This is a genomic window from Bradyrhizobium sp. BRP23 (assembly GCF_020194135.1).
Classification (GTDB): domain Bacteria; phylum Pseudomonadota; class Alphaproteobacteria; order Rhizobiales; family Xanthobacteraceae; genus Bradyrhizobium; species Bradyrhizobium yuanmingense.
Window position 1 is genome coordinate 1 of record NZ_JADYVW010000028.1, and the last position, 46430, is coordinate 46430.

Annotated in this window: 53 protein-coding genes; 23 read left to right on the forward strand and 30 right to left on the reverse strand. The window is 65.1% G+C overall.

Features of this window, described 5'->3' with window-relative positions; all coding sequences use genetic code 11:
* A partial coding sequence (locus I6F24_RS36145) for a hypothetical protein (RefSeq protein ID WP_225156582.1) occupies positions 1–1102 on the forward strand: 1102 nt, incomplete at its 5' end.
* Positions 1103–1223: 121 nt separating this feature from the next.
* Here I6F24_RS36145 and I6F24_RS36150 read toward each other — a convergent pair.
* The 3 genes from I6F24_RS36150 to I6F24_RS36160 all read right to left on the reverse strand — a co-directional run bounded on the left by I6F24_RS36150 (position 1224) and on the right by I6F24_RS36160 (position 2245).
* A complete protein-coding gene (locus I6F24_RS36150; RefSeq protein ID WP_036022099.1) occupies positions 1224–1496 on the reverse strand; it encodes a hypothetical protein in 273 nt (90 codons plus the stop codon).
* Between the two features lie 252 nt (positions 1497–1748).
* Positions 1749–1967 carry a hypothetical protein gene (locus tag I6F24_RS36155; RefSeq protein WP_036022080.1) on the reverse strand — a complete coding sequence of 73 codons (219 nt, stop codon included), beginning with the start codon at positions 1965–1967 and terminating at the stop codon, positions 1749–1751.
* Between the two features lie 35 nt (positions 1968–2002).
* Positions 2003–2245 carry a hypothetical protein gene (locus tag I6F24_RS36160; protein ID WP_036022082.1) on the reverse strand — a complete coding sequence of 81 codons (243 nt, stop codon included), beginning with the start codon at positions 2243–2245 and terminating at the stop codon, positions 2003–2005.
* Between the two features lie 143 nt (positions 2246–2388).
* On the opposite strand from I6F24_RS36160, the gene I6F24_RS36165 reads away from it, so the two are divergent.
* Complete coding sequence (locus I6F24_RS36165; RefSeq protein WP_035998913.1) at positions 2389–2814, forward strand: DUF5413 family protein; 426 nt, start codon at positions 2389–2391, stop codon at positions 2812–2814.
* A 58-nt stretch (positions 2815–2872) separates the two neighbouring features.
* Entirely contained in the window at positions 2873–3415 is a 543-nt protein-coding gene (locus tag I6F24_RS36170) for a DUF4112 domain-containing protein (RefSeq protein ID WP_085972009.1), read from the forward strand.
* Between the two features lie 239 nt (positions 3416–3654).
* On the opposite strand, the gene I6F24_RS36175 is transcribed toward I6F24_RS36170, so the two are convergent.
* The 4 genes from I6F24_RS36175 to msrA all read right to left on the reverse strand — a co-directional run bounded on the left by I6F24_RS36175 (position 3655) and on the right by msrA (position 5589).
* Positions 3655–3948: a hypothetical protein gene (locus I6F24_RS36175; protein WP_024337713.1), complete on the reverse strand. Its 294-nt coding sequence runs from the start codon at positions 3946–3948 to the stop codon at positions 3655–3657.
* 212 nt (positions 3949–4160) lie between these two features.
* A complete protein-coding gene (locus I6F24_RS36180; protein ID WP_036022085.1) occupies positions 4161–4325 on the reverse strand; it encodes a DUF3309 family protein in 165 nt (54 codons plus the stop codon).
* Positions 4326–4434: 109 nt separating this feature from the next.
* Positions 4435–4854, reverse strand: coding sequence for a peptide-methionine (R)-S-oxide reductase MsrB (gene msrB / locus I6F24_RS36185; protein ID WP_036022087.1), 420 nt, complete (start codon positions 4852–4854; stop codon positions 4435–4437).
* Positions 4855–4884: 30 nt separating this feature from the next.
* A complete protein-coding gene (gene msrA, locus I6F24_RS36190) occupies positions 4885–5589 on the reverse strand; it encodes a peptide-methionine (S)-S-oxide reductase MsrA (RefSeq protein WP_036022090.1) in 705 nt (234 codons plus the stop codon).
* Positions 5590–5836: 247 nt separating this feature from the next.
* Between msrA and I6F24_RS36195 the strand changes: the two genes are divergently transcribed.
* Positions 5837–7525: a caspase family protein gene (locus I6F24_RS36195; RefSeq protein WP_036022093.1), complete on the forward strand. Its 1689-nt coding sequence runs from the start codon at positions 5837–5839 to the stop codon at positions 7523–7525.
* Between the two features lie 6 nt (positions 7526–7531).
* Here the strand turns inward: I6F24_RS36195 and I6F24_RS36200 are convergent, their stop codons facing one another.
* The 7 genes from I6F24_RS36200 to napE form a co-directional block, all read right to left on the reverse strand.
* Positions 7532–8911, reverse strand: a complete 1380-nt coding sequence (locus I6F24_RS36200; protein WP_050995845.1) for a lysophospholipase — start codon at positions 8909–8911, stop codon at positions 7532–7534.
* A 157-nt stretch (positions 8912–9068) separates the two neighbouring features.
* Positions 9069–10184, reverse strand: a complete 1116-nt coding sequence (locus tag I6F24_RS36205; protein WP_035998929.1) for an ATP-dependent RecD-like DNA helicase — start codon at positions 10182–10184, stop codon at positions 9069–9071.
* A 266-nt stretch (positions 10185–10450) separates the two neighbouring features.
* Positions 10451–11104, reverse strand: a complete 654-nt coding sequence (locus I6F24_RS36210; RefSeq protein ID WP_035998932.1) for a NapC/NirT family cytochrome c — start codon at positions 11102–11104, stop codon at positions 10451–10453.
* Complete coding sequence (locus I6F24_RS36215; protein ID WP_036022095.1) at positions 11101–11571, reverse strand: nitrate reductase cytochrome c-type subunit; 471 nt, start codon at positions 11569–11571, stop codon at positions 11101–11103. Before I6F24_RS36215 ends, I6F24_RS36210 begins: the two co-directional genes overlap by 4 nt.
* Entirely contained in the window at positions 11568–14081 is a 2514-nt protein-coding gene (gene napA / locus I6F24_RS36220; protein ID WP_074447709.1) for a nitrate reductase catalytic subunit NapA, read from the reverse strand. The genes I6F24_RS36215 and napA overlap by 4 nt, the downstream gene beginning before the upstream one ends.
* A gap of 16 nt (positions 14082–14097) precedes the next feature.
* Positions 14098–14412 (reverse strand): chaperone NapD, encoded by a 315-nt coding sequence (locus I6F24_RS36225; protein ID WP_036022112.1) that lies wholly within the window; start codon positions 14410–14412, stop codon positions 14098–14100.
* A gap of 26 nt (positions 14413–14438) precedes the next feature.
* Positions 14439–14624: a periplasmic nitrate reductase, NapE protein gene (napE, locus tag I6F24_RS36230; RefSeq protein WP_018318384.1), complete on the reverse strand. Its 186-nt coding sequence runs from the start codon at positions 14622–14624 to the stop codon at positions 14439–14441.
* Positions 14625–14854: 230 nt separating this feature from the next.
* Here napE and I6F24_RS36235 point away from each other — a divergent pair, with 230 nt between their 5' ends.
* Genes I6F24_RS36235 through I6F24_RS36255 form a run of 5 tightly spaced genes read left to right on the forward strand, consistent with a single transcriptional unit; the run spans position 14855 to position 19109 of the window.
* Positions 14855–16060 (forward strand): LLM class flavin-dependent oxidoreductase, encoded by a 1206-nt coding sequence (locus tag I6F24_RS36235; protein WP_225139231.1) that lies wholly within the window; start codon positions 14855–14857, stop codon positions 16058–16060.
* Positions 16061–16106: 46 nt separating this feature from the next.
* The gene (locus I6F24_RS36240; protein ID WP_346656950.1) at positions 16107–17276 is read left to right on the forward strand and encodes a DUF3618 domain-containing protein; all 1170 of its coding nucleotides are present in this window, start codon (positions 16107–16109) and stop codon (positions 17274–17276) included.
* 11 nt (positions 17277–17287) lie between these two features.
* Positions 17288–17965, forward strand: coding sequence for a hypothetical protein (locus I6F24_RS36245; protein WP_036022119.1), 678 nt, complete (start codon positions 17288–17290; stop codon positions 17963–17965).
* The gene (locus I6F24_RS36250; RefSeq protein WP_036022122.1) at positions 17962–18378 is read left to right on the forward strand and encodes a phage holin family protein; all 417 of its coding nucleotides are present in this window, start codon (positions 17962–17964) and stop codon (positions 18376–18378) included. Before I6F24_RS36245 ends, I6F24_RS36250 begins: the two co-directional genes overlap by 4 nt.
* A complete protein-coding gene (locus I6F24_RS36255; protein ID WP_225149211.1) occupies positions 18375–19109 on the forward strand; it encodes a hypothetical protein in 735 nt (244 codons plus the stop codon). Before I6F24_RS36250 ends, I6F24_RS36255 begins: the two co-directional genes overlap by 4 nt.
* An 84-nt stretch (positions 19110–19193) precedes the next feature.
* Here I6F24_RS36255 and I6F24_RS36260 read toward each other — a convergent pair whose 3' ends face one another.
* The 3 genes from I6F24_RS36260 to I6F24_RS36270 all read right to left on the reverse strand — a co-directional run bounded on the left by I6F24_RS36260 (position 19194) and on the right by I6F24_RS36270 (position 22010).
* On the reverse strand, positions 19194–19673 hold the full coding sequence (locus tag I6F24_RS36260) for a DUF2269 domain-containing protein (protein WP_225126236.1): 480 nt from the start codon (positions 19671–19673) through the stop codon (positions 19194–19196).
* The gene (locus I6F24_RS36265; RefSeq protein ID WP_225149210.1) at positions 19673–20947 is read right to left on the reverse strand and encodes an SDR family oxidoreductase; all 1275 of its coding nucleotides are present in this window, start codon (positions 20945–20947) and stop codon (positions 19673–19675) included. The genes I6F24_RS36260 and I6F24_RS36265 overlap by 1 nt, the downstream gene beginning before the upstream one ends.
* 157 nt (positions 20948–21104) lie before the next feature.
* Positions 21105–22010, reverse strand: a complete 906-nt coding sequence (locus tag I6F24_RS36270) for a LysR family transcriptional regulator (RefSeq protein WP_225149209.1) — start codon at positions 22008–22010, stop codon at positions 21105–21107.
* Between the two features lie 101 nt (positions 22011–22111).
* Here I6F24_RS36270 and I6F24_RS36275 point away from each other — a divergent pair, with 101 nt between their 5' ends.
* Both I6F24_RS36275 and I6F24_RS36280 read left to right on the forward strand, forming a co-directional pair.
* Positions 22112–22378, forward strand: coding sequence for a hypothetical protein (locus I6F24_RS36275; protein WP_141697582.1), 267 nt, complete (start codon positions 22112–22114; stop codon positions 22376–22378).
* A gap of 195 nt (positions 22379–22573) precedes the next feature.
* Positions 22574–23350 (forward strand): LuxR C-terminal-related transcriptional regulator, encoded by a 777-nt coding sequence (locus I6F24_RS36280; RefSeq protein WP_225149208.1) that lies wholly within the window; start codon positions 22574–22576, stop codon positions 23348–23350.
* Between the two features lie 328 nt (positions 23351–23678).
* On the opposite strand, the gene I6F24_RS36285 is transcribed toward I6F24_RS36280, so the two are convergent.
* On the reverse strand, positions 23679–24581 hold the full coding sequence (locus tag I6F24_RS36285) for a tetratricopeptide repeat protein (RefSeq protein WP_225149207.1): 903 nt from the start codon (positions 24579–24581) through the stop codon (positions 23679–23681).
* Between the two features lie 31 nt (positions 24582–24612).
* Positions 24613–25008 (reverse strand): hypothetical protein, encoded by a 396-nt coding sequence (locus I6F24_RS36290; RefSeq protein ID WP_225149206.1) that lies wholly within the window; start codon positions 25006–25008, stop codon positions 24613–24615.
* Between the two features lie 218 nt (positions 25009–25226).
* Between I6F24_RS36290 and I6F24_RS36295 the strand changes: the two genes are divergently transcribed.
* Positions 25227–25610 carry a hypothetical protein gene (locus I6F24_RS36295; RefSeq protein ID WP_225126226.1) on the forward strand — a complete coding sequence of 128 codons (384 nt, stop codon included), beginning with the start codon at positions 25227–25229 and terminating at the stop codon, positions 25608–25610.
* 49 nt (positions 25611–25659) lie between these two features.
* Here the strand turns inward: I6F24_RS36295 and I6F24_RS36300 are convergent, their stop codons facing one another.
* Together I6F24_RS36300 and I6F24_RS36305 are read right to left on the reverse strand one after the other, a co-directional pair.
* Positions 25660–25863, reverse strand: coding sequence for a hypothetical protein (locus I6F24_RS36300; RefSeq protein WP_050995847.1), 204 nt, complete (start codon positions 25861–25863; stop codon positions 25660–25662).
* 127 nt (positions 25864–25990) lie between these two features.
* Positions 25991–27103 (reverse strand): helix-turn-helix transcriptional regulator, encoded by a 1113-nt coding sequence (locus I6F24_RS36305; RefSeq protein ID WP_036022142.1) that lies wholly within the window; start codon positions 27101–27103, stop codon positions 25991–25993.
* Between the two features lie 314 nt (positions 27104–27417).
* On the opposite strand from I6F24_RS36305, the gene I6F24_RS36310 reads away from it, so the two are divergent.
* The 9 genes from I6F24_RS36310 to I6F24_RS36345 all read left to right on the forward strand — a co-directional run bounded on the left by I6F24_RS36310 (position 27418) and on the right by I6F24_RS36345 (position 34239).
* Positions 27418–27645: a hypothetical protein gene (locus I6F24_RS36310; protein WP_036022145.1), complete on the forward strand. Its 228-nt coding sequence runs from the start codon at positions 27418–27420 to the stop codon at positions 27643–27645.
* Between the two features lie 116 nt (positions 27646–27761).
* Entirely contained in the window at positions 27762–28928 is a 1167-nt protein-coding gene (locus I6F24_RS36315; RefSeq protein ID WP_225149205.1) for a cytochrome P450, read from the forward strand.
* A 524-nt stretch (positions 28929–29452) separates the two neighbouring features.
* On the forward strand, positions 29453–30403 hold the full coding sequence (locus I6F24_RS36320; RefSeq protein ID WP_225149204.1) for a sulfonate ABC transporter substrate-binding protein: 951 nt from the start codon (positions 29453–29455) through the stop codon (positions 30401–30403).
* Between the two features lie 2 nt (positions 30404–30405).
* A complete protein-coding gene (locus I6F24_RS37725) occupies positions 30406–30528 on the forward strand; it encodes a hypothetical protein (RefSeq protein WP_260344179.1) in 123 nt (40 codons plus the stop codon).
* Positions 30529–30537: 9 nt separating this feature from the next.
* Entirely contained in the window at positions 30538–31701 is a 1164-nt protein-coding gene (gene ssuD, locus I6F24_RS36325; RefSeq protein ID WP_225149203.1) for an FMNH2-dependent alkanesulfonate monooxygenase, read from the forward strand.
* Positions 31698–32504 carry an aliphatic sulfonate ABC transporter permease SsuC gene (ssuC, locus tag I6F24_RS36330; RefSeq protein WP_035999023.1) on the forward strand — a complete coding sequence of 269 codons (807 nt, stop codon included), beginning with the start codon at positions 31698–31700 and terminating at the stop codon, positions 32502–32504. Before ssuD ends, ssuC begins: the two co-directional genes overlap by 4 nt.
* A gap of 20 nt (positions 32505–32524) precedes the next feature.
* Positions 32525–33373: an ATP-binding cassette domain-containing protein gene (locus I6F24_RS36335; protein WP_036022154.1), complete on the forward strand. Its 849-nt coding sequence runs from the start codon at positions 32525–32527 to the stop codon at positions 33371–33373.
* A gap of 34 nt (positions 33374–33407) precedes the next feature.
* Positions 33408–33989 carry a flavin reductase family protein gene (locus tag I6F24_RS36340; protein WP_036022156.1) on the forward strand — a complete coding sequence of 194 codons (582 nt, stop codon included), beginning with the start codon at positions 33408–33410 and terminating at the stop codon, positions 33987–33989.
* Between the two features lie 94 nt (positions 33990–34083).
* A complete protein-coding gene (locus I6F24_RS36345) occupies positions 34084–34239 on the forward strand; it encodes a hypothetical protein (protein ID WP_035999067.1) in 156 nt (51 codons plus the stop codon).
* A 104-nt stretch (positions 34240–34343) separates the two neighbouring features.
* Here I6F24_RS36345 and I6F24_RS36350 read toward each other — a convergent pair whose 3' ends face one another.
* The 9 genes from I6F24_RS36350 to I6F24_RS36390 form a co-directional block, all read right to left on the reverse strand.
* The gene (locus I6F24_RS36350) at positions 34344–35492 is read right to left on the reverse strand and encodes a M20 family metallopeptidase (RefSeq protein WP_225149202.1); all 1149 of its coding nucleotides are present in this window, start codon (positions 35490–35492) and stop codon (positions 34344–34346) included.
* A gap of 257 nt (positions 35493–35749) precedes the next feature.
* Positions 35750–37135 (reverse strand): sigma-54 dependent transcriptional regulator, encoded by a 1386-nt coding sequence (locus I6F24_RS36355; protein WP_225149201.1) that lies wholly within the window; start codon positions 37133–37135, stop codon positions 35750–35752.
* Between the two features lie 51 nt (positions 37136–37186).
* Positions 37187–37537 carry a flagellar motor switch protein FliN gene (fliN, locus tag I6F24_RS36360; protein WP_035704875.1) on the reverse strand — a complete coding sequence of 117 codons (351 nt, stop codon included), beginning with the start codon at positions 37535–37537 and terminating at the stop codon, positions 37187–37189.
* 3 nt (positions 37538–37540) lie between these two features.
* Positions 37541–38164, reverse strand: coding sequence for a FliH/SctL family protein (locus tag I6F24_RS36365; protein ID WP_225149200.1), 624 nt, complete (start codon positions 38162–38164; stop codon positions 37541–37543).
* Entirely contained in the window at positions 38164–39258 is a 1095-nt protein-coding gene (fliG, locus tag I6F24_RS36370) for a flagellar motor switch protein FliG (RefSeq protein WP_035999044.1), read from the reverse strand. The genes I6F24_RS36365 and fliG overlap by 1 nt, the downstream gene beginning before the upstream one ends.
* Before the next feature lie 32 nt (positions 39259–39290).
* The gene (gene fliF, locus I6F24_RS36375) at positions 39291–40901 is read right to left on the reverse strand and encodes a flagellar basal-body MS-ring/collar protein FliF (protein ID WP_225149199.1); all 1611 of its coding nucleotides are present in this window, start codon (positions 40899–40901) and stop codon (positions 39291–39293) included.
* Between the two features lie 178 nt (positions 40902–41079).
* Complete coding sequence (locus I6F24_RS36380; protein ID WP_002714638.1) at positions 41080–41355, reverse strand: DUF1153 domain-containing protein; 276 nt, start codon at positions 41353–41355, stop codon at positions 41080–41082.
* 384 nt (positions 41356–41739) lie between these two features.
* Positions 41740–42444 (reverse strand): flagellar hook capping FlgD N-terminal domain-containing protein, encoded by a 705-nt coding sequence (locus I6F24_RS36385; protein WP_109142571.1) that lies wholly within the window; start codon positions 42442–42444, stop codon positions 41740–41742.
* 13 nt (positions 42445–42457) lie between these two features.
* Positions 42458–44035, reverse strand: a complete 1578-nt coding sequence (locus I6F24_RS36390) for a flagellar hook-length control protein FliK (protein ID WP_346656953.1) — start codon at positions 44033–44035, stop codon at positions 42458–42460.
* A gap of 371 nt (positions 44036–44406) precedes the next feature.
* Here I6F24_RS36390 and mnmA point away from each other — a divergent pair, with 371 nt between their 5' ends.
* Positions 44407–45588, forward strand: a complete 1182-nt coding sequence (mnmA, locus tag I6F24_RS36395; protein ID WP_225149197.1) for a tRNA 2-thiouridine(34) synthase MnmA — start codon at positions 44407–44409, stop codon at positions 45586–45588.
* 80 nt (positions 45589–45668) lie between these two features.
* Positions 45669–46307 (forward strand): methyltransferase domain-containing protein, encoded by a 639-nt coding sequence (locus tag I6F24_RS36400; RefSeq protein WP_109142574.1) that lies wholly within the window; start codon positions 45669–45671, stop codon positions 46305–46307.
* Positions 46308–46430 lie beyond the last annotated feature (123 nt).

Below are 46430 nucleotides of genomic sequence, written 5' to 3' on the forward strand. Positions count from 1 at the left end.
TCGCCAGGGTGGGCGGCGTCCGCCCGACGTCGGCCCACCGCCGCCGCTGCCGTCCTCACCCGGCGTGCGCGGCTTCCGTGACATCACGGCCGACGCCAACGATCTCGGCGGTGCCGCCGCGCAGGCCAGCCGCGCCGCGCGCCGCACCTACGCCAACGTGCCCTCGCCCTCGCCGGAATTCGACCGGCTGGAGCCGAGTCTGGAAAACCGCGCCGGCGAGACCGAAGCGCCCTATTCCTACGACGAGTCGATCGAGGAGGCCGAGCGCTACGCGCCGCAGCCGCCGTCGCCGCGTCCGCGCATCGCCCCCGATCGCGACGTCAAGAAGCGCGCCCGCACCGGCTCCGCCTTTCCGTTCAAGAGCGCGATTGCCGTCGGCATCGTGCTCATCCTGGTCGGCGCCGGCATCCTCTGGGGCAAGCAACTGGTCCAGATCGTCAACGGCTTTCTCAAGCCGTCCGCGCCGCAAGTTGCGGATACGCCGACCCCGGCGCAGCCGCAGAGCAAGCCCAAGATTCCCGATCGCGTCGGTCAGCCCTCGGCGGACCAGCCGGTCGCGCCGGTGGCGCAGAAGGTCGTGCTCTACGATGAGGATCCGTCCGATCCGAAGGGCAAGCAATATGTCGGCTCGGTGGTGTGGCGGCTCGAGCCGATCAAGGCCTCGGGCAACCAGAAGGCCGACGTCGCCGTGCGCGCCGACATCGAGATTCCCGACCGCAAGTTCAAGATGACGATGTCGTTCCGCCGCAACACCGATTCCTCGTTGCCGGCGAGCCACACGGCGGAGCTGACCTTCATCCTGCCGCAGGATTTCCCCGGCGGCAGCGTCTCCAACGTGCCGGGCATCTTGATGAAGTCGAACGAGCAGGCCCGCGGCACGCCGCTCGCCGGCCTCGCGGTCAAGGTCACCGACGGCTTCTTCCTGGTCGGCCTCTCCAATGTCGACGCCGACCGCGCCCGCAACGTCCAGCTCCTGAAGGAGCGCTCCTGGTTCGACGTGCCGCTGGTCTACGCCAACCAGCGCCGTGCCATCATCGCCATCGAGAAGGGCGCCCCCGGCGAGCGCGCCTTCAACGACGCCTTCGCGCAGTGGGGCGATTGAGGCTCTTCTGTCATTCCGGGGCGCGCGTAGCGCGAACCCGGAATCCATTTCACCGCGTCACATGCCGCCCGATGGATTCCGGGCTCGTGCTTCGCACGCCCCGGAATGACGTCCGAGAGGACTACTGCGCCGCGGCTTCCCGCTTGCGCGATGCCGCGGCGGCGGCGTGCTGGCGGTCCATCACGGCGCGGCAGCCGGGGCTGACCTGCGCCTTGTTCCGCACCATGCAGGCGGTGATCCGCGGGATGTCGGGAATCTCGCTGGAGCACAGCCGCATGGCGTCACCCGAGCACATCTGCTGGGCTTCTTGCGTGAAGGCGAAACTGGGTGAGGTTTGGAGAGCGAAGGTGGTGGCGACTGCGAAGAGCGAAGCGATGGTCTGAAGGCGTGTCATGTGGAATGGATCCCCGAGTTCCCTTAAGGCTTGAGCCGCTTGGTTTTGGGGCGCCGCACGCGGCTTGATCTGCCGCATGTCGCAGCCTTCACATCGGGAGCTTCGATCCCGCGTGTGGTCGCTCGACTTCTTGATGCTCGAATCGAAAGTGCTGCGCCGCCCGAGCGAAGTATGCGCCATTGTCACGCGCCCGCAATGGCCGGCACAAAGGAATTCGCAATTGTTGCACGCCAGTCACGTCGCGCGATCAGATCAGCCGATCGGAGACGCTTGTTCCTCATCGCTCGCGCCGAGAGCGGCGGCGTGCTCCTCGACAGCGGTAACGCCCTTGGGCGTCAGTTCGAACAGATCGCCGTCTTTCATCACGTAGCCGTCGGCGATCAATTGCCCCATCTTGCCATGCCGGTCGTCGGCAAAGGCAACGGATTGGCTGATGTCCCGCAGGATCGAGAGCTCTTCGTCGTGCAACATGGCGTCACTCTCCGTTCGCGGGTATGGGTCCGTCCTCACATGCCGTGGCTCTGAAACACCTTGCTGCAGGACTTCGACAGCTTGGCCCGGTTGGCTTGCAGGCAGCTCTGCACCGCGCCGTCATTGCCGAGGTCCTTGCGGCAGAAGCGCTGGGCATCGCGCGTGCAAGCCTGCCGCTCCTGCGGCGTGCCCATATGGCCTTGGGCCAGCGCGGGTGCCGTCGGCAGGCTGCTCAGGGCCGCCAGCGCGATCGTCGCCAGGAGAAATTTGCGGGCCATCGGCGGCTCCAGTCTGCCAGGGGTCAATTCAGGTCCAGCATGAACTCATCGCCTTGCCACTTGTTCCCCTTAAAGGAGCCCGGCGCCCGCTGTTCAAGGTTCCCGCTGCGCTGCTATAACGCCTGCAGAGTGTGAGGTGCTTGATGAAACGCTATCTGGTATTTGCGCTGGTCGTCCCATTCATCGGCGGGTTCCTGCTGCTGCTGACGACGACCTACCAGTCCGGCTATTGGGCCCAGACCAACCTCGGCGAGGTCGGCAAGCTGTTCGCGGTGTTCTTCAAGACGCTCCAATACAGCTACCTGTTCGGGTTCTTGCCTGCGCTGATGATCGGCGCAGTCGATGACATCCTGATCCACATCCGCCGGATTGGGCCGGTCTTGCGGATGCTCCTGGTCGGCCTGTTCGCCTTCGCTCTGGCCTCGCTCACCCACAGCTCGCGCGGGCCGGATTCGGGCGCGGTGCAGTTCATCCTGTACGGGCTCGTCGGTTTCGTGCCGGCGGTGATTTCATCCTGGCTGGTGCATCGCTACGTCGAGGAGCCGCAAGCGGCGCCGGTGCCGACCTGACGCGCGGCGTTCGGGCGCGGCCGCAACCTCCGCCGCGCTGGCGCGTTCACTGAAGGCCATGGCCATGCAAGACGACGACATCCTCGCTCCGCGCAAATCCCGTTCCGGGAGCGGCTCGCATGCGCGCTTTTCGCGCGACGAGGCGCGCGGCCCGATCATCGACCAGGACGGCCACGAGATCAGGCCGGAAAGCTTGGAGCAGGGATTTCGCGAGTTTCGTTTCGAGTTCGGTCAAGGCAGCCCGTTCGGCAATCTGACGCGCGAGCAGCGGATCGCGCGGCTCGAGGCGATCGCCAAGCTGCTCGACGTCGCCTTCATCCTGCCCGGCACCAACATCCGCTACGGCATCGACGGGCTGATCGGATTGATTCCCGTCGTCGGCGACGTCATCACCACCGCGATCTCGCTGTGGCTGGTGCGCGAAGCCCGCGCGCTGGGCGCGCCCTGGCACATCACGGCGCGCATGCTCGGCAATGTCGCGGTTGACGGCGTGGTCGGCCTCGTCCCGTTCGCGGGCGACGCCTTCGACGTCATGTTCCGCGCCAACACGCGCAACGTCCGCCTGCTCCAGCGCTGGCTGGAAAAGCAGCCGCGGATGTAGCCTGGCTGAGAGCGCTCGCCGCGAGTCCGACTGGTCGACAATGCGCTCGATCTCCCTGCGTCGTCATTGCGAGCGCAGCGAAGCAATCCAGAATCTTTCCGCGGAGGGACGCTGGATTGCTTCGCTGCGCTCGCAATGACGGATGAGAGATAGCGGGTGAGAAAGCCCCCAAACACAAAAGGCGCGACGACCTTTCGGCCATCGCGCCTTCTGCGTACATCGAACTTTGTTGCGAAAGCTTACGCAGCGTCGGCGTCGGTCTCCGCGGCCGGGGCCGGCTTGGGCCGGCGGGGCAGCGGGAAGGCATCGCTCTCGTACAGCGAGCGGATGCCGTTCTGGTCGAAGCGCGCTTCCTCGACCTGGAGATAGGCGCCGTTCAGCGAGTCCGTCGGCAACTGCTCCATCGCGAACTGCACGGCCTCGGCCGCAGTGCCGAACCGCCGATAGGTGAAGCCCGCGCGCTTCTTCTTGCGGATGGCGGCGGGGAAGAGCTCGGCGGAGGTGTTGAAGTTGAACGGACGCAGTGGACGCATGGTCAAAGACCTCGTGATCTTCTCTGGGGCTTTAAGCGCGTGGGGTTGGGGAGGGCAGGGGCCGCAATCGAGCGGGCCCGCCGCATGTCGTTGTCGCCCTCTAATATAGGCCGATTTGACAAAAATGCGACCCCCGCGATGCGAGATGATGAATCAGCGCATGGCAGCCCCGCGGAGACGAAACTTATCAATGTTTCAAAGACTTATATGGCTTAAACTTTGCCAAGAAGCAGCAGCACGACCAGGATCACCAGCACGACTCCGCCGAGCCCGATGCCGGAATGGCCAAGGCCATAGCCGTAGCCGCCGAACCGGCCGGACAGGCCGCCGACGAGATAGATGATCACCAGGATGATCAGGATGGTCCCAAGCGCCATGGCATCCTCCCTGGCGGCCACCGAAATGCGATGATCGGCCGCACCGCCAGAGCAGAAAAGCACATCGCGCCGCCGGGTTCCATGGGGGAACCCGGCGGCGGGCTTGGGTTTATTTGGGCTCGAGCTTCAGGGCCACGGAATTGATGCAGTAGCGCAGGCCGGTCGGCCCGGGGCCGTCGGGAAAGACGTGGCCGAGATGGCCGCTGCATTTGGAGCAGAGCACCTCGGTGCGGATCATGCCGTGGCTGGTGTCCCGCTCCTCGTCGATGTGGCTCTCGACTGCGGGCTGGGTGAAGCTCGGCCAGCCGCAGCCGGAATCGAACTTGGCATCCGACTCGAACAGCACATTGCCGCAGCCGGCACAGACATAGGTGCCGGTACGGTGGTCGTGCTCATATTCGCCCGAGAAGGGACGCTCGGTCGCCTTCTCGCGCAGCACGGCGTATTGCATCGGCGTCAGCTCGCGCCGCCACTGCTCTTCACTCTTGATGACCTTGTCGTCGGTCGCTTTCGTCTTGGTGTCGGGCATGGGTCTCCCGTTGCTTTGGGGATCTCGCGATCAGTTGGTGGCCTTGCCGGCATTCACCAGCGTCGGCTTCTCGATGTAGTTATCCGCGAACAGCTTTTTCAGGTTCTCGACCTTCGGGATGTCGTTATAGACGATGTAGGGCTGGTTCGGGTGCAGCGTCAGATAATCTTGGTGATAGGCCTCCGCCGGATAGAACGCCTCCAGCGCGCCGATCTTGGTCACGATCGGCTTGTTGAACACCTTGGCGCCGTTGAGCTGGGCAATATAGGCCTCCGCGATCTTCTTCTGCTCGTCCGACGTGGTGAAGATGGCCGAGCGATATTGCGGGCCGACGTCGGGACCCTGGCGGTTGAGCTGGGTCGGGTCGTGCACCACCGAGAAGTAGATCTGCAGGATCTTGCCGTAGGAGATCTTCTTCGGGTCGTACTTGATCTCGACCACCTCGGCATGGCCGGAGCGGCCGCTCGACACGGTCTTGTAATCGGCGGTCGCCTTGGTGCCGCCGGCATAGCCGGAGACCGCGTTGACCACGCCTGCGGTGTGCTGGAAGACGCCTTGCACGCCCCAGAAGCAGCCGCCGGCGAGCACGGCGGTCTGGACGCCGCTCGCGGGCGCCGCGTCCAATGTAGGGGCTGGGATCACGACCGCCTCCTCCGCGGCCCGCGACGGCATCACGAAAGCCAGCGTCAGGGCGGTGGTTGCGGCGAGCAGGGTGGCGAGGGCGGTTCGGCGCATGGCATCCTCTTTCGGAAGGGCTGACAGTCTAGGGCGGTCGGGACCGGGCGAACAGCCTGCCCGGCCGCGTTTTCGCATCATCCGAGATACGGGCCGTACCGCAGATTGTTACGCCGGGGCGGACACGAGACCGTGAGGACGCGGCTGACGCGGCGACGGGCCGGCTTGGCGGGATGCGGAACTCCGCGCTAGATGAACCGGCGCGATCGGTGATCGACCAAATGGTGGCTGGAGCTGGCCTGACAATATGCTGCGCGTCGTACTCCTGATCCTGGCCGTCCTCGCCGCCGGCACTTGCTTTGCCGCGGCCGATCCCCGAGCCGGCGACGATCTCGCTTTGTGCCGCGACCGCCAGGCTGAGCTGCAGGCCCGCGCCGCCGCCTGCGAGAATCTGCTGAGCGCCGATCGCCTCACCGCCAAGGACAAGGCGATCGCCCTGTCCGCGCGTGGCAATGTCCTGCTCAACAAGCGCGACCATGTCCACGCGATCGAGACGCTGTCCATGGCCATCGACCTCGATCCCGACAACGTCGTCGCGCTCAACCTGCGCGGCCTCGCCTATGAGCGGAGCGGGCAGGAGGATCTCGCGATGGCCGACTACAATCTCGCGCTCCGGAAACGCCCGGCCTATGGCGTTCCCTACAACAACCGCGGCGTCATCCACGCGCGCCGCGGCGCGCTGCAGAGCGCGATCGACGATTTCAGCCTGTCGATCAAGTACACCCCGAAATTCCTGCTCGCCTGGACCAATCGCGCCCGCGCGCGCACGCTGTTGAAGGATTTCGACGGCGCCATCGCCGATTTCGCCGAGGCCGAGAAGATTGATGCGGCTGCGCCGCAGATCGCCGGCAACCGCTGCGTCACTTACGGCATGATGGGCAAGTTCGACCGCGCCCTGGCCGATTGCAATGGCCTGATCGAAAAGCAGCCCAGGAACGCGTTCGCGATCAACAGCCGCGCCGACGTCAACATGATGAAGGGCGATCTCGACGCCGCGCTGAAGGATTACAACACGGTCATCCAGATCAACCCGAACAATGTCCGCGCCCATTCCGGCCGCGGCCAGATCTACGAGCGCAGGAAGGATCTCGCGCAGGCCCGCGCCGATTATCGCGCCGCCGCCTATTCGCTGACGAGGTTCGACGAGACCGAGGTTGCGCGCGCCCGCGCCATGGCGCAGGAGCGGCTCGCCGCCCTGACGCCGAAGGAGGCGGCGAGCGCGACGACCGGCCGTCGCGTCGCGCTGGTGGTCGGCAACGGCGCCTACAAGAACGTCCATGCGTTGCCAAATCCGCCGCGCGACTCGAAGCTGATCGCCGGCGTGCTGCGCGACCTCGGCTTCCAGACCGTGATGGACACCAGGGACCTCACCCGCGATGCGTTTTTCCAGACGCTGAAGGCCTTCGCCGAGGAAGCGGAAAAGGCCGATTGGGCCATGGTGTATTATGCCGGCCATGGTTTCGAGATCGGCGGGGTGAACTATCTCGTTCCGGTCGACGCCAAGCTCACCGCCGACAAGGACGCCGAGACCGAGGCCGTCGCGCTCGAGCAGGTGATCGCCGCGGTCGGCGCGGCGCGAAAAGTGCGCCTCGTGGTCCTCGATGCCTGCCGCGACAATCCGTTCGCGCCAGCCATGCAGCGCACGCTGTCGCTGAAGCTGGTCGAGAAGGGCTTTTCCAACATCGAGCCAGGTGCGGGCTTCATGGTGGTCTACGCCGCCAAGCACGGCCAGACCGCGATGGATGGCGATGGTAGCCCCAACAGCCCGTTCGCCACCGCGCTCGCGCGCGAGATCAAGCAGCCGAAGGTCGAGATCCGAAAATTGTTCGACATCGTGCGCGACGACGTCTGGGCCGCGACCAGGCACGAGCAGCAGCCGTTCACGTATGGGTCGCCGCCAGGGCGGGAAGATTTTTACTTCGTCGCGGGGAAGTAGCCGCGCTCACGCCAGCGAATTGAACCAGTCGAACGCCGTCGCGTGTCCGTTCAGAACGGCCGCTTCGCCATAGAGGCTCGACAGGAACGTGCCGCGATGGCTTGCGCCATTGACCGCGACGCCCGCGGCGAAATGCCCACCGGCGGCGATTGCGGGCCGCACCAGCCGGGGATGCAGCGCCTCATCGGCCAGCCCGTAGTAAAATCTGATCGGGGAATCGTACTGCCAGTACGTCGCACCATTGCCACCAAGGCGGCGCAGCAATGCGCTGTTGGTCTCGTTGGTGAAGCGATCGAAGAAGCCTTCGACCAGGAAATCGCCGGCGGGCGGAATGCTCTTCGCGATCTCGCCCTCGAGGCTGTAATCGGACCAGTATTTCTCCGCGAAGGCTTGATATTGGAGCTTGACCGCCGTCTTGAATAAGTCGGTCAGCCCGTAGTAGCGGCGATAGCTGCCGAGCAGGACGATCAGGCAGGGTGTGATCCAGGCCGGCGGCATCGGGTAGGAGGTTTCCGAGGCCGGAATATAGGCCGTGGGGTTCGTCCAATAGTGAAAGCTCTCGGCGAGATCATTGAACGGACTCTGTGTGGCGGTCGCCCGCACCTTGATGCCGCGGCGCTGCAGCTCCTGTTTCAGCCACCGCGTGTTCAAGGCGCCTTGCGACCAACCGTTCAGGAACAGGTTTGATTGGCGCAGGCTCAGTGTCCGCAATTCGTGCAACCCTGCCGTCAGGATGTCGAGGCAGCATTGCACCGTCGCGCCCTTCACGGCATAGGCTTCGCTCCGACCGTTGCGATAAGGGCCCTTGCCGACATAATCGGCCGCGACGACCGCATAGCCGTTGCCGGCGAAGCGCTGAATATTGAACAGGGTCTCGATCGAATCGACATTGTCGCGCAGCTCGTAATTTTCGTCCTTCAGCCGCAGCAGGTTCGACGGGACCTGATCGAAGGAGAGGATCGTGCCGTGCTGCCATGACAGGAGCGGCAAGGTGCCGCGCGCGCCGACCGGAACCGCAAGCAGGCCGCTGACCTTGACGCGTTCTCCGATATCCGGGATGCGCGTGGAGGTGACGATGCGCCGCAGCTCCACGTCGTTTCGTGCCGCATATCTTTCGGGAAAGGCAGCTGGCAGGATATTGCCTTCGTTGAAGACGGCATAGAACTTTGCGGCCAGCGTATTGAGCCGTTCCTTGGAGACGCGCACAGGCTTGCCCGCATCCGTGCGTCGTACCTGCGCCGGCAATGCAAAAGCGGTGTCCGGAATTGTGCTCGAGAGCGCAAGGCCCGCTGCCGCGCTTCCGGACTTGAGGAAGCTCCGGCGGCTCACTGCAACATCATCGAGCCGGCGATCGAGGTCATCAGGCTTTGTCGCGCGAGAGGTCATGCGTTCCACTCCGAGGCAGATCGCAAGCTGATACAGCACAAAGCCTAGCGGGCGGTGAACGCACCTCGTCGTGGCTGCTCATTGTGCGGGTCCGTGGCCCGGATGAGCGCAGCTACAAGCGGCGGATATCGCTACGCTCATCCGCGCTACGGCAGCTTCATACCACCACGCTCAGCCGTTTCGCGGCACGCGTGATGCCGGTATAGAGCCACCGCGCCCGCGAATCCTGGAACGCAAAGCTCTCGTCGAACAGCACGACGTCGTCCCATTGCGAGCCCTGCGATTTGTGCACGGTCAGGACGTAGCCGTAGTCGAACTCGTCATAGGGCTTGCGCTGCTCCCAAGCGATCTGCTCGACGCCGCCCTCGAAGCAATCAGCGCGCACTGAGACCTTGGTCACCTTGTGACCGAAATCCTCATCCGGCGACAACCGCATTGAGAGGATGCGCGATTTCGATCGCGAGGTGTTGCGCGACTTGACGCGCCACAGGCCGCCATTGAACAGGCCCTTCTTGCGGTTGTTGCGCAGGCACACCAGCTTGTCGCCGGCGACCGGGAACTGGTCCTCGATGTTCTGGCGCTGGCGCACCCGCATGTTGTAGGCGCGGCGCGTGTTGTTGCGGCCGACCAGGATCTGGTCGGCGCCCATGACGCGATCGGGATCGAGCTCCTTGCGCGAGACGACCTCGCTCTCGCCGTAACGGCCAATGTCGAGCTCGCGTCCCTCGCGGACGTCCATCGACATCCGCACGATCGGATCGTCCTGGGCCTGGCGATGCACCTCGGTCAGCATCGCGTCCGGCTCGGAATTGGTGAAGAAGCCGCCGCCCTGGATCGGAGGCAACTGCGCGGGATCGCCGAGCACCAGCAGCGGACAGTCGAACGACATCAGGTCGCGCCCCAATTCGGCATCGACCATCGAGCATTCGTCGATTACGATCAGCTTCGCCTTCGACGCCGGCGCATCGTCCCACAATTCGAAGCTCGGCTGCTCCTCGCCGGATTCGCGGGCGCGGTAGATCAGCGAATGGATGGTGGAGGCGCCGTCGCAGCCCTTGTTGCGCATGACGAGGGCCGCCTTGCCGGTGAAGGCGGCGAACTTCACCTCGCCGTCGACGCCCTCGGCGATGTGCCGCGCCAACGTGGTCTTGCCGGTGCCGGCAAAGCCGAACAGGCGGAACACCGGCGGCGTGCCGCCCCGTCCCGGCTTGGCCTTGAGCCAGTCGCCGACGGCCTTGAGCGCAGCATCCTGATGCGGGGTGAAAGTGGCCATGTCTGTCTTGAGGGAGCGGCGAATGAGGCGATTCGCCTTCCCCCAAACTAACCATTCGCCCCGCTGGTTCAAGCGCGGGCCCGTCGCATTTGAAGTCCGTTCCCGGCCGCCATCCTTCGAGACGCCCGCCTTTGGCGGGCCCTCAGGATGAGGGCTGAGTGCGCGGCGGCATTTTTGGCGGGCAAGATGCCGTTGAGCCTCATCCTGAGGAGGCTGCGAAGCAGCCATCTCGAAGGACGAGGCGTTCACTCAGGCGTCGCCAAACCCTACTGCCAGCCGGGAACGCCGCGCATGTCGGGCAGCTGGTGGGCGATGCCCTTGTGGCAGTCGATGCAGGTCTTTTCCTTGGTGAACAGGAAGCGCTGGTGCGCCACCGAGGCCCGCGGCGACTGCTTCGTGATGTCCATGGAATCGGCGCTGTGGCAGTTGCGGCATTCCAGCGAGTCGTTGGCCTTGAAGCGCGCCCATTCGTGCGCGGCGAGCTCGAGCCGGTGATCCTGGAATTTCTCGCGGGTGTCGATCGTGCCGAAGATCTTGCCCCAGACCTCCTTGGAGGCCTGCATCTTTCGCGCGATCTTGTCGGTCCAGTTGTGCGGCACGTGGCAGTCCGGGCAGGTCGCGCGCACGCCGGAGCGGTTGGTGAAGTGGACGGTCGACTTCAGCTCGGCGTAGACATTGTCCTTCATCTCGTGGCAGCCGGTGCAGAACTTCTCGGTGTTGGTGATCTCCAGCGCGGTGTTGAAGCCGCCCCAGAAGATCACTCCGGCGACGAAACCGGCCAGCACCAGGGTGCCGAGCGCGAACACCGAGCTCGGCCGGGTCAGCACCTGCCACAGCTCGAGCAGGAACGCCCGGCTGCGCGCGATGACGCCGCGCTTGGCATTCAGCTCCGCGTTGGGATCGTCGGCAGTCGTCGTCATCTGCGGCCACCCGGGCTTGCGCGCGACAGCAGCGTGTCGATGTCGGTGAAATCGTTGCTGACCGGCGGATTGGCGGTGTTCTGCGGCACGTGGCATTCGGTGCAGAAGAAGCGGCGCGGCGAGACCGAGGCCAGGAACTGGCCGTCGCGATCCATGAAGTGCGTGATCGACACCATCGGCGCCTGCGACTCCGCCGTGCGCGCCCGTGCATGGCAGGACAGGCATTTGTTGCCGTTGAGATCGACCTGATAGCCGTCGATATTGTGCGGGATGACGGGCGGCTGCTCCGGATAGTTGCGCACCTCCTTCTCGGAGGTGTTGCGGTTCGGCAGCATCGGCGGCGCCGGGCCCTCGTCGTTGAGCGGGGTCGGGCCGCGCAGGCCGGAGCTCACGGTCTGCGCCGTCAGCGAGCTTGTGCCGGCTGCGATCGCGAAGGCGAGCAGGATGATTGCGGATCGTTTCATCATGACATGTTCACCCGCTCGATGCGCACGGCGCATTTCTTGAAGTCGGTCTGCAGCGAGATCGGATCGGTGGCGTCGAGCGTCACCTTGTTGATCAGCTTGGATTCGTCGAACCACGGCACGAAGACGAGGCCGCGCGGCGGCCGGTCGCGGCCGCGCGTCTCGACGCGGGCGCGGATGAAGCCGCGGCGGGAGACCACCTTCACCTCGTCGCCGCGGCGCAGCTTCGCCTCCTGCGCATCGTCCGGATGCATGAAGCAGACCGCTTCTGGAAAAGCCTTGAACAGTTCGGGCACGCGGCGCGTCATGGTGCCGGAATGCCAGTGCTCCAGCACGCGGCCGGTCGAGAGCCAGTAGGGATATTCGTTGTCGGGCGATTCCGCCGGCGGCTCGTAGGGCAGCGCGAAGATGCGGGCCTTGCCGTCGGCATGGCCGTAGAACTGCACGTTGGTGCCCTGCTTGACGTAGGGGTCGCTGCCTTCGCGGAAGCGCCACTTGGTCTCCTGGCCGTTGACGACGGGCCAGCGCAGGCCGCGCTCCCGGTGATAGGTGTCGAACGGCGCGAGGTCGTGGCCATGGCCGCGGCCGAACTGAGCATATTCCTCGAACAGGCCCTTGTGGACGTAGAAGCCGAACGCCTTGGATTCGTCGTTGGCATAGCCCGGCTCGATATCGGTGACCGGGAATTTGTCGACCTGGCCATTCTTGTAGAGCACGTCGAACAGGGTCTTGCCGCGATATTCCGGCTTCTTGGCGATCAGCTCCGCGGGCCAGACCTCCTCGATTCTAAAGCGCTTGGAGAACTCCATGAGTTGCCAGAGATCCGACTTCGAATCGCCCGGCGCGGGGACGAGCTGGTGCCAGAACTGGGTGCGCCGCTCGGCATTGCCGTAGGCGCCTTCCTTCTCCACCCACATCGCGGTGGGCAGGATCAGATCGGCGGCGAGCGCCGTCACGGTTGGATAGGCATCGGAGACCACGATGAAATTGTCGGGGTTGCGGAAGCCTGGATAGATCTCCTCGTTGACGTTGGGACCGGCCTGCAGGTTGTTGTTGACCTGCACCCAATAGGCGTTGATCAGGCCGTCCTTCAGCATCCGGCTTTGCAGCACGGCGTGCGCGCCCGGCTTGTCCGGAATGGTGCCTTCGGGCAGCTGCCAGATCTGCTCCGTGTGGTCGCGATGCTTCTTGTTGGTCACCACCATGTCCGCGGGCAGACGGTGCGAGAAGGTGCCGACCTCGCGCGCGGTGCCGCAGGCCGAGGGCTGGCCGGTCAGCGAGAACGGGCTGTTGCCGGGCGCGGAGATCTTTCCGGTCAAAAGGTGGATGTTGTAGACGAGGTTGTTGCACCAGACGCCGCGGGTGTGCTGGTTGAAGCCCATGGTCCAGAACGAGACCACTTTTGTCTTCGGGTCGGCATACAACTCGGCCAGCGCCTCGAGCCGGTTCAGCGGCACGCCCGACATTTGGGCGGCTTTCTCCAGCGTGTACTCCGACACGAACTTGGCGAATTCGTCATAGCTCATGTCGGTGGCGTCGTTGGGTTTCGCCGCGCCCGTCGCCTTCTTCTGCAGCGGATGCTCGGGCCGCAGGCCGTAGCCGATGTCGGTCTGGCCGCGCTTGAACACGGTATGTGCGGCAACGAAGTCCTTGTTGACGCGACCGGTCTTGATGATGTGGTTGGCGATGGCGTTGAGGATGTACAGGTCGGTGTGCGGCTTGAACACCATGCCGATGTCGGCGAGGTCGAACGAGCGGTGCTCGAAGGTGGAGAGCACGGCGACGCGGACATGCGGTGCGGACAGCCGGCGGTCGGCGATGCGCGTCCACAGGATCGGATGCATCTCCGCCATGTTGGAGCCCCACAGCACGAAGGCATCGGTGGCCTCGATGTCGTCGTAGCAGCCGGCCGGCTCGTCGATGCCGAAGGTGCGCATCATGCCGGCGACCGCCGAGGCCATGCAGTGCCGCGCATTGGGATCGATGTTGTTGGTGCGGAAGCCGGCCTTGAACAGCTTGACGGCGGCATAGCCTTCCCAGATCGTCCACTGGCCGGAGCCGAACATGGCGACGCCGTTGGGGCCGCGCTTCTTGATCGCTTCCTTCCACTTCAGCTCCATGATGTCGAAGGCTTCGGTCCAGGTGACGGGCGTGAACTCGCCGTTCTTGTCGTACTTGCCGCCCGTCTTGCGCAGCATCGGCTGCGTCAGCCGGTCATGGCCGTACATGATCTTGGAGAGGAAGTAGCCCTTGACGCAGTTGAGGCCGCGATTGACCTCGGCCTTGATGTCGCCATGGGTGGCGACGACGCGGTTGTCCTTGGTCGCGACCATCACCGAGCAGCCTGTGCCGCAGAAGCGGCAGGCGGCCTTGTCCCATTTCAATTCGCTCTCCTTCCGCTCGGCGGCGAGGTTGGCGGCGAGCGCCGGTGCCGGCAGGCCGGCGGCGGCCGCGGCGATCGCGGCGGCCTCGAGCTTGAGCATCTGGCGGCGGTCGAGCTTCGGCGATGTCATGATGGCTCTTCCTGACTCAGGCGGTTTCAATGGCGTGGAAGACGAGCGCTGCGGAATAGACGTTCGGCAGCGACTGGATGGTGTTGAGCATGGTGCCAAGGCTGCCGGCATCCGCCGCTTCAGCCACGACGACGAGCTTTCCGCGCGCGTCGCGGCCGTGGATCTCGCAGCCGGGCAGCGCGGCAATCTCGGCTTCGAGTTCGGCAAGGCGTTCGGGCCGCGCCTGCACGATGATGCTGGCGATCTCGGCGCCCGGCGGCGCGATGACGCGGTCGGCGCTGAGCACCCGGCCGGTGATCAAGGCGCGGCGGTTGAGTGTGGCGTGAGCCATGATGCCTGTCTTTCGCTAGTTGCCGATCAATGCGGGGAGGGCGGCGGGCCGGGAGGGCCGGCGAACATCTGGTAGATCCAGACGCCGAGCCCGTAACTGCCGACCGTCCCGACCGCGAGGACGGGCATCACGATCGCGGTCAGGAACAGGAAGGCGAAAATCTCCATGCGCTTACGGCGCACGCGCGACGTCGTGTCGTCAGGGGCCGACATATTCGGTCTCTTGAAGCTGTGGGGAATCGTGACGGCATCCGGGCCGTCGCCTTGCTGCACTTTAGATACGTTCCACCCGACAGCGCGTTGATTTGGATCAATGTCGGTTGGCTGCCTCTCGCTGCGCCGGAGGATGGATCGTCTCCCACGTGGCGGAATTGCGCATCCGTAGACAGCGTCGCCTCGCGCATTAAGATGCCGTTAACAACAACAAGCGGGAGAGCGACGCCATGAAGTTCGGCATCTTCTACGAGCTGCAGCTGCCGCGGCCCTGGGCGGCCGGCGACGAACTCGCCCTTTATCAGAATGCGCTCTCGCAGATGGAGCTCGCCGACAAGCTCGGCTACGACCATGCCTGGGTGGTCGAGCATCACTTCCTCGAAGAATATTCGCACTCGCCCTCGCCGGAATCGTTCCTGGCTGCCGCAAGCCAGCGCACCAAGAACATCCGGCTCGGCCACGGCATCCTCCAGCTCACCACCAACCATCCGGCGCGCGTCGCCGAGCGCGTCGCGGTGCTGGATCTGCTCTCGAACGGCCGCTGCGAGTTCGGCATGGGCGAGAGCGCCTCGATCACCGAGCTCGAGCCGTTCGGCCGCGACATGGAGACCAAGAAGGAGGTGTTCGAGGAGGCGGTCGCGGCCATCTTCCCGATGTTCAAGGACGCAGGCTCAGAGCATCACGGCAAATATTTCGACATCCCCTTGCGCAACGTCGTGCCCAAGCCGGTGCAGAAGCCGCACCCGCCGCTGTGGATGGCCTGCTCGCAGCTGCCGACCATCGAGCGCGCCGGCCGCCACGGCTTCGGTGCGCTCGGCTTCCAGTTCGTCAGCGCCGATGCCGCGCATGCCTGGGTGCACGCCTATTACAACGCCATCACCAAGCGGCTGCACAAGCTCGCCGACTACGAGATCAATCCGAACATGGCGCTGGTCTCGTTCTTCATGTGCGCGAAGACGGATGAAGAGGCGCGCGCCCGCGCCGACGGCGCCACCTTCTTCCAGTTTGCGCTGCGCTTCTACGGCGCCGCGCAGAACCGCCAGCGCCCCGCGCCCTACACCGTCAACATGTGGGACGAGTACAACAAGTGGAAGCGCGACAATCCGCAAGCCCAGGAGGCGGCGCTGCGTGGCGGCCTGATCGGCTCACCCGACACGATCCGAAGGAAGCTGAAGCGCTTCCAGTCCTCGCACATCGACCAGGTCATCCTGCTCAACCAGGCCGGCAAGAACAGCCACGAGCATATCTGCGAGTCGCTGGAGCTGTTCGGCCGCGAGGTGATGCCGGAGTTCCAGAACGATCCGGCGCAGGCGGCCTGGAAGCAGGGCGTGATGAGCGGCGAGATCGAGCTGGAAGAGATCGATACCGAGGCTTTCACCGATCGCTACGGCAAGCTGGCGATCAACGTGGCCCCCGCGAAGGCGGCGGCGGGGTAGCCTGTAAGCAACGACAGGTCCTGCTTCCTGGTGCTGAAGCGGTGCGGTGAGCCGCGCATCAGTGCGGCGTTTTGACCCGGAGCAGACCTTTCGAACCCTTCCGCATCCAGCAATGGCTAGGCGGCCGAGGTCGCGCGCCGTTGCGCTGCTTCACGCATATCGTCGTCCCGGCAAGCGCCCAAGCGGCGCGAGGAACGATTCAACACAGCGTGAGTTCGACCTCAAATCTAAGAAACAAAGGCAAGAGGGTAACGCGATGACACGATCCGTGGAGGAGTTGAGACGCGAGTCCGAGCGTAGCCGCGCCGAGCTGGCGGCAACGGTCGGACGGTTGAAGGAGCAGATATCGGACACCGCCGAGGACATTCGCCACAAGGTCTCGCCGCAGCACATCAAATCCGAAGTTACCGAATACGTCAGCCACAAGACCCAGAGCTGGGTCGAAGGGCTCAAGCAACAGATCATGGACAACCCGATGCGCGCAGTCGCCGCGGGCGCCGCAGTCGGCATTCCGTTGCTTCGGTTGGTGCGAGGTACGCCGTTGCCACTTCTCATGATCGGCGCAGGACTCGCTCTGACCTCGAAGACGGTGCGCGATCGTGCTGCAGACGTCACCGGCCCGGTCTTGGACAAAGCCGGGCACATGCTTGAGGGGGTGGCCGAGAGCGCACGGGCGATGCAGGGTGACGCCAAGGAGACGCTATCCTCCGCGCAAAGCCGAACCGCTGGCATGGTTGATGACGCGCAGGAGAAGGCCGCCGGCATTGCCGCCGATCTGCGGGAGAGCGCGGCGCGTGCTGCCAGTTTTGCGAGTGAAAAGCTCAAGAGTGGCATGAATGCAACCAGGGATGCCGCCGCGAGCGCGCCTGACCAGGCCCGGCAGGCCATTGGCGACAATGCTGCGCTCATCGGCGGCCTGGGCATCGCGATCGGCGCCATCATTGCGGCTGCTCTTCCCGAGACCAAGGTCGAAGCTAAGGTTATGGGCCGGACGAGCGACGAGGTGAAGCAGGCTGCTGCCGCCGCGGCGCAATCCGGGTTCGAGGCCGCGAAAGACGCCACCACGTCGGCGGCCGATGCTGCGGTGCAAAGGGTCGCCGATGCTGATCTCGGCACCCATGCCAGCCGCATGACGCAGAACATGGCGGACACTCTGAAGGAGGCTGCGGACGACGTGGTCAAAGCTGCCTTTAGCCCCTCTCAAACCAACACCTGAAGGAAACCATCATGAGCGATTTGGACCCGCAGAACGTGAAGCAGTTCACAAAGAACCAGGACAAGGGCACCGCGAAGGACATGAAAGAGCAGATCGGCGATGCCGGAGCGGAGATGAAGCAGCGCGCCGGCGACGCGTTCCGGGCATCGGCCGACGTCGCGCGAGACAAGTTCGGCGAGGCCGCGGATGCAGCAAAGGGCGTCGCGGACGGAACCATGGACCAGATTCAGAGCCAGGCGCGCGAACAGCAGCGATCGGGCGCCGATTTCGTCGAGCGCCTCGCGGCCAACATCCGCGAGGCCGGACGGGCTTTCGAGAGCGACGTACCGTTCGCCGCACGCGGCATCGGTTCGGCGGCGGACTATGTCGAGGATGCCGCCCAGAAGATTCGGGACGGAAGCTTCCGAGATCTTGTCGCAGGCGCGACCGATTTCGCCAAACGTCAGCCGGCCGCCTTTCTTGGCATATCGGTGCTGGCTGGCTTCGCGGCCGTTCGCTTCCTGAAGGCATCGGGCGGACAGTCGTCATCCCAAGGGCAGCGCAACACCCCCGGCAGCACGTCGGGGAGCGGGCAAACGTCGGGCGGGAGACCGTTTTCGGCGGGAGAGCAAAACTGGAATCGGGAGTCCGGGACCCGTAACCCCCATACGCAACAATCCTCATCCTTCCAGGGCAGCACGTTACCATGAGCATCGAGCGCGATATCAAAACCAGCAAAAGCGAGTTCAGGGAAATCTCGACGCTGCTCGGCGATGCCATGTCGCAGTTCGCCAAGCTGTTCCAGAACGAGATCGACCTGGCAAAGGCAGAAGTTGGCGAGAAGCTCCAGAAGATCGGCGGCGCCGTCGGCTTGATCGTAGGCGGCGCCGTTCTGGTGATCCCGGCCATCGTCATGGCCTTGTTTGCCCTCTCGGCCGCATTGATCTCCGCAGGATGGTCGCAGCCACTGTCATATCTGACATCGGCAGTCATCGCTGCGGCCATCGCCGCCGCGCTGGTGGCCATGGGCATGAACCGGCTTGATATGCGTCAGCTGGCTCCCCGCGAAACGATCGGCCAGCTGGAAAAAGACAAGGACACCGTGAAGGGAATGGTGCGATGAGCAGCACGAAAACCGGTTTTATCGACAATCTGGTAACGGCCGCCAGGGACAATCCGCTTGCCGCGGCCCTCATCGGAGGCGGCGCGCTTTGGCTATTGGCCGGCGACCAGAAGTTAAAGACTGTAGCGCGTTCTGCTGCCGAGGCCGTCGAACCCGTTGCCGACTTAGGGACGCGCGGCTTCAGCTCGGCAGCATCCGCGATCAAGCGGACCGTGGCGCCGCCGACCGCCCCCGAAATGGACAACGACGGCTCGCAAGGGTTCGGGGAGACCCTGCGTGGCGCGACCGCCGCCACTTCCGATACTGTCTCGCAGGCCGCCGAGGGCGTCCGGGATCGTTTCGACGAGGGCGTCGCCTTCGCGCAGGAGCAATTCAGCAAGCTGAGCAATGCGCTTCCGACCAAGGACACCATGACGAGTGCGAAGTCGTCACTGGCGGACATGCTGGAGCGGCAACCGCTCGTGCTGGGGGTCGTGGGCATCGCGATTGGTGCGGCCGTGGCGGGCGCGTTCCGCGCCTCCGAGATCGAGAACCAGTATATCGGAGACGTCAGCGACGACGTGAAGGCCGACCTGAACCGGCGCGCCGGTGCGGTCTCGCAGGCCATGCGCGAAGCCTCGGACACGGTTGTCTCGGAAATCAGCGATACCGGCGCCGAGATTGTGGACCGAGTCAAGCAGGCCGGGATGGACGCCGCGGCAGCTGCCCGCGCCGAGGTGAAGGCTCCGTAGAGAGGCGACGGAGAGCGGGGTGCGCTGGCCACGCGCCTCGCTCTGGTTAGGTGATCAGGCAGGTGGGTTGTCCTGAAGGCGAACCTAATCCCAGTATGGAATGGCCGGACGGGCGATCATCAGCCAGAAGATCATCAGCACGGCCGCGAACGCCGGAAAGCCGAAGGCGAACCACCACCAGAACAGACGGTGATAGCGGGCGGGCAGCTTGCCGTTGCTCGCGACCGCTGCGACGGCGAGATCGCGCATTTGCATCTGCATCCACACCACCGGCAGCCAGAAGGCGCCGATCACGAGATACAGTGCAATCGACGCCGCCACCCAGCCGTCGCCGAGGGAATACCCGCTCGACCAGGCGAGCCATGTCCCGGTGATCGGCTGCAGGATCACGGCACTCGCCGTGAACAGGAAGTCGGCCAGCACCACCGTCCGCGCGACGCCCGCGATCTCGCGCGGGTCGCCGCGCAGATGCGCCACCAGCATGAAGAAGGCGATGCCGGCCCCGGTGCCGAGCAGCACGGCAGCGCCGATGATGTGCGCCATCTTCACGAGGAAGTAGAGCATCAGCGATCCTCGCGGATGGCCATGGCGACCAGGTTGAGCATGATCACCGGCCAGATCTTCAGCATCGGTCCCAGCGGATCGGCCCACAGTCGCGGCACCAGGACGGTGCCGATCACGGCATAGGTGAGCGAGATGATCAGTGCGGCCCAGAGTCCGTAGCGGCTCAGAGGTCGCCAGAGAATGGCGATGCCGATGACGATGTCGGCGAGCGCGCCCGCGGTGACGACGAGCGCCGCGACGTTCCCTTGCAGCCCGCCTTCAAGCAGCAACGACATGCCGATATTCCAGCCCGCGCTCAGCGAGATGATGCCGGTGGCGATCCAGAACGCGCCGAAGACGCCAAAGATCAGCGGCTTGAGCGCATACAGCTGTGCAAACCAGCGTTCCTGCACCGACGCAGGCTCGCGTGCGAGCGCGACTTCGAGATCGCGCGGTGGAGTGCCGGTCAATCGACGCCAGGGCTCGGGATCGCCGGTCGCACCGCGGCGCATTTCCGCCTGTGCCGTCGTGTTGATGGGCGTTGGCCATCCCAGCATCTGCGCAACGTCGCCCGCACGATAGGCAAATGAAGCCGCCCAGCGCGGCAGCTGCAGGCGATAGGCCGGGCGCCAGCGCAGCCAGGCGCGAAACAGCGCGACCGCATCGCTGAAGGCGATCCGCCGCGGGCCGGCCAGATCGACCGCGACCCGTGAAGGCGCGCCGGGCTGCAGGAAGAACAGCACGGTCTCAACGACGTCGTCGAGATGCACCGGTTGAATCGCCGCCGTGTCCGGCATGACCGGCAGAACCGGCAGCGCCGCCAGCCCGCGCAGCAGCGCGCTGCCACCATAGGCGGGCCGGCCGACCACGACAGAAGGCCGCAGCACCACCCAATCGAGCTCCCGCGCCATCAAGGCGGCTTCGCCCTCGCGCTTGGTGCGGGAAAAATCGCTGAGCGCATCGACATTGCTGCCGATTGCCGAGAACAGGATGACCCTGCGGACCCCGGCGGTCTCGCAGGCCGCATAGAGTGCCGCGCTGCCGGCGACATGAACGCCTTGCATGTCCTGTCCCTGCAGCGCACCCGCTGCATTGATCACGGCATCGACGCCGGCGAGAAGGCCCTTCCATTTCGACACATCGGTGGTCCGGGCGACGTCGAGCGCGACGTGGCGAGGATCGTGCGCCGCCGCGGGATGACGCGACACCAAGATGCAGTCATGTCCTTCGGCGGACAGCCTGGCGTGGATCGCCGATCCGATAAGTCCTGTAGCCCCGACGAGAAGGATGCGCATCGACTGATCCTTCGATGAGCGGCCTGGGCAACGCCCTGATCAAGCCTTGAAGATACGGACCAATAAAGCGGGGCTGCAATCGTTCCTCGCGGGGGAACTGATGGGTTTGGCTGCAGGCAGAGAACCGGACACCCCGCCCCGCGCAGCTCCCTTGAAGTCAATGGCGGATGATCGAAAGGGTACGGAGCGACGCAGCGGCGTGATCCGCGAATGCCCTCACAGCCGGTGCGGTGCGCCGGGAACCGGGAATCACGACTTGAACCGGTACGGCCGGCGGCTCATAGGCCGGAAGAAGACGCACGAGCTTGCCTGACGAAATCTCGGCTTCGACCTGATAGGATAACAGTCGAGCGATGCCTTGGCCCGATGTCACGGCGGCAATGACCGTGTCGAGATCTGTCGTCATGAGGCGCGGCATCATGCGAACCGTGTGCAAGCGACCTCGATTCTGAAAACGCAGTTCGGTCGGCCCCGCAAATCCGGAAAAGAACACGACATCGTGCTTCGGTATGTCTCGCGGATGTCGAAGCTCAGGTTGCCTGCGCAAGTAGGAAGGGCTGGCGACCAGGACGCGACGGACCGACCCCACTGATCTGACGACGAGGCGCGAGTCGCGCGGCTGACCTATCCTGACCGCAACATCGATGCCTTCACTGATCAGGTCGAGCGACCTTTCACCCATGACGAGCTCGATACGGATCGCCGGATGAGCGTTAAGGAAGCTCGATACGATCGGGGCGACATGACGGCGTCCGAAGATGGTGGGAGCGGCTATTCGCAGGATACCGTGCAGCGGAGCCCCCTCCGTCTCGACAAGCCTGCTCATGACGGTCGAGTAGCCGTTGACCAGCTCGCGGGCGCGCTCAGCAAAGTGGCGTCCGGCATCCGTCGGTGCAAGGCGGCGGGTTGTTCGCTCCACCAATCGTCTTCCGACCCTTTCCTCGAGGGCCGCAAGCGCGCGAGTGACCGCGGGAGGCGAACGCTTCAATCGCTTTGCTGCGCCTACCAGACTTCCAACCTCAACTATCGCGACGAATGTCGCAAGTTCATCGAGCCTGTCCATCGGATCATTCCCCGAAATGGAATTGTGACTTTCAGCATTAATTCTAGTGCAATTCAGGAGGTCGTAATAGCCTTCGAATGCGGTCGGCAGCGGAGGCGATCATGATCGCGGCAGCGCGAGAGGCCATAAAGGCTGATAACGCAGACGCAGTGCTCGCGTTTTTCAACGAGCATCAGTGCCCCGCCTTTGTTTCGCAACTCGTTTCGAAAGGTGCCCTCATGCCCGCAGCATTGGAATTTCTGTTGTGGTGTGTCGCGCTCGCAACGTGGCTGATGCTTCTTTGCGCGCTGGTCAGTGAGCGCTTGAAGCGGCTCTCAAAGCTTTTCAGTCATCTGCGCGAGATTGCTTTCAGGCACAGGGTGAAGTGACTCGGTGGGGCCATCGGATCAGCCTCATCTGAGAAAATCGCGACGATGCGGTCTCGAAGGGGGAGGCGCAGCGTGAGACCCGCCAATGGTGTCTGCAACAGCCGAGCGGCCCTGGGCGGCGGTGCTCGTGAGCGCTTCCGGTAAGATTCCGTTGCTGCTATCCTCTCGCAAAAGAGCGTCTTGCGGAGGAATACGGTGCGACCCAACGGGACAACCTTTCATCCGTCGGCCGGCGATGTCACGCCCGCGGTGCTCGCCATCGGCCGCTCCGATTTTCCCGATGTGCTCATCGACACGCTGCGCCGGCAGGCCGATGTCGGCCATTGCATGGTGTTCGCGCTGAGCCGGGCAGGCGCGGCAAGCTGCCTGCTCGATGCCGGCAACATCCCGATCGGCGCCGATCTCGGCGCCGCCTATGCCGGCCAGTTCCACGAAACGGATCCCAACCGCGATGCGCTGTTCGAAGGCGAGGGCGGCGCGCCGATCATGCTGCCTCGCTTCGCGCCGCGCATGTACGGCGCGCGCTATCGCAAGATCTTCTTCCAGGATTCCGGCATCGTCGACAAATGTGCGACCGCGATCTGGACCGCTGACACCTGCTTCTACGTCAACTTCTATCGGATCGCCGCGCAGGGCCGCTTCAGCGCCGCCCAGCGCGAGCGGCTCGGGGCGATCGCACCGGCGATCGCAGCCAGCGTCGCCCGCCATTTCCAGGAGAAGCCGACGTCCGATCTTGCGTCCCTGTTCGCGACGCGCAAGCCGCTCTCCGCGCTCACCCTGCGCGAGCAGGAGGTCTGCCGCCATATCCTCGGAGGCTTCAGCTCGGAGGCGATTTCGCAGGCGCTCGGCATCAGCCTGCATTCGATCCTGACCTACCGCAAGCGCGCCTATGAGCGGCTCGGCATCTCCTCGCAGAGCGAATTGTTTGCGATCGTGCTGCGCCTGCTGACGGGTCCGCGCGGCCTGAACTAGGGGCTCCAAGTCCGCGATGTCCGTATCCATCCAATTTTAGCATTTGATTGGATCTGTAGTTGAAGCATTTGGCCTATTATCGGATGCGATTGCGGCGCGTAGGGCGGATCCGAGGATGAGAACATGCCAGACTGGCTTCTTGCACTTATCTGCTTGGTCGCCTTGCTGGGATTCATTGGCTACGCCTTTTACCAGGGCATGAGGGTCCCGCCGGATCGAAACAATACGAACTTTGGACCCGGCCAGAATGATGGTTGGTCCGGCGGCTCTGACGGTCATTCCGGAAGTTAGCACACGTCGGCGGGGCCAAACGTCCGGCGAACCCGAGCTAACCCGACGATCGCTTCTCGACAGCCGCCGCGATTTTCTCCAGGGCGGCGTTTGTGTGCCGCAAGTCGACCAGCTGCTGTTCGCACATCTCGATGATCGTTCGTCCAGACCGCCATCCGAACGCCCGTGCGCCCCCTGGGCAACAAAGCCAGATCAGCGCTGCCAGAAAGACGCCGGCAGCGAGCCAGGATAGCGCCTGCTTCCGGTCGACGTCCGCGAAGGCCTGGCGGAGGTCGCCCTTGCGCAGGTACGCAATCGCGCGGCTGCCGTAGGCGGCATAGTCGTGGGCATATTCGGGATCAACTGCGATCACCCGGTTGTAGTCGGCAATGGCACGGTCAAAATCGCCTTTGGCAAAATAGGCGTTGCCCCGGGCCATGAGAGCGAAGCTATTGTTCGCATTCAGCTGGATGGTGGCGGTATAGTCGGCAATGGCGCGGTCGTTGTCCCCTTTCCTTTGATAGGCGTAGCCGCGCTCGCCGTATCCGACCCGCTTTCCATGGTCTGACAGGCCGGCTTCGAATGCCTGGTCGACGTCGGCTATTGCCCGGTCGTGGTCGTGCCGTTGGTTGTAGATGTGCGACCGGTTGAGCAGTGAGCCGCCAGCTTTCGGGTTTACCCGGATCGCCGCGGTGAAATCTTCAAGGGCGCGGTCATCGCGATCGGCGAAGCTTGTCCATGGCCAGGAACAGCCACGCGCATGATACAAACTCGACAGGTCTTCGCCGTTGTAGTCTCCGCTCTGGATCGCGCGTGTGCAGGCAGCGATGATCTCGGCAGAGGCTTCCTTCGTCCGTTCCAAACAGACTTGTCGATCGTCGGCAGCCGCTGGCCGGCTGACGACGGCGGCTGCGAGTGCCAGAACAACTAGCAGGATGTGGGCGGCAATGCCCGAGCGCATGACTTCGTCCCCGCGATGGCCGGTGTTCGCGCTAACCAGGAGACGGCTTTTCCAGAGCGGTCGCGATCCTCTCCAGCAATGCATTGGTTCGCCTGTTTTCCGCGACCTGCTGCTCGTATAGATCGACCCAGCTCGCCCCGGATGATGAGCGCCGGATCGTGCGCGAGTACCATAGCCAGGCGCCCACCAGCACCAGGAACGGCAACCAGGACACGATCAGATTAAAGACCCAGGATGAACCACCGCTTCCGCCTGGTGTGTTGGCGAACGCAAAGAAAACGACGAGAGCTCCGACGAGACTGACCCACAAGGCAATCAACAGAAGTCGAGATCGAAGCTTGGTCATTTCAGTCACGGCAGTTCCCTTTGGTCGGCTGACAAGGCCGATACTATCATTAGTTGATTTCTCCTCCATGCTCTCGCGCATGCGGTCGTTGCAACGTGGTTAGCCGTTTCTTTGCTGGACGCCTTGGCCATCATGACGCCCACCGTCACGAGGGCACACCGTGAAATTCGTTGCAATTGTCCGGATTGAGCCGGAAGCCGTCGTTGCCTTTCGCTCAGGACGTTCGCGCGGGGTCCCTCAGCGGAAATTAACGTTGCGTCGCCATCATGCTCGACATGCATTCCAAACGGCGTCGTCAAGTGCCCTATCTGGTTCACACCAACAGAGAGCTCGGCCTGATGCTCCGGGGCACCAAGCCCCTCGCATATTTCATGGATATCGTCGGCCAGGAGCCGGACATCTGTATTCGGTATTGGCGCATGTTCGATCGGCATGTCGCTGAAGGCCGCCTGACGAAGCGCGAGCTGATCGAGCCATGTCCTGGGGCGCCGCAGCTCGAATATCGGATGCTGTTCTACACATTGCCCGGTCACGAGTGGCGGATTGACGCCATGCTTGCGCTGCTGAACGAGCCCGGAGCCTGGTCCGATGATCGAGAACGGCGCTTCGGCGAATTGCTCGGTTACGAGACCTGGCAGATCGACCATTGGCTGACGCATGGTCGCTCGCCGACCGACGCTTAGCTTGCTGTCCCGCACACTGGCAACCCTGCAGCGCTCGAGGAGCCCCTTGCTATGCGGAAAGTCGGGAACGATAGGGCGCGGTGAGCAGCAGCATGAACAGCGCTCTCTCGGCCTGGTACTTTGCTGCGGGTCGACTGGCTTCCCGGCCCTGCATCACCACCGCGCCTTGAATGGTGCAGACGCTCCAGCTCCATGTCCTGCGCCTGCGCTGCGCCAGGGTCACTTCGAAAATCGGAAATTCCGGTCCCGCCATCGCCGCCGCTTCTCGCCAGACATCCAATTTGGGCGGAGTTGAACCCGGAGCGCCGGCCTGTGTCTTCACCCATTTGGGTGAAGCGAAGCTTGTCCCTGCCGACGCACGCCACCGGACAAGTCCGGCGTCAATCTCTCAGCGGTAATTTGGGGATCGCGCCGAAGAGGGCAGCTGCGCTCTTCTGGTTGCGCGTTCCCGTCTTGGCGAGGACGGCCTTGACCTGGGTGCGGATGGTTTCGCGGCTGAGCCCGTGATGTGCGGCGATGTCGCCGATCGTCTGTCCTTGCGCGATTCCGCGCGCAACGCGCGCCTCGCTCGGGGTGAGGTCGAACAGGCCGCGAATGAGGGCGAGGCTCGGGGCCTGTGAGGCGGTGACCGGCGTCGCGATGAGGAGGCCAACCGCTCCATCGAAGAGATCGCGGGCCTCGCCCGGCATCGAAACCAGATGAAGCACCACCCGATCGAGATCGCTGGCGCGACGCGCGGCGAAGGAGCACACGGCCTTGTCCGGCGCATCGAGTTGGGCGAGGCCGGCGCGCAGCAGGGTGTCGGCGGCGCGGTCCTTGATCGCGATCCGGTCCTTCGGCAACCATTGCAGAAGGTCGGTCATGGCTTCGATCAAGGCGTTGGCGGTCAGAACCCGCCCGGAGCGCGTGATCGCGAGGGCCGGCAAGCCGACCAGCGACAGCGCCTCGGTTGCCGCCCGCATCCGGGTGAGGCGCCAGCGTGTCGACAGCAAAGCCGCCCGCGCGAGATGGGGGCGAAAGCGGTCGAGAAAATCGAGATCCTGCCGCGAAAAGGCGGGGCGGCCGGCCAGTCTTTCCATGTGGAAGACGATGATCTCACCGGACGGGCTGCGGACCGCCGTCGCGCAGGCGTGTTCGAAGCCCCACTTCTTGTTCCATTCCACCCGATATGGATCGCGCTCCCATTCCTCCGGCGAAAATGCCTCGTGCTCGCCGACGAAGCCGGGGTGATCAAGCGCCAGGAGTCGCGGGGTCGTCTCCGTCCGGCTGGAGAGGTCGCCACGCAGGAACGCCGAGAAAGCCTCGCGGATCGACGGCGACGTCACGACACCATTCCAGACACCGGACCACTGATCGGAGTCCGAGGTGATCATGACCATGCCATGCGCGCCCGCGGCATGAGCGATGTTCTCCAGGACGTCCGGCCAGAGCTCCGGAACGGTCGCTGCCTCGTGGATGCGGTCCACGATCTGCTCGAAGTCGATGCCCGTCATTGCTGCGCTGGACCCATCAGATTCGACCGATCTTTCAGACGCGCGGCGTGCATTTCTGCAGCAGCCTTCGTGCTTCGCCCGCCCAAGGCCCTTGATACCAATCCGCTTCGGCGGAACCAATTGCTACTATTTCCCAAGCCGGCCCGGATGGACGGCTAGCAGAAATCATGTCCATATATCAACTATTTGACAGGTCAGAGGTTGTCCCGGCGGCTTTCAAGGTCGGTCTGATCCCGTAAGCCGGGGGCAGCGCTGAATGGACCACGGTTCTCGGCGCATCAACCTATCGGCGTTCGCGGATAGAGGAGGCGAGCATGATCCTCATATGGCTTGGAGTGCTCCTTGTTTTCGGCGGCGTACTCCAAATGGCGTTTCAGCCCATTTGGCGAGGTCGATTCAGTGGTGGGAAGTGGCTTCGCTCCGGACGTGACACGCTGGAGCCCGAAAGGCCCGGCAGCGGCTTCGGCGTCAAATCGAACTGGCCTGGACTTGTGATGGTCGCGCTTGGCGGCGCTTTCTTGCTGGCCGGAGCTGCCATCTGAGTTGAAAGCAGACAAAGGCAGCTTTTTGGGGCCCGCCTGTCCCAATCCATGGGGACAGACGGCGGCAACTGAAAGGCGCTAGCCTCGGCATCGAGGAGACGACAAGGGAGCGAAGCTTGAGCACCGCGCCGCGCATCGAGATCGACCCGGCTGCCTTCTGGGCCGACCCCTATCCGATGCTCGCCAAGATGCGGAAGGAGGCCCCGATCGCCTTCGTGCCGCAGCTCGGCTCGACGCTGCTGACGAGCCGCGACGACATCTCGATCTCGGAGAAGCAGATCGACGTGTTCTCCTCGCACCAGCCCGCCGGCCTGATGAACCGGCTGATGGGCCACAACATGATGCGCAAGGATGGCGAGGCGCATCTCGTCGAGCGCCGGGCGATGTTTCCGACGGTCTCACCGAAGACGGTGAAGGGCTACTGGACCGCACAGTTCCAGGCCCATGCGGATCGCATCATCGCTTCACTCGAACCGGGCCGGATCGATCTCATGCGCGACTTCGCGCTGCCGTTCTCCGGCGAATGCCTGAAGTCGATCACCGGCCTCACCAACATCGGCTTTCAGGACATGGACACGTGGTCGCAAGGCATGATCGAAGGCATCGCCAATTATGCCGGCGACCCTGAGGTCGAGGCGCGCTGTCATGCGGCGACCGCGGGCATCGACGCCGCGATCGACGACGTCCTGCCGGTGATGCGCAAGCATCCCGACCAGAGCATTTTGGGCGTGCTGCTCGCCTCGGACATGCCGATGGAGAGCGTGCGCGCCAACGTCAAGCTTGCCATCTCCGGCGGCCAGAACGAGCCGCGCAAGGCGATCGCCGGCACGGTCTGGGCGCTGCTGACCCATCCCGACCAGCTCGATCTGGTCCTGCGCGGCGAGGTGTCCTGGCTGCAGGCTTTCGAGGAATATGCCCGCTGGATCTCGCGGATCGGCATGTCGCCGCGCCGCATCGCAAAACCCTGGACCATTCGCGATGTGGCGTTCGAGCTCGACGAACGCGTATTCCTGATGTTCGGCTCCGCCAACCGCGACGAGAAGCATTTCGAGCGCGCGGACCAGTTCGACGTGCGGCGCGACACCTCCAAGAGCGTCGCCTTCGGCGCCGGCCCGCATTTCTGCGCCGGCGCCTTCGCCTCGCGCGCCATGATCGCCGACGTCGCGCTGCCGACATTGTTCGCGCGGGCCTCGCGCATCGAGCTCGCCGAGGACGAAGAGGTGCGGATCGGCGGCTGGGCCTTCCGCGGGCTGCAGAATCTGCCGGTGAGGTGGGAGCAATAGGCCGGTGGTGCTCGTGGCACGCCGCCCGTCACACGTTCGGTGTCATCGCCCGGCTTGACCGGGCGATCCAGTACTCCGAGACAGTTGTGGTTGAATCGCCGGGCCGCGGCGTACTGGATTCCCCGCCTTCGCGGGGAATGACGGCGAGAGGGTGGAGGGAGCTCCGCGCCTCGGCACCCACTACGAAATCATGCCATTCTGCCGCTGTTTTGCCCGACGAGTCAACCGCACTTCGGATAATACGTAAGTCGTTGTTTTCGCACGCCCGGCTACTGTGCATGGGGTTGTTTTGCGAATTTTATGTTCCGCCGGTCCGGGCCCGACCAAATCCGTGGAGCCCTCACATTCGCGTGCAGAAAAATTCCATCTTCATTCGCTTCGCCGCTTGAAAGATTAGTCACGCGCGCGGCATGCAGCGCAGTGCTCGCATCGCTATTTTCGCGGACGTCTCGACACTTCCGATGACGCGCACCATCATTCGGCAAACGTGAATGATGACGGCCGCACGCGGCCGGGAGTGTGGAATGCAGCGTCGAGACTTTCTGAAACTTTCGGTTGGAACTGCGGCCGCCGCCGCGTTCGCATCGTCTGCGATCGCGCAAGGGGCGGTGAAGGAAATTCGTATCGGCTACCAGAAGACCGGCGTGCTGGTCATCACGCGCCAGCAGGCTGCCCTGGAAAGACATTTCGCAGCCTCAGGCATCGAGGTGAAGTGGATCGAGTTCTCCTCGGGCCCGCCGATGATGGAGGCGATGAACGTCGGCAGCGTCGATTTCGGCGCGGTCGGAGATTCCCCGCCTGTGTTCGCCCAGGCCGCGGGCGCGGCGATCGTCTACGCCGCCGGTCAGCCCATCACCAACGGCCAGGGCATCCTGGTGCCCAAGGATTCGCCGATCCGCGACATCACCCATCTCAAGGGCAAGCGCATCGGCTTCACCAAGGGCTCCAGCGCCCACAACGTCGTGGTGCAGACGCTGGAGAAGGCCGGCCTCACCTATGCCGACATCACGCCGGTCTACCTGACGCCGCCGGATGCCGGCCCCGCCTTCGGCAATGGCAGCATCGAGGCCTGGGCGATCTGGGATCCCTATTTCGCCATCGGCGAGACCAAGCAGAACGGCCGCATCCTGATCAATGCGCGCGAGGTCACCAAGACCAATTCCTTCTACATCGCCAACCGGGAGTTCGCGAAGAACCATGGGGCGATCCTGCAGCAGATCGTTGACGTGACGACCGCGGCAGGCCAATGGGCCGAGCAGCACCGCGAGGAGGTCGCAAGATCGCTCGCTGCGATCACCGGCGTCCCCTTGGATATCCAGACCGTCGCCGCCAATCGCGCGAACTTCGTGGTCGGCCCCGTCACCGACGAGATCATCGCGACGCAGCAGGGCGTCGCCGACCGCTTCTACAAGCTCGGCCTGATCCCGAAGCCGATCGTCATTCGCGACATCGTCTGGCGCAACCCGGCAGCCTGACCGTGCCGACAACTCTTCCCGTTCAAAAAGGTCTGAACATGAAGCGCATCGTTCAACGCGTGATCGCAGCCATCGTGCTGTCGATCGGCATCGTCGCGGCCGCCGTCGGCACCACTTACGGCTAGGGGCAATCCATGAGCCAATCCAACGCCAACATCCTCTGGTTCCTGCCGACCCATGGTGACGGCCGCTATCTCGGCACCGGCATCGGCGGCCGCGAGGTCAACTTCAACTATCTGCGCCAGATCGCGCAGGCCGCCGATCAGCTCGGCTATTTCGGCGTGCTGTTGCCGACCGGGCGGTCCTGCGAGGATTCCTGGATCGTTGCGTCCTCGGTCGCGCCGTTCACCGAGCGGCTGCGCTATCTCGTCGCCGTTCGTCCCGGCCTGCAATCGCCGAGCGTGGCCGCGCGCATGACCGCGACGCTTGATCGCGTCTCGAACGGCCGGCTCCTCGTCAACGTCGTCACCGGCGGCGATCCCGTCGAGAACAAGGGCGACGGCATCTTCCTCGGCCACGACGAGCGCTACGAGGTCACCCGCGAGTTCCTCAACGTCTACAGCGACCTGCTCGCCGGCAAGACGGTGAACGTCGAGGGCAAGCACATCCGCATCGAGGGCGGCAAGCTGCTGTTTCCGCCCGTGCAGTCGCCGCGCCCCCCGCTGTATTTCGGCGGCTCCTCCGATGCCGGCATCGACGTCGCGGCGGACACCGTCGACAAATATCTCACCTGGGGCGAGCCGCCGGCGCTGGTCGCCGAGAAGATCGCGAAGGTGAGGGAGGTTGCCGCCGCTCGTGGCCGCAAACTCTCCTTCGGCATCCGCCTTCACGTCATCGTCCGCGAGACCAACGAAGAAGCCTGGCACGCCGCGAACGAGCTGATCAGGCATGTCAGCGACGACACCATCGCGCTGGCGCAGAAGAACTTTGCCCGTATGGACTCGGTCGGTCAGCACCGCATGGCGCAGCTCCACGGCGGCAAGCGCGACAAGCTCGAGATCGCGCCGAACCTGTGGGCCGGCGTCGGCCTCGTCCGCGGCGGCGCCGGCACGGCGCTGGTCGGCGACGCCCAGACGGTGGCGGCCCGCATCAAGGAGTACCAGGATCTCGGCATCGATACCTTCATCATGTCGGGCTACCCGCATCTCGAGGAAGCCTATCGCTTCGCCGAGCTGGTGTTTCCGCTGCTCGCGCTGGATCAGCCTTCCAACGTGACGAAGCTGCATTTCAACGGCGGTCCGTTCGGCGAGACCGTCGGCAGCGATTTCCGTCCGCAGCACCGGGTGTCGCAGTCATGAGCCTGATCGACAGCATTTCGCTTCCGCGCAGCATCCGCCTGCCGCGGGCCGACGGCCTGATCCAGTGGATCGTGCCGCTCGCCATCATCGCGGTCTGGCAGGTCGCGAGCGTCACCGGCTTCGTGCCGACGCGGGTGCTGCCGGCCCCGAGCGACGTCGTGCTCGCGGGCTGGAAGCTGCTGGTCTCCGGTGAGCTCGTCCGCAACATCTGGGTGTCGTTCTGGCGCGCCTCGGTCGGCTTTTTGATCGGCGGCAGCATCGGCTTCGCCTTCGGCCTCGCCAACGGCCTGTCGCAGCTCTCGGCCAGGCTCACCGATACCACCCTGCAGATGGTGCGCAACGTGCCGCATCTGGCGCTGATCCCGCTGGTCATCCTCTGGTTCGGCATCGACGAAAGCGCAAAGCTCTTCCTGGTGGCGCTCGGGGTGTTCTTCCCGATCTATCTCAACACGCTGCACGGCATCCGCACCGTCGATCCGCAGCTGATCGAGATGGGCCGCATCTACGGCATGACCGATGGCGAACTGTTCCGCCGCGTCATCTTCCCGGGCGCGCTGCCTTCGATCTTCGTCGGCATCCGCTTTGCGCTCGGCATCATGTGGCTGACGCTGATCGTCGCCGAGACCATCGCGGCCTCTTCCGGCCTCGGCTACATGGCGATGCAAGCGCGCGAGTTCATGCTGATCGACGTCGTCGTGCTCTCGATCCTGATCTACGCCCTGCTCGGCAAGCTCGCCGACAGCGCCTCCCGCGTGCTGGAGCGTCTGACGCTCTCCTGGCACCCCGCCTTCCAGAAACGTTGAGCGAAAATACTGGGAATCACATGCAGACAGCGCTTCGTACCTCTCTTCCCGAGACCGAGCTCGCCGGCCGCGCCACTTTCGCCCCTCACGCCCGCGTGGTGCGCGAGGAGCGGCAAGAAGAACACCGAGTTCAGGCCAGCGGCCTGCCGCTCAGCATCCGCGGCTTGCGCAAATCCTTCGGTGACAACGAGGTGCTGCGCGGCATCGACCTGCACATTCCCGCCGGCCAGTTCGTCGCGATCGTCGGCAAGAGCGGCTGCGGCAAGAGCACCCTGCTGCGCCTGATCGCCGGCCTCGACAAGATCGATGCGGGCAGCATCAGCTTCGGTCAGGAGATCCAGCCCGAGGACATCCGCGTGATGTTCCAGGAGCCGCGGCTGCTGCCCTGGGCCCGCGTGCTCGCCAATGTCGAGGTCGGCCTCGGCCGCGATCGTGCCTCGAGCGATGCGCATGCCCGCGCCGAGAAGGCGCTGATCGAGGTCGGCCTCGCCGACAAGCGCGATCAATGGCCCTCGGTGCTCTCAGGGGGCCAGAAGCAGCGCGTCGCGCTCGGCCGTGCGCTGGTCTCGCGCCCGCGCGTGCTCGCCTTCGACGAGCCGCTCGGCGCGCTGGATGCGCTGACCCGTATCTCAATGCAGCGCCTCTTGGAGCGGGTCTGGCGCGATCAGGGCTTTACCGCGATCCTGGTGACCCACGATGTCTCGGAAGCCGTGGCGCTGGCCGACCGCGTGCTCGTCATCGAGGAGGGCCGCATCGCCCATGACGTCACGGTTAACGCCGCCCGGCCGCGCCAGCGCGGCTCGGCCGAGCTTGCCGGGCTCGAAGGCTCCATCCTGAGCCACCTGTTGTCGGCGGACGATCGTACCTAAATAAAGGGAACCCCCGCTTGCGGGGAGTAGCGCCATGAATGTAGTGCCCCGCGAGCTCATGACCGAAATTCCCGTCTCGTCCGCCGATTTCCGCGGCGCCATGCGCCACCTCACCGGCGGCGTCAGCATCATCACGGCCGGGCGGGGCAAGGACATCTCCGGCATGACGGTGACCTCGGTCACCTCGCTGTCGGTCGAGCCGCCGACGCTGCTGGTCAGCATCAACCGCGACGCCTCGTCGTTTCCGCTGATCCGCCGCCACGGCGCCTTCGGCGTGAACATCCTCAATGCTGACCAACTCGACATTGCCGAACGCTTTGCCGGCAAGGGCGGGCTGAAGGGTGCGGATCGCTTTGCAGGCAGCCAGTGGGTGACGGCAGTCTCTGGTGTCCCGCTGCTGGTCGGCGCGCTCTCGGCCTTCGATTGCGAAGTCGAGGAGATCGTCGAGCGGCACTCGCACGGCATCGTCATCGGCCGTGTCCGGGACATCAGGAGCTCGACCCGCACCGCCGCGCTGGCCTATTGGCACGGCCAATATGTGGCGGTCGACCAGGACGAAGACGCGGCCCGGCTGGCCGATGTCAGCCTTCCCGCGCGCGGCCGGCGCGGCATTTGATCGCCGTCGGCGAGCCTCGCGCAAGGCTGGCCTTTTCCGCCTCGTCGCTCTAGAAGCGCTCCTGACTGTCCCGCCGGACGCATGGAGCGGAACGATGAAGCGCGTGGCTACCTTGATCTTCTACGCCATCGGCGCGCTCGCGATCGCCTATCTCGCGCTCTACGCCTACGCGATGTTCTCTGGCTCTCCGATCGTGCCGGGCGATCCCATCCACATCTTCCGCAAGCCGGATGCGCCGAGCTATTCGTGACGGTCTCGTAGGGTGGGCAACCCTTGCGCCGTGCCCACCATCTCTCCAAGGCAGCAACCGGAACGGTGGGCACGCTTCGCTTTGCCCACCCTACGCACCTCCGTTCACCCCCGCAGAATCGCCAGCGCCAGCGCCTGCGCGCGCGGCACGATGCTGTCGATCTCCAGATATTCCTCCGGCGTGTGCGCGAGCCCGCCGACCGGGCCGAGACCGCAAATGGTCGGCGTGCCGACCGCGGCGGTGAAGCCGGAATCGGCGCAGCCGCCGGAGAACTCGCCCTGCAGCGTGGTGAGGCCCACCCGCCTTGCGGCCGCCTGATAGCCTTCGAACAGCGCCTTCGAGTCCGCGCTCTGCACCACCGGCACGAACTCGCCCTTGATCGAGAGCGTCGCGCTGGTGCCGGGCACGTAAGGCGTCGCGACGATCTTTTCGATCGCACCCATGATCCGCGCGCGATCGGCCGGATCGACATAGCGCAGGTCGATCTGCCCTTCCGCGTAAGGCGCCGTCGTGTTGACGGACTGCCCACCCGAGACGAGGCCGACATTGAGCGTGATGCCCTTGTCGAGGTCGGTGAGCGCGTGGATCTGGACGATCTTGTGTGCGAGCTCGCCAATGGCGCTGACGCCGGCGGCGAAGTTGGCGCCGGAATGCGCGGCCTTGCCGGTGATGGCCATGTGCATGAAGATGCCACCCTTGCGCCCGGTGACGACGTTGCCCGTGGGCCGGCCCGGCTCGGAATTGAACACCGCGCGTGCCGCGCGTCCCTCGCGCTCGATCACCGGGCGCGAGGAGGGCGAGCCGATCTCCTCGTCGGAGGTGATCAGCACCTTGATCGGATGCGGTGCGCCGCCGAACTTGTGGAAGGCGGCGGCCACGAACACGTTCATGACGAGGCCGGACTTCATGTCGGCGACACCGGGTCCATAGGCGCGGCCATCCCGGATCGTGAACGGCCGCCGCCCGGCCTCGCCCTTGCCGAACACCGTGTCGCGGTGTCCCATCAACAGCACCGGCTTCTCGTTGCTGCCGGGCTTTGCCACCTCGGCATGGATCGCGTCGCCGAACGTGCCGTGGCTTTCGCGCCGGAACGGAATGCCGTGCTCGGCAAAATGCCGCTCGAACCGCGCACCGACGGCATCGACGCCTTCCTTGTCGTAGGAGCCGGAATCGATGTTCACGACGTCGCGGAGCAGGTCGATCATCGCCTGCTTCTGCGACGCCAGCCAATCCGTGATTTGAGCTTCAGACATGTGGTCCCTCGCGTGGTTTTCGGGCGGGGTTATAGGGCGTGCCGCGCGGATGGCATAGTCACGTGGCGCGGTTCGGTCATGCGAAGGATGCTCTTGAGGTTCGTCATTGCGAGCGCAGCGAAGCAATCCGGTCTGTCGCCGCCGAGGGATTCTGGATTGCTTCGCTGCGCTCGCAATGACGGGGTGGCGGCCTGTGCCAAACGAAAAATGCCCGGACTTGGCCCGGGCATTCGCGTCCGCTCGATGGTCGCGGGCGCCTACGCCCCCATCATCGGCATCCGCGGATATTCCCCGGGCGCGCCTGCGGGCGGGATCGGGATGCCGCCGTCGGCATATTCGTTGAGCTTGTTGCGCAGCGTGCGGATCGAGATGCCGAGGATGTTGGCGGCATGGGTGCGGTTGCCGAGGCAGTGCTTCAGCGTCTCCAGGATCAGGTCGCGTTCGACATCGGCGACGGTGCGCCCCACCAGCGCGCGCGTCACCTGCTCGGCGGCCATAGTGGCATGCGCCACGGCCGGGGCGGTCTTGGCGAGGTCGAGGCGGTCGCCGTCCGGCGTGATGATGGCGTCGGGCCCGATCTCGTCGCCCTGGGCCATCAGCACCGCGCGGTGCATGGTGTTTTCGAGCTCGCGGACGTTGCCCTGCCAGCGGTTGGCGGAGAGCACGCGCCGCGCCTCGGCCGAGAGCGGACGCAGCGGCACGCCGTTGGCCTCGGCATATTTCTTCACGAAGTGCTGGGCGAGCTCGAGGATGTCGGCGGGACGCTCGCGCAGCGGCGGGATCTTCAAATTCACGACGTTGAGGCGGAACAGCAAGTCCTCGCGGAACGTGCCCTCTCGCACGGCCTCGGCGAGATTGCGGTTCGAGGTCGCGATGATGCGGATGTCGACCGGAACCGGCTTGGTGCCGCCGACGCGATCGATCACACGCTCCTGGATGGCGCGCAGCAGTTTCGATTGCAGGCGGACGTCCATCTCCGAGATTTCGTCGAGCAGCAGCGTGCCGCCGGTCGCCTCCTCGAACTTGCCGATGCGGCGGGCGACCGCGCCGGTGAAGGCGCCCTTCTCGTGGCCGAACAGCTCGGATTCCAGCAGGTGCTCCGGGATGGCGGCGCAGTTGATCGAGATGAACGGACGCTTGGCCCGGGCCGAGCGGGAGTGAACGTAGCGCGCCAGCACTTCCTTGCCGGTGCCGGATTCGCCGGTGATCATCACCGAGGCGTCCGAGCCGGCGATCTGCTGGGCGAGCTTGATCACCTTTGCCATGGCGTCGTCACGGTAGACCAGCTCGCGGGAATCGTTGGCGACGGCAGCCAGCACCGCGGCGATCAGCTCCGGATCTGGCGGCAGCGGGATGTATTCCTTGGCCCCGGCATGGATCGCAGCGACCGCGGCGCGGGCGTCGTTGGTGATGCCGCAGGCGACGATCGGGGCGTGGATGTGCTCGGCTTCCAGCCGCAGCACGAGGTCGCGGATGTCGAGCGCGACGTCGACCAGCAGGAGGTCGGCGCCCTTGCCCCCGCGCAGCACGCGCATCGCCTGCTCGTGATCCTCGGCATGGGTCACGGTGGCGCCGTTCTCCATCGCGATCTTGGTGGCGGTGGTGAGCTGGCCCTTCAATGTGCCAACGATGAGAAGCCGCATGTCAGTCTCCTGTCCGTCTGCTCGCGCCGTCGCGCGTCATGTCCTTGCGTCTCAGCCGCGTTCGGCCTTGATGATTTCCGTCATGGTCACGCCGAGCTTGTCCTCGACCAGGACGACCTCGCCGCGGGCGACCAGCTTGTTGTTGACGTAGATGTCGATGGCCTCGCCGACGCGCCGGTCGAGCTCTAGCACGGTGCCCGGTCCGAGCTTCAGGAGCTCGCCGACGTCCATCTTGGAGCGGCCGAGCACGGCCGAGACCTGCACCGGCACGTCGAACACCGCCTCGAGGTCGGCGGCGGCACGCGCCGCATATTCGTCCTCGTTGTAGCCGACGTCGGTGCCGGCAGGCGGCATCGGGCCGTTGAGATCGGGCAGCGGGACCTGTCCGTCGGTGTCGCTCATGGTTTAGCTCCCCCTGCGGGACGCGATATAGCGTCCGACCATTTCGTCGATCTTGGCCGCGATGGCGCCGCGCTCCAGCACGACGCCGCCATCGGCCCATTCGATCCGGCAGTCGCCGGTGGCAATTTCCGGCTCGGCCAGGATCACCAGCCGGCCCTCGAAGCCGCTCTGCTTGGCGAGCCGCTCGATCTTCTCGCGCGCGCTGTCGTAGAGCGAATCGTTGATGCGGACGACGAGATGCGGCGCCGCGACCAGATGCGAGAAGCAGTCCTTGACCAGCGCGATGACCTCGCCGAGCGGCTCGGCGGCGACGAGGTCGGCGCACAGCTTGCGCGCCACCGCGATCGCGACCTCGACCGCCTCGGTCTCCATCCTGGTCTCGATGTTGCCGATGCCGGAGGCGACGCCCCGAATCGCGATGTTGATCTCTTCCATGGCGAGCGCAACGCGGCGGTCGCTCTCGGCCTTAGCCTCGCGCTGGCCGGCGGCAAAGCCGTCCTGGTAGGCGCGCGCCTCGGCTTCCGCGACCTTCTGGGCGATCTCGGCCGCGGTCGCGGCCTTCTCGCGCGTCGCCCGTTCGGGCGCCGCGAAGTCGGTATCGAACAGGAATTTTGCCGGAGCGGCCATCAGTACACCAGCTCGTCGTCGGCGCGGTTCTTGGTCAGCATGATCTCACCCTTGGCGGCGAGGTCCTTGGCGAGATTGACCAGCAGCGCCTGGGCTTCGTCGACGTCGCGCAGGCGCACGGGGCCCATGGCCGCCATGTCGTCCTGGAGCATCTTGGCCGCGCGCGAGGACATGTTTCCGAAGAAGAAATTGCGGACGTCCTCGTTGGCGCTCTTGAGCGCGACGCCGAGCTTGTCCTTGTCGACGTTGCGCATTAGGGTCTGCGCCGAGCCGGAATCGAGCTTCACGAGGTCGTCGAAGGTGAACATCAGCGCCTTGATGCGCTCGGCCGATTCGCGGTTGTCCTCTTCCAGAGAGGTGATGAAGCGGGTCTCGGTCTGGCGATCGAAATTGTTGAAGATTTCCGCCATGACCTCGTGGGCGTCGCGGCGGCGGGTCTGCGACAGGTTGGACATGAATTCGGTGCGCAGCGTCTTCTCGACACTCTCGATCACCTCCTTCTGCACCGCCTCCATCTTCAGCATGCGGTTGACGACGTCGAGCGCGAGCTCCTCGGGCAGGATGCCGAGCACGCGCGCGGCGTGCTCCGGCTTCAGCTTCGACAGCACCACGGCGATGGTCTGCGGGTATTCGTTCTTGAGATAGTTGGCGAGAACCTCTTCCTGCACGTTGGAGAGCTTCTCCCACATGTTGCGCCCGGCGGGACCGCGGATCTCGTCCATGATGCCGTTGACGCGTTCCGGCGGCAGGTATTGCTGGAGCAGCCGCTCGGTGGCGTCGAAATTGCCCATCAGCGCGCCCGAGGCCGACATGCGCGAGACGAATTCGAGCAGCATGTCCTCGACGGTGTCGACTTCGACGGTGCCGAGCGTCGACATCTCCAGCGAGAGCTGGCGGACCTCGTCGTCGTCGAGCAGGCTCCAGATCTTGCCGCCATATTGCTCGCCGAGCGCCAGCATCAGGATCGCGGCGCGCCTCGGCCCTGTCAGACCTTCTGTCTTGGGTCCGCCCTCACGGCTGCCGGCGCGCTGACCGAGCGTGGAGATCACGCTGGTGATGTCGTTGGAGTTGGCGTTTTGCAAGGAGGCGGCCATGTCAGATCACTTCTTGATGCACTTGGCTTTGGTTATTTCGTCGGCTCAGTCAGCCACTGGCGGATGATTGCGACGGTTTCGTTGGGATTGCGTTCGGCGAGCTCGCCGACGCGGTGAACGGACTGGGCGTGGACCTGGCCCTGAATGGTGGCGACGTCGATGGCGCTGGTGCCGCCGCTCGGCAGCAGCGGCTGGCCGGCCGGCGCGGCCTCTTCCGAGGCGGCTGGGCCCGTCAGCACGCCGGAGATGGCGGCGGCGACCTCGTCGGAGGCGAGAATGCGCTTGACCAGCGGGCGGATCACCAGGAACAGCACGACGAGGCCGAGCAGCATCATCACGCCGAGCTCGACGAAGTACATGACGTCGTCCTTGGTGAACTGCAGCATACCGAGGAAGCCGCTGGGCTCGCCGATCGGGGCCGAGGAGGGGGCGTCGGCGAAGCGCAGATTGACGACCTCGACCTGGTCGCCGCGCTTCTGGTCGAAGCCGATTGCCGAGCGCACCAGCGTGGCGATGCGGTCGAGCTGCTCCTTGGTGCGGTCCTGGTAGGCCAGCTCGCCCTTGTCGTTCTTGCTGTAGATGCCGTCGACCAGCACCGCGACCGAGATGCGGTTGACCCGGCCGGCCTCGGTCACCTCGGTCTTGGTGGTGCGGGAGATCTCGTAATTGTTGGTCTCCTCGGTCTTCTTGCTCTGGTCCTTGGGCGCGACGCCGTTGTTCTGCTGGTTGCCGGGCAGCTCGTTGTTGACGGTGACCTGGCCGTTGTTGTCGGCGGTCATGCTCTGCTCTTCGCGGGTCTGGCTGGAGCGCAGCACGCGGCCCTCGGGATCGAACTTGTCCGAGGTCTGGGTGACCTTGTTGAAGTCGAAATCGGCGGAGAGCTGCACGCGGGCGCGGCCCGAGCCGACCACGGAGGAGACGATGTCCTCGACCTGCTTGCGCATCCGCTTCTCGAAGGCGATGCGGCGCTCCTCGCCGACCGCCTGTTCCGGATCGGTCTGAGCTCCGTCGGCGAGCAGCTGACCGGCCTCGTCGACGATCGAGACCCGCTGCGGCTTCAGGCCGTTGACGGCGGAGGCGACGAGGTGGCGGATGGCGCGGATCTGCTGGGCTTCCAGCGCGCCGCGGACGCGCACCACGATCGAGGCCGACGGCTCCGGCGCTTCGCGGGCGAATAGCGGCCGCTCGGGCAGCACCAGATGGACGCGGGCGGCCTGGATGCGGTCGATGGCCCGGATGGTGCGGGCGAGCTCGCCCTCGAGCGCGCGCAGATGATTGATGTTCTGGACGAAGGAGGTGGTGCCGAGCGCGTCCGACTTGTCGAACACCTCGTAGCCGACGCCGCCGCCCTTGGGCAGGCCGCCCTCGGCGAGCTTCATCCGCAGCCGGGTGACCTTGTCCTTGGGCACCATGATGATGGAGCCCTCATTGCGGATCTCGAACTGGATGCCCTGGCGTTCCAGGTCCTTGATGATGCTGGAGGAGTCTTCGACGGACAGGTCCGTGAACAGCGTCGTCATCTGCGGCGAGGTGACACGCATGATGACGAAGGCAAAGAAGCCGATGAGCGCGGCGGTGACCGCGATCATCGCCCCGAACCGGGCGGCACCGATACTTTTTAAGAAGTCCGCAAGACCTTGCAAGCAACCGCCCCGACCAATCCGACCCGCAACCGAGCGGTCGACTGGGCAATTATTGCCTAGGTGATGGTTTCGATATGGTTAACGAAGGTTAAGAGGTCGGACAAAAGTGCATCATGAAAAAAATCGGCCTCGCAGAGCGAGGCCGATTTTCGTCAAAAACCGCAGAATTCCGGATCGCCTACTGGCGATATTGCTGGATGCGGGTGGTGCGAAGACCCGCCAGACCGTGCTGGTCGATGGAAAACTGCCAGGAGAGGAATTCGTCGACCGTCAGGGTATAACGGCTGCAGGCCTCCTCGAGGGAGAGAAGTCCGCCACGGACAGCGGCGACGACTTCGGCCTTGCGGCGGATGACCCAGCGTTTGGTGCCGGGTGCAGGCAGATCCGCGATCGTCAACGGACTGCCGTCCGGCCCGATGACGTATTTTACCCTCGGGCGATGGGGTTCTGTCATGGCGTACTCACAAACTCTCAACCACTGAACTCACGCCGTAACCGTAACCCCCGCGGCTTAAAAATCCGCTAAGCCTAAGGGTTCAATACAATTCTCGTTGAATCTTGCGGGAACGCGGCCGACTCGGCGGGCGAAAGACGCAGTCTCGGCCGGCTGAGCGGGGCAGAAGGTAAATACTTTACTAACGAACGGGGGCGGAGCGCGGTGCCGCGGAGGCCCAACCGTCGTCCCGGGGCCAGCGTAGCGCGAGCCCGGGACCCATAACCCCAGGGAGCAGTTTGACGACGACTCGGGGTTACGACCTAATGCGAAAACGACTTCCTGGGGTTATGGATCCCCGCCTTCGCGGGGATGACATCTCGTATGTGGTTCGCTTGCCCGCCCTCAATTGCTCGTCGCAATGATGCTCTTCACCTGGCTCAGCGTGTAGCTGGCGCCGTCGATGGTGAGCAGCGGCGGCGACTGGGTCAGATCGACCGACGACACCACGCCCTGCACCTGCGCGGCGATGCCGACATTGTTGTTCGCGACGTCCTTGCCCGTGGCCGAGATCGTGTACTTGCCGTCGGGCCATTGCGTGCCGTCATTACCCATGCCGTTCCAGGTAAAGGGAATATCGTTGCCGGCGGCGGCGGTGTACTTGCCGTTGAACACGGTCTGGCCGCTCGAATTGGCGATGGAGATCTCGACGGTGGAGTCGGTCGGGACGTTGAGATGCCAGACAGCCGTCGAGTTGGTCATCGTCGCGGTCGAGCCGTCGACCAGCGCGGTCTTGCCGACGAAGCCCAGCGCCTGGGTCGCCTGCGTGGTCTGCTGCAGAGTGACGAGCTGAGCCAGCGATTCGTTGGTCTTGAGCTGCTGCTCGACGCCGGCGAACTGCACCAGCTGCTGGGTGAACTGGTTGGTGTCGAGCGGATCGAGCGGGTTCTGGTTCTGCAGCTGCGTCGTCAGCAGGGTCAGGAAGGTTTGGAAATTGCCGGCGAGCGTCGACCCCGTGGTCGAGCTCATCGACGAATTCGACGAGGATTTCGGCAGGTCGGTCGTCCCGGAGACGACCGGGGGCGAAGTGGCGGCATTCGTGGTGGTCATTGCCAGATACTCCTCACACTCTGATGTCGACGCCGCTGCTCGATCCGAGCATGCGGCCATAGCCGCGCCCGATGGGCGCCGTGGAAACGCTGTCGTCCTCGCTGATGATCAGGCGGCGGGCATTGCCGCCATTGTCGTTGTTCTGGCCAGAGTGCTGGCCGGATGAATTCTGGTCGCGCAGGCTGAAGGACAGGCCGTTGCTGCCGGTCTTGAAGCCGGCATCGTCGAGCGCGCGCTGCAATTGCGGCGCGTCCTGACGCAGCATCTGCAGCGTCTCCGGCTTCTCGACGGTGAGATGCGAGGTGACGTTGCCGGCGCGGTCGACGTTGATGCGCACGTCGATGCGGCCGAGCTCGGCCGGATCGAGGCTGATGTCGAACCGCGACTTGCCGGAGCGAATGGCGGCTGCGATCTCGATCGGGATGCCGCTGATCGGCACCGCCGTAGTGTGGGTCGCCGCGGTCGCGGTGAGCGTCGCCGTCGATGCTGTCGCGGCCGAGGTCGTATTGGTCAGCGGCGCCTGCACGGCGGACGTGGCCTGTGCGCTGGTATCCGTCGGAGCGATCGTGGCTTGCGGGCCGGCATGCGCCGGCGCGGCCGACGTGCCCTGGGCCGGATCGGCGGCGCGGTCGGCGGGGCCCGCCTTGGCATCGGTCGCGACGTGATCGGCCTGCGGCTTCAAGCCTTGCGCATGGGCGGCGTTGGCGGCCGGTGCCTGCGCGGCGACGTTCGCCATGCCAGTATCCTGGCCGATATTGGAGATGTCGGTCTGGGCTTGCGCCGTGGCGGCTTCCTTGAACGCGGTCTTGGGCGTGCCCTGGCTGACCGCGGCGATCAGCCCGCCACCAGCTTTTGCTTCGGTCGAGGCGGTCTCGGTTGTGCCGGCGGCGGCCTCGCCGAGCGTCGTCGTGGTCTCGGCATCGACCTCCGCGCCTGCGGCCTTGGCGCTCGCCGTGGCGGTATCGGTCTTGGTGCCGGCGATCTGGGCCGCGATGGAGGCGCTGGCGGCAAGACCTGCCGCGGCGATCGCGAGCGGCGCGGCGGCGGCATCGCCAGCCTGGGTCGCAGCTGCATTCGGGTCGACCGGGACCACCGGCGCGGCAACGATGATGCCGGGGTCGGGCAGGGCGGTCTGCGTCGTCGCGGCCGGCGCGGCGGCAGCCGCCTCGACGGCGGCGGTGAGGACCTCGGTGCCATCAGTCGCGTCGCTCGCGGTCTCGTCGGATTTGTCGGCCGATTTGGCGTCGGCCGTCTCGGACTTGTCCTTGACCTTGCCGGCGTCCTTGGTCGGATCGCTGGGCGCCTCGCCCCTGTCATTCTCCGCAGGCGCAGACGCCTCGGTGTCGTCGCTCGCCTTGCTCTGCGAAGGCTGGTCCGTGGACGAGGTGTCGCGCGACGGCCGCTCGGCCGCCGGGGAGGACGAGGTCTGCTCGCTCCGGCGCGGCGCGCTGTCCTGCGCCGGCGCGTTGTTGCCGATGGCCTGCGTGTTGCTGTCGACCAGCGAGCCGAAAGCCTCGCTCGCCGGCGTGTCCTTCGGGGCTTGCGACCGGGCGGGCTTCTGCTGCGCGCTCTGGATTTGCACGCTTGCCACGACATCTGACATCCGACCGACCACAGGCAACCCCTTGCAAGCAACTTCGCATCAAGAGGGAGCAAGGAGCGGGCCAGCGCCCCGAACCGAAGATTTCAGTAATAAAATCAATGTTTTGGTGATGTGGGTGCATTGCCGGGCCGCCGGCTCCGACCCCGCCATTTCTGCCGCCCCGGCAAGAATTGCCCTAAGCGGGGGGCTCGCGTGATTGCTTCACCGGAATGCCGCCTATATTAAAGAGGCTACTCTCAGCCGCTTTCGACTTGGGCAGTCGTGCTCTTCGGGAACCAAGGTTCCGGGGGATCGCCGCCGTCCCCCGAGAAAGCAAATCGCGGATCGCGCGTCGCCGCCGTCACAACGCTCCAGGGCCCATGCTCAACAGTCTGGATCTCGAAGGCCGTCCCGAGGACACCAGGGTCGTCGTTGCCATGTCGGGCGGCGTCGATTCCTCGACGACGGCTGCGCTCTTGAAGGCTGAGGGCTACGACGTCGTCGGCATCACGCTGCAGCTCTACGACCATGGCGCGGCCACCCACCGCAAGGGCGCCTGCTGCGCCGGCCAGGATATCCACGACGCCCGCGACGTCGCGGCCAAGCTCGGCATTCCCCATTACGTGCTCGACTACGAGGACCGCTTTCGCGAGTCCGTCATCGACAATTTCGCCGATTCTTATGCCCTTGGTGAAACGCCGGTGCCCTGCATCGAGTGCAACCGCAGCGTCAAATTCCGCGACCTCTTGAAGACCGCCCGCGAGCTCGGCGCCCAGGCGCTCGCCACCGGCCATTACGTCGCCTCGCGGCGCCGGAACGACGGCTCGCGCGCGCTGGTCTGCGCCGCCGACGCCGATCGCGACCAGAGCTATTTCCTGTTCGCGACCACGCAGGAACAGCTCGACTTCCTGCGCTTTCCGCTCGGCGACATGACCAAGCCCGAGACGCGCGAGCTCGCGCGCCGCTTTGGCCTTGCGGTCGCCGACAAGCACGACAGCCAGGACATCTGCTTCGTGCCGACCGGCCGCTACACCGACATCATCACGCGCCTGCGCCCCAATGCGATGGACCCCGGCGACATCGTCGATCTCGAGGGCCGCGTGCTCGGCCGGCACAACGGCATCGCCAATTTCACCGTCGGCCAGCGCCGCGGCCTCGGCATCGCCTCCGGCTCGCCGCTGTTCGTGGTGCGGCTGGACGCGGCGACCCGCCGCGTCGTGGTCGGCCCGCGCGAGGCGCTGAAGATGCACCGCATCGCACTTCGCGACGTCAACTGGATCGGCGACGGCGACATCGACCGCGCCATCGGAAGCGGCCTTGAGATGTTCGTGCGCGTGCGCTCCACCCGCAGCCCGCAGCCGGCCTGGCTGCGCGGCGGAGGCGGCCGTTACGAGGTCGAGCTCGTCGCCGGCGAGGAGGGCGTCTCGCCGGGACAGGCCTGCGTGTTCTACGACGCAGCGAGCGGCCAGGCCCGCGTGCTCGGCGGCGGCTTCATCCAGAGCGCCGCGGCCAAGGTCGGCACGGGCACATCGCGCCCGCTCGCGGAAGCCGTGCGCGGCTGAGGGAATGACGACATCAAGCACAACTCATTGGGCTGGGTTCACCTCTCCTGTTGGGGAGAGGTGAAGTAAGGGCAGGGGGCATGGCAGCAGACATCTCGCGGGCCGGGGTCGAGAAGGCCTATGGCCGCTGGGCGCCGGTCTATGATCTCGTGTTCGGCAAGGTGTTCGACGCCGGCCGGCAGTCGACCATCGCGGAGGCCGACCGCATCGGCGGCCGTGTCCTCGACGTCGGCGTCGGCACCGGTCTTTCGCTCTCCGAATACGCGCGCACCACGAAGGTCTGCGGCGTCGACATCTCCGAGCCGATGCTGCGCAAGGCGCAGGCGCGCGTGCGCTCGCTCCGCCTCTCCAACGTCGAAGTGCTCTCGGTGATGGATGCGAAGAACCTCGCCTTCCCCGATGATTTCTTCGACGCCGTGGTGGCGCAATATGTCATCACCGCCGTGCCCGATCCCGAAGGCACGCTCGACGAGTTCATGCGCGTGCTCAAGTCAGGCGGCGAGCTGATCCTGGTCAACCACATCGGTGCGGAGAGCGGCCCTCGCAAGCTGTTCGAGCTCGCTTTCGCGCCCATCGCCCGCCGTCTCGGCTGGCGCCCCGAATTCCCGTGGGCCCGCCTCGAGGGCTGGGCCGCAAGGCACGGCGGCGTCGCGCTCACCGAGCGCCGCCCCATGCCGCCGATGGGCCATTTCTCGCTGATCCGCTACCGCAAATCGTGATTGCCACCTGCGGGAACAGGGGGCCTCGCGCGCGCGTTTCCTTCCCATGCGCACGACAAACCTCATTCTCGCGGGCCTCCTGATCGCCGCCTCTGCACCAGCGATCGCGCAGGCCCCACCCGC

Bases quoted from the DNA above. Each gene is read 5' to 3' on its own strand.
- I6F24_RS36150 (WP_036022099.1), bottom strand. From the start codon at position 1,496: ATGACACGCCTTCAGACCATCGCTTCGCTCTTCGCAGTCGCCACCACC.
- I6F24_RS36155 (WP_036022080.1), bottom strand. From the start codon at position 1,967: ATGTTGCACGACGAAGAGCTCTCGATCCTGCGGGACATCAGCCAATCC.
- I6F24_RS36160 (WP_036022082.1), bottom strand. From the start codon at position 2,245: ATGGCCCGCAAATTTCTCCTGGCGACGATCGCGCTGGCGGCCCTGAGC.
- I6F24_RS36165 (WP_035998913.1), top strand. From the start codon at position 2,389: ATGAAACGCTATCTGGTATTTGCGCTGGTCGTCCCATTCATCGGCGGG.
- I6F24_RS36170 (WP_085972009.1), top strand. From the start codon at position 2,873: ATGGCCATGCAAGACGACGACATCCTCGCTCCGCGCAAATCCCGTTCC.
- I6F24_RS36175 (WP_024337713.1), bottom strand. From the start codon at position 3,948: ATGCGTCCACTGCGTCCGTTCAACTTCAACACCTCCGCCGAGCTCTTC.
- I6F24_RS36180 (WP_036022085.1), bottom strand. From the start codon at position 4,325: ATGGCGCTTGGGACCATCCTGATCATCCTGGTGATCATCTATCTCGTC.
- msrB (WP_036022087.1), bottom strand. From the start codon at position 4,854: ATGCCCGACACCAAGACGAAAGCGACCGACGACAAGGTCATCAAGAGT.
- msrA (WP_036022090.1), bottom strand. From the start codon at position 5,589: ATGCGCCGAACCGCCCTCGCCACCCTGCTCGCCGCAACCACCGCCCTG.
- I6F24_RS36195 (WP_036022093.1), top strand. From the start codon at position 5,837: ATGCTGCGCGTCGTACTCCTGATCCTGGCCGTCCTCGCCGCCGGCACT.
- I6F24_RS36200 (WP_050995845.1), bottom strand. From the start codon at position 8,911: ATGACCTCTCGCGCGACAAAGCCTGATGACCTCGATCGCCGGCTCGAT.
- I6F24_RS36205 (WP_035998929.1), bottom strand. From the start codon at position 10,184: ATGGCCACTTTCACCCCGCATCAGGATGCTGCGCTCAAGGCCGTCGGC.
- I6F24_RS36210 (WP_035998932.1), bottom strand. From the start codon at position 11,104: ATGACGACGACTGCCGACGATCCCAACGCGGAGCTGAATGCCAAGCGC.
- I6F24_RS36215 (WP_036022095.1), bottom strand. From the start codon at position 11,571: ATGATGAAACGATCCGCAATCATCCTGCTCGCCTTCGCGATCGCAGCC.
- napA (WP_074447709.1), bottom strand. From the start codon at position 14,081: ATGACATCGCCGAAGCTCGACCGCCGCCAGATGCTCAAGCTCGAGGCC.
- I6F24_RS36225 (WP_036022112.1), bottom strand. From the start codon at position 14,412: ATGGCTCACGCCACACTCAACCGCCGCGCCTTGATCACCGGCCGGGTG.
- napE (WP_018318384.1), bottom strand. From the start codon at position 14,624: ATGTCGGCCCCTGACGACACGACGTCGCGCGTGCGCCGTAAGCGCATG.
- I6F24_RS36235 (WP_225139231.1), top strand. From the start codon at position 14,855: ATGAAGTTCGGCATCTTCTACGAGCTGCAGCTGCCGCGGCCCTGGGCG.
- I6F24_RS36245 (WP_036022119.1), top strand. From the start codon at position 17,288: ATGAGCGATTTGGACCCGCAGAACGTGAAGCAGTTCACAAAGAACCAG.
- I6F24_RS36250 (WP_036022122.1), top strand. From the start codon at position 17,962: ATGAGCATCGAGCGCGATATCAAAACCAGCAAAAGCGAGTTCAGGGAA.
- I6F24_RS36255 (WP_225149211.1), top strand. From the start codon at position 18,375: ATGAGCAGCACGAAAACCGGTTTTATCGACAATCTGGTAACGGCCGCC.
- I6F24_RS36260 (WP_225126236.1), bottom strand. From the start codon at position 19,673: ATGCTCTACTTCCTCGTGAAGATGGCGCACATCATCGGCGCTGCCGTG.
- I6F24_RS36265 (WP_225149210.1), bottom strand. From the start codon at position 20,947: ATGCGCATCCTTCTCGTCGGGGCTACAGGACTTATCGGATCGGCGATC.
- I6F24_RS36270 (WP_225149209.1), bottom strand. From the start codon at position 22,010: ATGGACAGGCTCGATGAACTTGCGACATTCGTCGCGATAGTTGAGGTT.
- I6F24_RS36275 (WP_141697582.1), top strand. From the start codon at position 22,112: ATGATCGCGGCAGCGCGAGAGGCCATAAAGGCTGATAACGCAGACGCA.
- I6F24_RS36285 (WP_225149207.1), bottom strand. From the start codon at position 24,581: ATGCGCTCGGGCATTGCCGCCCACATCCTGCTAGTTGTTCTGGCACTC.
- I6F24_RS36290 (WP_225149206.1), bottom strand. From the start codon at position 25,008: ATGCGCGAGAGCATGGAGGAGAAATCAACTAATGATAGTATCGGCCTT.
- I6F24_RS36300 (WP_050995847.1), bottom strand. From the start codon at position 25,863: ATGGCGGGACCGGAATTTCCGATTTTCGAAGTGACCCTGGCGCAGCGC.
- I6F24_RS36305 (WP_036022142.1), bottom strand. From the start codon at position 27,103: ATGACGGGCATCGACTTCGAGCAGATCGTGGACCGCATCCACGAGGCA.
- I6F24_RS36310 (WP_036022145.1), top strand. From the start codon at position 27,418: ATGATCCTCATATGGCTTGGAGTGCTCCTTGTTTTCGGCGGCGTACTC.
- I6F24_RS36320 (WP_225149204.1), top strand. From the start codon at position 29,453: ATGCAGCGTCGAGACTTTCTGAAACTTTCGGTTGGAACTGCGGCCGCC.
- ssuD (WP_225149203.1), top strand. From the start codon at position 30,538: ATGAGCCAATCCAACGCCAACATCCTCTGGTTCCTGCCGACCCATGGT.
- ssuC (WP_035999023.1), top strand. From the start codon at position 31,698: ATGAGCCTGATCGACAGCATTTCGCTTCCGCGCAGCATCCGCCTGCCG.
- I6F24_RS36335 (WP_036022154.1), top strand. From the start codon at position 32,525: ATGCAGACAGCGCTTCGTACCTCTCTTCCCGAGACCGAGCTCGCCGGC.
- I6F24_RS36340 (WP_036022156.1), top strand. From the start codon at position 33,408: ATGAATGTAGTGCCCCGCGAGCTCATGACCGAAATTCCCGTCTCGTCC.
- I6F24_RS36345 (WP_035999067.1), top strand. From the start codon at position 34,084: ATGAAGCGCGTGGCTACCTTGATCTTCTACGCCATCGGCGCGCTCGCG.
- I6F24_RS36350 (WP_225149202.1), bottom strand. From the start codon at position 35,492: ATGTCTGAAGCTCAAATCACGGATTGGCTGGCGTCGCAGAAGCAGGCG.
- I6F24_RS36355 (WP_225149201.1), bottom strand. From the start codon at position 37,135: ATGCGGCTTCTCATCGTTGGCACATTGAAGGGCCAGCTCACCACCGCC.
- fliN (WP_035704875.1), bottom strand. From the start codon at position 37,537: ATGAGCGACACCGACGGACAGGTCCCGCTGCCCGATCTCAACGGCCCG.
- I6F24_RS36365 (WP_225149200.1), bottom strand. From the start codon at position 38,164: ATGGCCGCTCCGGCAAAATTCCTGTTCGATACCGACTTCGCGGCGCCC.
- fliG (WP_035999044.1), bottom strand. From the start codon at position 39,258: ATGGCCGCCTCCTTGCAAAACGCCAACTCCAACGACATCACCAGCGTG.
- I6F24_RS36380 (WP_002714638.1), bottom strand. From the start codon at position 41,355: ATGACAGAACCCCATCGCCCGAGGGTAAAATACGTCATCGGGCCGGAC.
- I6F24_RS36385 (WP_109142571.1), bottom strand. From the start codon at position 42,444: ATGACCACCACGAATGCCGCCACTTCGCCCCCGGTCGTCTCCGGGACG.
- mnmA (WP_225149197.1), top strand. From the start codon at position 44,407: ATGCTCAACAGTCTGGATCTCGAAGGCCGTCCCGAGGACACCAGGGTC.
- I6F24_RS36400 (WP_109142574.1), top strand. From the start codon at position 45,669: ATGGCAGCAGACATCTCGCGGGCCGGGGTCGAGAAGGCCTATGGCCGC.